Origin of the sequence: Brevibacillus borstelensis, assembly GCF_037834415.1 — a bacterium.
In the GTDB taxonomy this organism is placed as follows: Bacteria; Bacillota; Bacilli; order Brevibacillales; family Brevibacillaceae; genus Brevibacillus; species Brevibacillus borstelensis_A.
Genome location: NZ_JAUMSJ010000032.1, coordinates 1 through 56,996 on the forward strand (window position 1 = coordinate 1; position 56,996 = coordinate 56,996).

At 52.3% G+C, this 56,996-nt stretch carries 55 protein-coding genes and 2 pseudogenes (1 of these 57 running past the window's edge); 39 read left to right on the plus strand and 18 right to left on the minus strand.

The genetic code is table 11. The features are described 5' to 3' along the window. A pseudogene (locus tag Q3F21_RS20430) lies at positions 1 to 613 on the minus strand (hypothetical protein); the annotation flags it as partial. A 156-nt stretch (positions 614 to 769) separates the two neighbouring features. Here Q3F21_RS20430 and istA point away from each other — a divergent pair. Together istA and istB are read left to right on the plus strand one after the other, a co-directional pair. Beyond that, entirely contained in the window at positions 770 to 2,278 is a 1,509-nt protein-coding gene (istA, locus tag Q3F21_RS20435) for an IS21 family transposase (RefSeq protein WP_340257227.1), read from the plus strand. After that, the gene (gene istB, locus Q3F21_RS20440; RefSeq protein WP_340257228.1) at positions 2,275 to 3,018 is read left to right on the plus strand and encodes an IS21-like element helper ATPase IstB; all 744 of its coding nucleotides are present in this window, start codon (positions 2,275 to 2,277) and stop codon (positions 3,016 to 3,018) included. Before istA ends, istB begins: the two co-directional genes overlap by 4 nt. 267 nt (positions 3,019 to 3,285) lie before the next feature. Here istB and Q3F21_RS20445 read toward each other — a convergent pair whose 3' ends face one another. Beyond that, a complete protein-coding gene (locus Q3F21_RS20445; protein ID WP_340257230.1) occupies positions 3,286 to 3,492 on the minus strand; it encodes a hypothetical protein in 207 nt (68 codons plus the stop codon). A 345-nt stretch (positions 3,493 to 3,837) separates the two neighbouring features. Between Q3F21_RS20445 and Q3F21_RS20450 the strand changes: the two genes are divergently transcribed. The 9 genes from Q3F21_RS20450 to Q3F21_RS20490 all read left to right on the plus strand — a co-directional run bounded on the left by Q3F21_RS20450 (position 3,838) and on the right by Q3F21_RS20490 (position 12,483). After that, entirely contained in the window at positions 3,838 to 4,350 is a 513-nt protein-coding gene (locus Q3F21_RS20450; RefSeq protein WP_340257232.1) for a sigma-70 family RNA polymerase sigma factor, read from the plus strand. A gap of 200 nt (positions 4,351 to 4,550) precedes the next feature. Next, a complete protein-coding gene (locus tag Q3F21_RS20455) occupies positions 4,551 to 5,249 on the plus strand; it encodes a response regulator (protein WP_340257234.1) in 699 nt (232 codons plus the stop codon). Further along, the gene (locus Q3F21_RS20460) at positions 5,246 to 6,262 is read left to right on the plus strand and encodes a sensor histidine kinase (protein ID WP_340257236.1); all 1,017 of its coding nucleotides are present in this window, start codon (positions 5,246 to 5,248) and stop codon (positions 6,260 to 6,262) included. Before Q3F21_RS20455 ends, Q3F21_RS20460 begins: the two co-directional genes overlap by 4 nt. Positions 6,263 to 6,359: 97 nt before the next feature. Beyond that, positions 6,360 to 7,130, plus strand: a complete 771-nt coding sequence (locus Q3F21_RS20465; protein WP_340257238.1) for an ABC transporter ATP-binding protein — start codon at positions 6,360 to 6,362, stop codon at positions 7,128 to 7,130. Beyond that, positions 7,105 to 9,000, plus strand: a complete 1,896-nt coding sequence (locus Q3F21_RS20470; protein ID WP_340257240.1) for an FtsX-like permease family protein — start codon at positions 7,105 to 7,107, stop codon at positions 8,998 to 9,000. The genes Q3F21_RS20465 and Q3F21_RS20470 overlap by 26 nt, the downstream gene beginning before the upstream one ends. Positions 9,001 to 9,232: 232 nt before the next feature. Beyond that, complete coding sequence (locus Q3F21_RS20475) at positions 9,233 to 9,709, plus strand: Lrp/AsnC family transcriptional regulator (protein ID WP_340257242.1); 477 nt, start codon at positions 9,233 to 9,235, stop codon at positions 9,707 to 9,709. A gap of 32 nt (positions 9,710 to 9,741) precedes the next feature. After that, positions 9,742 to 10,317, plus strand: coding sequence for a chromate transporter (locus Q3F21_RS20480; RefSeq protein WP_340257244.1), 576 nt, complete (start codon positions 9,742 to 9,744; stop codon positions 10,315 to 10,317). Further along, positions 10,314 to 10,844 carry a chromate transporter gene (locus Q3F21_RS20485; RefSeq protein ID WP_340257246.1) on the plus strand — a complete coding sequence of 177 codons (531 nt, stop codon included), beginning with the start codon at positions 10,314 to 10,316 and terminating at the stop codon, positions 10,842 to 10,844. Before Q3F21_RS20480 ends, Q3F21_RS20485 begins: the two co-directional genes overlap by 4 nt. Before the next feature lie 28 nt (positions 10,845 to 10,872). Next, positions 10,873 to 12,483 (plus strand): gamma-glutamyltransferase family protein, encoded by a 1,611-nt coding sequence (locus Q3F21_RS20490; protein ID WP_340257248.1) that lies wholly within the window; start codon positions 10,873 to 10,875, stop codon positions 12,481 to 12,483. 78 nt (positions 12,484 to 12,561) lie between these two features. Here the strand turns inward: Q3F21_RS20490 and Q3F21_RS20495 are convergent, their stop codons facing one another. Further along, entirely contained in the window at positions 12,562 to 13,146 is a 585-nt protein-coding gene (locus tag Q3F21_RS20495) for a hypothetical protein (protein ID WP_340257250.1), read from the minus strand. A gap of 201 nt (positions 13,147 to 13,347) precedes the next feature. On the opposite strand from Q3F21_RS20495, the gene Q3F21_RS20500 reads away from it, so the two are divergent. After that, positions 13,348 to 14,163 (plus strand): DUF169 domain-containing protein, encoded by an 816-nt coding sequence (locus Q3F21_RS20500; protein ID WP_340257252.1) that lies wholly within the window; start codon positions 13,348 to 13,350, stop codon positions 14,161 to 14,163. A gap of 69 nt (positions 14,164 to 14,232) precedes the next feature. Here the strand turns inward: Q3F21_RS20500 and Q3F21_RS20505 are convergent, their stop codons facing one another. Both Q3F21_RS20505 and Q3F21_RS20510 read right to left on the minus strand, forming a co-directional pair. Then, entirely contained in the window at positions 14,233 to 15,348 is a 1,116-nt protein-coding gene (locus Q3F21_RS20505; protein WP_340257254.1) for an aminopeptidase, read from the minus strand. A gap of 168 nt (positions 15,349 to 15,516) precedes the next feature. Beyond that, entirely contained in the window at positions 15,517 to 16,716 is a 1,200-nt protein-coding gene (locus tag Q3F21_RS20510) for an iron-containing alcohol dehydrogenase (protein ID WP_340257256.1), read from the minus strand. Positions 16,717 to 16,856: 140 nt separating this feature from the next. Here Q3F21_RS20510 and Q3F21_RS20515 point away from each other — a divergent pair, with 140 nt between their 5' ends. Both Q3F21_RS20515 and Q3F21_RS20520 read left to right on the plus strand, forming a co-directional pair. Beyond that, positions 16,857 to 17,024 carry a hypothetical protein gene (locus tag Q3F21_RS20515; protein ID WP_340257258.1) on the plus strand — a complete coding sequence of 56 codons (168 nt, stop codon included), beginning with the start codon at positions 16,857 to 16,859 and terminating at the stop codon, positions 17,022 to 17,024. Between the two features lie 558 nt (positions 17,025 to 17,582). Continuing rightward, on the plus strand, positions 17,583 to 18,125 hold the full coding sequence (locus Q3F21_RS20520) for a hypothetical protein (protein ID WP_340257260.1): 543 nt from the start codon (positions 17,583 to 17,585) through the stop codon (positions 18,123 to 18,125). Positions 18,126 to 18,202: 77 nt separating this feature from the next. Here the strand turns inward: Q3F21_RS20520 and Q3F21_RS20525 are convergent. Further along, positions 18,203 to 18,418 (minus strand): annotated as a pseudogene (locus Q3F21_RS20525) (MBL fold metallo-hydrolase); the annotation flags it as partial. 163 nt (positions 18,419 to 18,581) lie between these two features. On the opposite strand from Q3F21_RS20525, the gene Q3F21_RS20530 reads away from it, so the two are divergent. Further along, a complete protein-coding gene (locus tag Q3F21_RS20530; protein WP_340257262.1) occupies positions 18,582 to 19,382 on the plus strand; it encodes a hypothetical protein in 801 nt (266 codons plus the stop codon). Positions 19,383 to 19,590: 208 nt separating this feature from the next. Beyond that, positions 19,591 to 20,181 carry a hypothetical protein gene (locus Q3F21_RS20535; protein ID WP_340257264.1) on the plus strand — a complete coding sequence of 197 codons (591 nt, stop codon included), beginning with the start codon at positions 19,591 to 19,593 and terminating at the stop codon, positions 20,179 to 20,181. Between the two features lie 283 nt (positions 20,182 to 20,464). Here Q3F21_RS20535 and Q3F21_RS20540 read toward each other — a convergent pair whose 3' ends face one another. Both Q3F21_RS20540 and Q3F21_RS20545 read right to left on the minus strand, forming a co-directional pair. After that, on the minus strand, positions 20,465 to 21,337 hold the full coding sequence (locus tag Q3F21_RS20540) for an MBL fold metallo-hydrolase (RefSeq protein WP_425341287.1): 873 nt from the start codon (positions 21,335 to 21,337) through the stop codon (positions 20,465 to 20,467). Positions 21,338 to 21,399: 62 nt separating this feature from the next. Continuing rightward, positions 21,400 to 23,118 carry a methyl-accepting chemotaxis protein gene (locus Q3F21_RS20545; RefSeq protein WP_340257268.1) on the minus strand — a complete coding sequence of 573 codons (1,719 nt, stop codon included), beginning with the start codon at positions 23,116 to 23,118 and terminating at the stop codon, positions 21,400 to 21,402. 258 nt (positions 23,119 to 23,376) lie between these two features. Here Q3F21_RS20545 and purC point away from each other — a divergent pair, with 258 nt between their 5' ends. The 7 genes from purC to purN all read left to right on the plus strand — a co-directional run bounded on the left by purC (position 23,377) and on the right by purN (position 30,375). Further along, positions 23,377 to 24,096: a phosphoribosylaminoimidazolesuccinocarboxamide synthase gene (gene purC, locus Q3F21_RS20550; RefSeq protein ID WP_340257270.1), complete on the plus strand. Its 720-nt coding sequence runs from the start codon at positions 23,377 to 23,379 to the stop codon at positions 24,094 to 24,096. Beyond that, a complete protein-coding gene (purS, locus tag Q3F21_RS20555) occupies positions 24,089 to 24,337 on the plus strand; it encodes a phosphoribosylformylglycinamidine synthase subunit PurS (RefSeq protein ID WP_003389459.1) in 249 nt (82 codons plus the stop codon). Before purC ends, purS begins: the two co-directional genes overlap by 8 nt. 3 nt (positions 24,338 to 24,340) lie before the next feature. Continuing rightward, on the plus strand, positions 24,341 to 25,033 hold the full coding sequence (purQ, locus tag Q3F21_RS20560) for a phosphoribosylformylglycinamidine synthase subunit PurQ (protein WP_340257273.1): 693 nt from the start codon (positions 24,341 to 24,343) through the stop codon (positions 25,031 to 25,033). Continuing rightward, complete coding sequence (gene purL, locus Q3F21_RS20565) at positions 25,014 to 27,257, plus strand: phosphoribosylformylglycinamidine synthase subunit PurL (RefSeq protein ID WP_340257275.1); 2,244 nt, start codon at positions 25,014 to 25,016, stop codon at positions 27,255 to 27,257. Before purQ ends, purL begins: the two co-directional genes overlap by 20 nt. Continuing rightward, the gene (gene purF, locus Q3F21_RS20570; protein WP_340257277.1) at positions 27,242 to 28,660 is read left to right on the plus strand and encodes an amidophosphoribosyltransferase; all 1,419 of its coding nucleotides are present in this window, start codon (positions 27,242 to 27,244) and stop codon (positions 28,658 to 28,660) included. The genes purL and purF overlap by 16 nt, the downstream gene beginning before the upstream one ends. A gap of 66 nt (positions 28,661 to 28,726) precedes the next feature. After that, positions 28,727 to 29,767, plus strand: coding sequence for a phosphoribosylformylglycinamidine cyclo-ligase (purM, locus tag Q3F21_RS20575; protein WP_340257279.1), 1,041 nt, complete (start codon positions 28,727 to 28,729; stop codon positions 29,765 to 29,767). Beyond that, positions 29,761 to 30,375 (plus strand): phosphoribosylglycinamide formyltransferase, encoded by a 615-nt coding sequence (purN, locus tag Q3F21_RS20580; RefSeq protein ID WP_425341288.1) that lies wholly within the window; start codon positions 29,761 to 29,763, stop codon positions 30,373 to 30,375. The genes purM and purN overlap by 7 nt, the downstream gene beginning before the upstream one ends. Here the strand turns inward: purN and Q3F21_RS27510 are convergent. Continuing rightward, on the minus strand, positions 30,308 to 30,691 hold the full coding sequence (locus Q3F21_RS27510) for a sigma factor (protein ID WP_425341289.1): 384 nt from the start codon (positions 30,689 to 30,691) through the stop codon (positions 30,308 to 30,310). The two genes, purN and Q3F21_RS27510, sit on opposite strands and share 68 nt — an antisense overlap. A 246-nt stretch (positions 30,692 to 30,937) precedes the next feature. Here Q3F21_RS27510 and Q3F21_RS20585 point away from each other — a divergent pair, with 246 nt between their 5' ends. From Q3F21_RS20585 to purD, 4 genes are all read left to right on the plus strand, one after another. After that, positions 30,938 to 31,405 carry an SRPBCC family protein gene (locus Q3F21_RS20585; protein ID WP_340257283.1) on the plus strand — a complete coding sequence of 156 codons (468 nt, stop codon included), beginning with the start codon at positions 30,938 to 30,940 and terminating at the stop codon, positions 31,403 to 31,405. 126 nt (positions 31,406 to 31,531) lie between these two features. Further along, the gene (locus Q3F21_RS20590; protein ID WP_340257285.1) at positions 31,532 to 31,903 is read left to right on the plus strand and encodes a hypothetical protein; all 372 of its coding nucleotides are present in this window, start codon (positions 31,532 to 31,534) and stop codon (positions 31,901 to 31,903) included. A gap of 192 nt (positions 31,904 to 32,095) precedes the next feature. Continuing rightward, positions 32,096 to 33,646 (plus strand): bifunctional phosphoribosylaminoimidazolecarboxamide formyltransferase/IMP cyclohydrolase, encoded by a 1,551-nt coding sequence (gene purH, locus Q3F21_RS20595; RefSeq protein WP_340257287.1) that lies wholly within the window; start codon positions 32,096 to 32,098, stop codon positions 33,644 to 33,646. A gap of 27 nt (positions 33,647 to 33,673) precedes the next feature. Further along, positions 33,674 to 34,942 carry a phosphoribosylamine--glycine ligase gene (purD, locus tag Q3F21_RS20600; RefSeq protein ID WP_340257289.1) on the plus strand — a complete coding sequence of 423 codons (1,269 nt, stop codon included), beginning with the start codon at positions 33,674 to 33,676 and terminating at the stop codon, positions 34,940 to 34,942. Between the two features lie 234 nt (positions 34,943 to 35,176). On the opposite strand, the gene Q3F21_RS20605 is transcribed toward purD, so the two are convergent. The 3 genes from Q3F21_RS20605 to Q3F21_RS20615 all read right to left on the minus strand — a co-directional run bounded on the left by Q3F21_RS20605 (position 35,177) and on the right by Q3F21_RS20615 (position 36,410). Continuing rightward, positions 35,177 to 35,608 (minus strand): hypothetical protein, encoded by a 432-nt coding sequence (locus Q3F21_RS20605; protein WP_340257291.1) that lies wholly within the window; start codon positions 35,606 to 35,608, stop codon positions 35,177 to 35,179. Between the two features lie 103 nt (positions 35,609 to 35,711). Next, positions 35,712 to 35,849: an EYxxD motif small membrane protein gene (locus tag Q3F21_RS20610; RefSeq protein ID WP_340257293.1), complete on the minus strand. Its 138-nt coding sequence runs from the start codon at positions 35,847 to 35,849 to the stop codon at positions 35,712 to 35,714. A gap of 15 nt (positions 35,850 to 35,864) precedes the next feature. Beyond that, complete coding sequence (locus tag Q3F21_RS20615) at positions 35,865 to 36,410, minus strand: YgaP family membrane protein (RefSeq protein WP_340257296.1); 546 nt, start codon at positions 36,408 to 36,410, stop codon at positions 35,865 to 35,867. Positions 36,411 to 36,555: 145 nt separating this feature from the next. Here Q3F21_RS20615 and Q3F21_RS20620 point away from each other — a divergent pair, with 145 nt between their 5' ends. The 6 genes from Q3F21_RS20620 to Q3F21_RS20645 all read left to right on the plus strand — a co-directional run bounded on the left by Q3F21_RS20620 (position 36,556) and on the right by Q3F21_RS20645 (position 43,921). Continuing rightward, entirely contained in the window at positions 36,556 to 38,319 is a 1,764-nt protein-coding gene (locus tag Q3F21_RS20620) for an adenine deaminase C-terminal domain-containing protein (protein ID WP_340257299.1), read from the plus strand. Positions 38,320 to 38,934: 615 nt separating this feature from the next. Next, the gene (locus Q3F21_RS20625; RefSeq protein WP_340257301.1) at positions 38,935 to 39,885 is read left to right on the plus strand and encodes a branched-chain amino acid ABC transporter permease; all 951 of its coding nucleotides are present in this window, start codon (positions 38,935 to 38,937) and stop codon (positions 39,883 to 39,885) included. 9 nt (positions 39,886 to 39,894) lie between these two features. Next, positions 39,895 to 41,169 (plus strand): branched-chain amino acid ABC transporter permease, encoded by a 1,275-nt coding sequence (locus tag Q3F21_RS20630; RefSeq protein WP_340257303.1) that lies wholly within the window; start codon positions 39,895 to 39,897, stop codon positions 41,167 to 41,169. Positions 41,170 to 41,188: 19 nt separating this feature from the next. After that, a complete protein-coding gene (locus tag Q3F21_RS20635) occupies positions 41,189 to 41,965 on the plus strand; it encodes an ABC transporter ATP-binding protein (protein ID WP_340257307.1) in 777 nt (258 codons plus the stop codon). Between the two features lie 17 nt (positions 41,966 to 41,982). After that, complete coding sequence (locus Q3F21_RS20640) at positions 41,983 to 42,690, plus strand: ABC transporter ATP-binding protein (protein ID WP_340257309.1); 708 nt, start codon at positions 41,983 to 41,985, stop codon at positions 42,688 to 42,690. 178 nt (positions 42,691 to 42,868) lie between these two features. Beyond that, positions 42,869 to 43,921: a serine hydrolase domain-containing protein gene (locus tag Q3F21_RS20645; RefSeq protein WP_340257312.1), complete on the plus strand. Its 1,053-nt coding sequence runs from the start codon at positions 42,869 to 42,871 to the stop codon at positions 43,919 to 43,921. A 116-nt stretch (positions 43,922 to 44,037) separates the two neighbouring features. Here the strand turns inward: Q3F21_RS20645 and Q3F21_RS20650 are convergent, their stop codons facing one another. Beyond that, on the minus strand, positions 44,038 to 45,297 hold the full coding sequence (locus Q3F21_RS20650) for an APC family permease (RefSeq protein WP_340257313.1): 1,260 nt from the start codon (positions 45,295 to 45,297) through the stop codon (positions 44,038 to 44,040). Between the two features lie 133 nt (positions 45,298 to 45,430). Between Q3F21_RS20650 and Q3F21_RS20655 the strand changes: the two genes are divergently transcribed. Continuing rightward, positions 45,431 to 46,984: a PLP-dependent aminotransferase family protein gene (locus Q3F21_RS20655; RefSeq protein WP_340257314.1), complete on the plus strand. Its 1,554-nt coding sequence runs from the start codon at positions 45,431 to 45,433 to the stop codon at positions 46,982 to 46,984. Positions 46,985 to 47,064: 80 nt separating this feature from the next. Here the strand turns inward: Q3F21_RS20655 and Q3F21_RS20660 are convergent, their stop codons facing one another. Further along, on the minus strand, positions 47,065 to 48,300 hold the full coding sequence (locus Q3F21_RS20660; RefSeq protein WP_340257316.1) for a hypothetical protein: 1,236 nt from the start codon (positions 48,298 to 48,300) through the stop codon (positions 47,065 to 47,067). Between the two features lie 98 nt (positions 48,301 to 48,398). On the opposite strand from Q3F21_RS20660, the gene Q3F21_RS20665 reads away from it, so the two are divergent. After that, positions 48,399 to 49,082 carry an AzlC family ABC transporter permease gene (locus Q3F21_RS20665; protein ID WP_340257318.1) on the plus strand — a complete coding sequence of 228 codons (684 nt, stop codon included), beginning with the start codon at positions 48,399 to 48,401 and terminating at the stop codon, positions 49,080 to 49,082. Beyond that, complete coding sequence (locus tag Q3F21_RS20670) at positions 49,075 to 49,392, plus strand: AzlD domain-containing protein (RefSeq protein WP_340257320.1); 318 nt, start codon at positions 49,075 to 49,077, stop codon at positions 49,390 to 49,392. The genes Q3F21_RS20665 and Q3F21_RS20670 overlap by 8 nt, the downstream gene beginning before the upstream one ends. Positions 49,393 to 49,539: 147 nt before the next feature. On the opposite strand, the gene Q3F21_RS20675 is transcribed toward Q3F21_RS20670, so the two are convergent. From Q3F21_RS20675 to Q3F21_RS20690, 4 genes are read right to left on the minus strand one after another with little or no spacing between them, the layout of a single operon-like run. Then, positions 49,540 to 50,088 carry a hypothetical protein gene (locus Q3F21_RS20675; RefSeq protein ID WP_340257322.1) on the minus strand — a complete coding sequence of 183 codons (549 nt, stop codon included), beginning with the start codon at positions 50,086 to 50,088 and terminating at the stop codon, positions 49,540 to 49,542. Between the two features lie 9 nt (positions 50,089 to 50,097). After that, positions 50,098 to 50,664 carry a MauE/DoxX family redox-associated membrane protein gene (locus Q3F21_RS20680; RefSeq protein ID WP_340257324.1) on the minus strand — a complete coding sequence of 189 codons (567 nt, stop codon included), beginning with the start codon at positions 50,662 to 50,664 and terminating at the stop codon, positions 50,098 to 50,100. Further along, positions 50,652 to 52,472, minus strand: coding sequence for an ABC transporter ATP-binding protein (locus Q3F21_RS20685; protein ID WP_340257326.1), 1,821 nt, complete (start codon positions 52,470 to 52,472; stop codon positions 50,652 to 50,654). Before Q3F21_RS20685 ends, Q3F21_RS20680 begins: the two co-directional genes overlap by 13 nt. Then, positions 52,469 to 52,999 (minus strand): hypothetical protein, encoded by a 531-nt coding sequence (locus Q3F21_RS20690; RefSeq protein ID WP_340257328.1) that lies wholly within the window; start codon positions 52,997 to 52,999, stop codon positions 52,469 to 52,471. Before Q3F21_RS20690 ends, Q3F21_RS20685 begins: the two co-directional genes overlap by 4 nt. 535 nt (positions 53,000 to 53,534) lie before the next feature. Between Q3F21_RS20690 and Q3F21_RS20695 the strand changes: the two genes are divergently transcribed. The 3 genes from Q3F21_RS20695 to Q3F21_RS20705 form a co-directional block, all read left to right on the plus strand. Then, positions 53,535 to 54,272, plus strand: coding sequence for a LytR/AlgR family response regulator transcription factor (locus tag Q3F21_RS20695; RefSeq protein ID WP_340257330.1), 738 nt, complete (start codon positions 53,535 to 53,537; stop codon positions 54,270 to 54,272). Positions 54,273 to 54,591: 319 nt separating this feature from the next. Further along, positions 54,592 to 55,356: an IclR family transcriptional regulator gene (locus tag Q3F21_RS20700; protein WP_340257332.1), complete on the plus strand. Its 765-nt coding sequence runs from the start codon at positions 54,592 to 54,594 to the stop codon at positions 55,354 to 55,356. 66 nt (positions 55,357 to 55,422) lie between these two features. After that, positions 55,423 to 56,996, plus strand: the 5' portion of a protein-coding gene (locus tag Q3F21_RS20705) for an OPT/YSL family transporter (protein WP_340257334.1). The gene runs 25 nt beyond the window's last position; 1,574 of the gene's 1,599 nt are visible here — the first part of the coding sequence; its start codon is at positions 55,423 to 55,425; the stop codon falls past the right edge of the window.

Below are 56,996 nucleotides of genomic sequence, written 5' to 3' on the forward strand. Positions count from 1 at the left end.
ATGTGACACCATTGGAGGTTTTGGTTCTTCCGTAATTGATGTTTTCAAACAGAACGGGATAACTGCCGCCTGGAGATTCATACCACAAATCCTTAAACAGTTTTGTTCCTTTATCGATTTGAATATCAAAACCGCTGGTTCCCTTCAAATCTCCACCATCCGTCGCACCGTACCCCATCGCGTAGTAAAAACGGCGAGACGAGTATGGTTCGCTTCCAGGCTTTGCAGAAACAAGGCTTTGTTCTTTTTGGAGGGTAACAATAACCACTTTCGGGTTCATTCTGTGTGTTTGTACAGCATTATAGATGGCTTTGGATGGAAGGATGGTTTTGTTGGTATTATAAACTTTTCCGTTGGAATCTTTCCTCCAAATTTGCACAGGGTCCTTCAGGATTGAACCCTTCTCCTCAAAAAACGACTGAATCTCCCTTTCTGTCATAGAGTTATGGTTAATGAATTTGTCTGATGTCCCGGATGAACAGGGGCAAGAACCTGGAACAAGGTTGTTCATAAGAACTCCGTTCACATAATAATCTTCGTAGGAGTTTTTCCTTTCAATTTGCAAGGAATCTTCATCATTAGGTTCGTTTTCCTGATTAATCTGGGTGTCCAATTTGTCTTTGTCACGTTCTTCGTGATCGAGGGTGTGAATGCTAATCTAATTATTGACCACCTAGTGGTACATCGCTCATAAAAAAGTTTACCACCTGAGCACCTCTTTCCTGTATCTTGAATGTTGTCCAGACATCAAGGTATAGGAGGAAAGGAAATGCTTCAGATGGCTAATTATGAGTTTATCAGGAAACAACACATTCTGCTAGGGAAGCCTATTCGGCAAATTTCTCGCGAAACCGGCTATTCCCGTCAAGTCATACGAAAAGCCCTGAAATCAACTGAAATCCCTGTGTACCAGCTTTCTCAACCGAAACCAAAGCCAGTCATTGATTCCGTCAAACCCATCATCTTGGAATGGCTGCGTCAAGATGAACAGGCTCCTCCCAAGCAACGTCATACTGCCACTCGTATCTATCAGAGACTTGTTGACGAATACGGATTCACCGGCGGTGAATCTACGGTACGCCGTTACGTCAGACAAGTAAGAAACTCTCCTCCGAAAGCGTTCGTCCCCCTTGACTTCCCGCCAGGGAAATTTGCTCAATTTGACTGGGGTGAGGTTACGGTTCTTTTACAGGGTAAACAGGTGAAGGTTCAAGTCTTTTGTATGCGTTGTACCTACAGCAGAAAGATTTTTGTCAAAACTTTCTTTCATCAAAAGCAAGAAGCTCTTCTTCAAGGGCATGTCGATGCTTTTGCGTTTTTCGGTGCTGTTCCTCAGATCGTTACGTATGACAACCTGACAACAGCTGTAAAGAAGGTATTGGAAGGTAAAAACCGCGAGGAGCAAGAGCGGTTTGTTCAGTTACGTGCCCACTACCTGTTCGAAAGCTATTTCTGTGATCCGGGAAAAGGACATCAAAAAGGCCAAGTGGAAAATCTCGTACAATTTGTTCAGAAGCAATTCTTTACCCCTGTACCCAGTATTTCTTCTCTGGAGGAGTTCAATCAAATCCTCCTTGAAAAATGTATCTCTTACGAGACAACAATCGTTCCAAGGTCTTCTCAAACTGTTGGAGAAGCATTTGCTCGAGAGCAGATTGTCATGCTCCCGTTGCCTTCACGACCATTGGATTGTTGCCGCGTCGTATCCGTAAAAAGTAACACTCTGTCCATGATTCACTTCGAAAAAAATGCCTATTCCGTCCCTGTTTCCCATGCATCTACCGAGCTCACTTGTCGGGTGTTTGCCGAACGGATTGAGGTGTATCACGGAAAAAGCCTAATCGCTATACATGAGCGATGCTTAGAAAAAGGAAGGGAGCTATTGCAATACGATCATTATCTGGATTTGCTTCTGACTCGTCCTGGAGCGGTTTTATATGCCCGACCTTTACATCAGGCGGGATTGCCTCCCATTTACCAACAATTCTTGGACAAGTGTCGTTTTCGAGCAGGAGGAATGAAGGAATTCGTTCGACTCTTGTTACTGCACCGAGAATTCGATTCTTCTCTTGTAGAAGAAGCACTTGAGGAAGCTTGTCAAAAAGGTATGTTCCAGTATGATGCCGTAAGGCAATTATTGTTTCAGCGTACGCTACCGGAACATCGTCTCCCCCAACTCTCGTTGGCTGAAGATAGTTCTGTTCCGCGTATTCAAGTAAAAGTCCCCGATCTTAACCAGTACAATCGTTTGTTACATAAGAGGAGTGTGGTTCATTGAGTACAACTTTCTTGCTCGAAACCTATGCAAAACGCCTTCGATTACCCGCGATTAAACGTGTCTATAAGGAAATGGCCCATGATGCTGCCGAACGACAAATACCTTATGAGGAGTTCCTTTTAGCCCTCCTGGAACAAGAAGTTCTGCAAAGAGATACAAACCAAATCACAAGCCGAATCAAGTACGCCAAGTTTCCGTCCGTGAAAACCCTCGATCAATACGAGTTCTCAGCGATTCCGTCTCTTAATAAACCAAAATTGTTACAACTTGCTCGGTGCGAGTATATTGAAAAGGCGGAGAACATCATGTTTGTCGGAAACTCAGGCACAGGTAAAACCCATCTCTCCATTGCCCTTGGGAAGGAGGCATGCCAACATGGTTATTCCGTACAGTTTTGGACAGCGGCGAAAATATGCAACGAACTTATGGAAGCTCAGTCCCAAAAGCGAATCCTCCAGTTGGAGAAACAATGGCTGAAAACCGATTTGATCATTTTAGATGAAGTAGGGTTTGTCCCCCTTAGCAGAACAGGAGCGGAGTTATTATTTCAATTTTGTGCAGCTCGTTATGAGAAAGGTAGCATCATTATAACCAGTAACCTAGAATTTGCTGATTGGACACAGATTTTTAAAGATGAACAAATGACAGCAGCACTGGTTGATAGGCTCACACATCGTGCCCATATCTTTGCTATGAATGGAGATAGCTATCGATTTAAGCAAAGTATTCAAAGATCGTGATCATGAAAAAGTTACCCACCCAACGGGTGGATTAAATTTTTGCCTGGTGGTCAATTTTTTGATGAGCACAGTGGTCAACTTACTGATTGACATTCACACGAGGGTTGTAAATTCGGGAAAATCATAATCGCTCTGCGAAAGACTATGTGTAAAAAGTTCTTTCCCGTTTTCATACTCGCTTATTTCGACGTAGTTGTCCCGCTTCTTGTATTTTTGTTTTCTGCCTTTGTTATCCTCGGATTCAGTCATTACCCCGTTTTGATATTTTTAAGTTACTTCAAGCCCATCGGCATAAAACTCTTTTTCAATTTTTCCATCTTCATCGTAAAGGATAATATTTACGCTTTGTTTGGTTGCAAATTGAGGGAGTTCTTCAAATGTTGAGGGGGTATCTTTGGCTAGAATTGGTGTACTACTAAACAGGGAACTTGCAGAAAGGCCCATTGCTAATAGCGAGAGTAACGAAGCTTTCAATAAGTTATTCCCCATTCATACCATCTTTTCAAATATTTTACAAAAATAAGTTAACATATTTGCATCATAAAAGAATGTCGCTTTTTGTCATTCACAAATATTTCACGTTTGTTTTAACTTTTGAGCTGCCAAAGCTTAGCTGCTTTGCCCCATGTTAGTGACAAGGAGAACATCAGTATGTGTATTTGAATAAATCCCCCACCTTCCAACGCAAATCGCCACCTTACAAAACTGTAAGGAAGATGAAATATAACTCGATGGTTCCTTTCTCCCGGGCCTTTTACAATAAAGACAATTCATACGAACCTTCATACAGAAAAAAACGAACATACGGGAGCAAGGACCATGAATACTGTGAGAAAACTTCAGTCAACCGATCACAAACACATATATGAAGAATACTCGGGGAAAATTTACCGCTATTTCCGCTATCGCGTCCGCAATGTATGGGACGTCGAGGACTTGACAACAACTGTATTTGTCAAGGTGTACTCCAAACTGGACCAGTACGACGGACGCCATCCTTTCGGCGCATGGATTTTCCGTATCGCGCACAATACATTGATCGACTACCTTCGCAAAAAACGGGAATATCCGGCGGATCAAGAGGTTTTCTCGAGTCTGGTCACGAGCGAAAAGCTGCCGGAGGAGCGCGTATTGAATCAAGAGTCCCACGAAGACCTGTGGAAAAACGTAAAGACGCTGACAGCCGACCAGCGAAACGTGATTTCGCTCAGGTACTTGGCCGACCTGCGGATGAACGAGATTGCCGAGATTCTCGGAAAGACGGAAGCGTCTGTGAAAATTCTTCATTTCCGCGGGATAAAAAAGCTGCAAAAATTGATGTCCCGTGTATGAGAAGCGGGCGGAAGCATAGAAAGAACGGGATGGATCCAGGATCTGTCCCGTTCTTTTTAGGTTCGGCACGGTTTTCAGATTGGCTGAGACCCAGTGAGAGGGGCTTTTTGCCCAGTTCGGGAGCAGCTCTGTCCATTGGGGGCTTATCCGATTTTTTGGTATAGTAAAAATAGAGACGATGGAAGTGAGGCGCATAATCAATGTCGACGATTATGATTGTGGAAGACGATCCGAAGATCAACCAGCTGCTTCAGGGGCAATTGGAGAAGTACGGATACAAAACGATAAACGTAGATCACTTTGACCGGGTGATGGATGTATTTTCCCAAGGGCAGCCTGATTTGGTCCTGCTGGACGTCAATTTGCCCAAGTTTGACGGGTTTTACTGGTGCCGCCAGATTCGTCAGGTGTCCAACTGTCCGATTTTGTTTATTTCCGCGCGGGAGAGCAAGATGGATCAGGTGATGGCACTGGAGAACGGGGCGGATGATTACATTACCAAGCCGTTTGATTACGATGTCGTACTGGCGAAAATTCGCAGCCAGCTGCGGCGCGCATATGGGATGTACGCTCCGCAGGAGACGGAGCGGACCGTGGAAGTAGCGGGTTTGCGCCTGTTTTTGGAGCGTATGGAATTGACCATGGGCGAGGAAAAGGTGGAGCTGAGCAAAAAGGAAGCGCTGCTTTTGGAAGCGCTGCTCAATCAATACCCCCGGGTGGTGAGCCGCGAGCGCCTGTTGGAAAAGCTGTGGGACGAGCAGTTCGTCGATGAAAATACGCTGAACGTCTACATCACGCGTGTGCGCGGCAAGCTGAAAGAGCTGGGACTGGACGGGGCGATTGAGACAGTCCGCGGCTCCGGATACCGCTTGAAGGTGACGTGGGAGGATGCGGAATGAAGCTCTTCTTGCGTGACCAATGGTCATTTCTTGCGATATTTTTCATTCAGCTTGTCCTGCTGATCCTCATTTTCGGCCTGGACGGCTACTGGAATCCTTCTTTGATCAGCTACGCGGTTTTCTTGTGCGTCTTTTTCGCAGGCTGTTTTTTAGTAATCCGCTACCTGGCCAACCGGTACGTCTACCGGCGGCTGAGCACTCCGGTCCGGAACCTGGAGGAGCTGACGCTGACGCATGGAAATACTCCGCTCGGGCAGGCGATGGATCAAACGTTTCAAAACCAGTACCGGCTCTTCAAAGAACAGCTCCACATGTATGAGACCAAGCAGCGGGATCATACAACCTTCATTCAGCAGTGGGTGCATCAAATGAAAACCCCGATTTCTGTCATTCACCTCCTGCTCCAGGACGATGACGATCCGCGGATTGAAAGCGTCCGTGAAGAGGTGGACAGGATCAAAAGGGGACTGGAGACGGTTCTTTACAGCGCCCGCTTGGACCGCTTTGAGCAGGATTACCTGATCGAGCCTGTCTCCCTGAGAAAATTGGTCCAAAATGTCGTGTCAGAGAACAAGCGGCTGTTTATTCGCAATCAGGTGTATCCCGAGCTGGCCGTAGACGAACACTTGGTGGTGGAGTCGGATGATAAATGGCTCTCCTTTGTTCTAGGCCAGCTGTTGACCAATGCAGTGCGCTACTCGGACAAAAAAGGCAGCAAGGTGACGATCCGCTCGTACACCAGAGGACAGCATGGAGTCCTCGAGGTAGAGGACAGCGGAATCGGCATTCCGCCGGAAGATATTCAGCGCGTATGTCACCCGTATTTCACTGGTGAAAACGGGCGCAAGTACGCAGAATCGACAGGGATGGGACTTTACCTGGTAAAGGAAATCTGCGGCCGCCTTCATCATTCCGTAGAGCTGGAGTCGGAGGTCGGTGTGGGAACAAAAGTCCGCATCGTATTTTCGGCTATTGTGCCAACCTTACAAGAACGTAAGCTGGATGAAAGCTAATTCGATGGATGAACATGCGCGCTTTCCGTATAGTGGTAAGCAGTAAAGGATGCTACCTATCTGCAGATCAGGCATGAAATGGAAAGGAGAAGCGCACATGGATATGCTGCATGTAAAGCGCCTCAGCAAAATATACGGCGGCAGGGTCACGTATAGGGCGTTGACCGACATCGATTTTACCATTAAAAAGGGTGAGTTCGTCGGGATCATGGGTCCGTCCGGAAGCGGGAAAACCACGCTTCTGAACATGATTTCGACGATTGATTCTCCGACCTCGGGCGAGGTGCTGCTCAATGGCACCAACCCGCATGAATTGAAACGGAACCAGCTCGCCCTGTTCCGCAGAAGAGAGCTGGGATTTGTGTTTCAGGACTTCAATCTGCTGGATACGTTGACGGTCGGCGAAAACATCGTGCTGCCGCTGACCCTTGACGGCAAAAGCGTCGCCGAAATGGACGGGAAGCTTCAGACCGTCGCCGAAAAGCTCGGGATCGTGGACATCCTGGAAAAGCGGACGTACGAAATTTCGGGAGGCCAGCGCCAACGGACGGCGATTGCCCGGGCAATCATTCACACGCCTTCCCTCCTGCTGGCTGACGAACCGACCGGCAACCTCGACTCCAAAGCGTCCCGCAACGTGATGGAAACATTGGAGACGATCAACAAAAACGATGGCACGACGATGATGATGGTCACGCATGATCCACTCGCCGCGAGCTATTGTCACCGCGTCATCTTTATCAAGGACGGCCAGCTTCACAACGAGATGTATCGCGGAGAAAGCAGACAGGCGTTCTTCCAGAAAATCATCGATGCGCTGTCGCTTCTGGGAGGGAATACGCATGACCTTTCGTCAATTCGCGTTTAACAACGTCTCCCGGAACAAGCGAACCTATGCCGCATTTTTTTTGAGCAGTGTCTTTTCGGTGATGATTTTCTTCATCTACGCGATGTTCATCTACCATCCGGGAGTTGAAAATGGGGAGATTCACCGTTTTGTAGCCCAAGGGATGATTGCGGCCGAATACATCATTTTTCTGTTTGCCTTCTTCTTTCTCTTCTACTGTGTTGGTGCCTTTTTGAAGAGAAGGGAAAAAGAGTTCGGCATTTTAATGATGCACGGCATGACGCAAGGGCAGAGGAACAAACTGATCTTCATGGAAAACATGATGATCGGAGCACTGTCGATCGTGTTTGGAATTGGGCTCGGGATGGTTCTCGGAAAACTGTTTTTCCAATTTGCCGGGTTCCTGCTCGATGTAGAACCGCTCCCCTTTTATCTTCCGTTGGATGCCATGCTGCTGACGATCGTCTGCTTCTTGTGCTTGTTTGTGGCTATCTCCGTCTTTACCGTGTTGTTTTTGAAAAGAAGCAACCTGCTGGAGCTACTGCAAGGAAGCCAACGGCCGAAGCAGGAGCCAAAGGCGTCCGTCTTCCTGTCGCTGCTTGCGGCGGCTCTGCTGATCATGGCGTATGCCCTGGCTTTTTGGGCAGAAGGTCCGTTTGTCATGGTCTTGATGTTTCCGGTCATTGCCTTGACAATCGCCGGAACTTATCTGCTGTTCACCCAGTTGAGCGTCTTTTTGATCAGGCTGTTGAAACGCAATCGGCGTTTTTATTGGAACAAGACCAACATTGTCACCCTGTCTGATTTGGCCTACCGCATGAAAGACAACGCCCGCATGTTTTTTCTCGTCTGTATCGTGTCGACGGTGGCATTTTGCGCGATCGGGACATTGGCCGCGCTGGCCTCCTCGATCACCGAGACGACAGTGAGGACGAATCCGTTTGCGTTTGAATATCTGACCAGCGCAGACGCGAAGCAGCGGGAGGCGACAGCGGCCAAGATCGAGAAGGCTCTACAGGAGGGCGGCTTTGCTTTTGAAAAATCGGAGGTAACCGGAAAGTATCTCTCCTCGAACAAAGAAGAGCATCAAGGGATATCGATTGTCGGCGTCACCGACTACAACCGCGCGGCTCGTGCGGCAGACGCGGATGAGGTGCAGGTGGGGGAAGGGGAAGCTTTCTACTATCAACGCTGGCCGGGCGAGAAATTAAGAGGTGAAGAAGACGGCCAGCTGACGATCGCCGGTCAACAGCTGAAGCCCACTGGCATTGAAGGATTTTCCATGTTGAGATCCTTGAGCGGCAATCAATTGGTGATAGTGGCAGACAGTGTATACGCCCAAGCAAAAGAGAGCGATCTGGAATACAACTATTTGTACCAGGTGGACAGATGGAAAGAGACAAAAGAACTGAGCGAAAAGCTTAAGATGGAGATTTCCGAGGGGCATGAGGGGGCGTATTCCTTCGGAGCGCGGGCCCCTATCTATCACGGGCTGAAGCAAATGACCAATACGAGTTTGTTCATTGGATTGTTTGTCGGCGTTCTGTTTTTCGTCGCGGCAGGAAGCTTCTTGTACTTCCGCTTGTACACCGATCTGGAGAGCGATCGCAGACAATACGGAGCGATTACGAAAATCGGTCTTTCCGAGAAAGAGCTTTCCCGCATCGTGACGACACAGATCGGACTGCTGTTCTTTGTCCCGATCATCGTAGCGATTGTACACAGCGCAGTCGCATTCGTCTCGCTGAACAGCCTCTTGAAGGTCATGATGATCGCGTCCGTGGTCAAGCCGACGGCGATCGTACTGGCAAGCTTCGTTCTCGTACAATTCGTTTACTTCTGGATCATTCGCAACCGTTATTTGTTCAATCTGAAGCGGTCTATCCAGTAATCTTTTCATCAGTGTATAGCAGGGCGTCACGACGAAAGCTTCCGTCTGTGACGCCTGTTTTTATTCGCTTGTGCAAAAGAGGGAGCCAATGGAAATGCAGGGAACATATTGCGCGGAGCCCGGTTCCATATTATGCTAACTAAAAATCTGATAATCGTCCTTGGCCGGCGCATATCTTTCTGTAACATGCGCTGTTCAAGCGGAAAACGAGCGAAAAAAAGGCAGGGGGAGCATGACGAGGAATTTGGAACGATTGCGATATTCCGAGCTGGACGATTTGGATTACGGTATCGCCAAAGCTTTGCAGGATAATGCGCGGCTGCCGTTTACCCAGATCGCCAAAGAACTGGGGGTGACAGAGAAGACGGTTCGGATGCGGGTACAGCAGATGCAGGACGCTGAGGTGCTCAGTCTGATCGGCATGCTGAATCCAGCAAAGGCGGGACTGACGCTGTCATCGTTGATCCAGCTGGCAGTCGAGGCCGGCAGGCTCGACGAAGCGGCAGCCGAGCTGCAAGACATCGACGAGGTTCGGGAGATCGTCCTGACCTCGGGAGAATACCAGATCATGATACAGGTATTGCACCGGGACCACGAGGAGCTGTCCTGTTTTTTACTGAACAGGCTGAACAAGATTCCCGGAATTGTTCGCATGAATGTGATCCACGAATTGAAATCATTGAAATCATCTTGTACATATGTTCGTTGAAACGGAAGGAAGCAACAGAGAGGGAGGACAGCATGGTCTATTGGGAGTTGTTTCTTGCCTTTTTTCGGATCGGAATTTTTGGCTATGGGGGAGGACCGACGATGGTCCCCTTGTTTTATACCGAATGCGTGAAAAAGTACAAATGGGTAAGCGAGGAGGATTTTACCGACAATTTGGCTATGGCCAACGCGCTTCCCGGACCTATCGCGACCAAGCTGGCCGCTTATATCGGTTATCGCGTGAAAGGCTGGACGGGCGCGCTGGTCGCCAACTGCGCGGTGGTGCTGCCCACTGTTCTGGCGATGATTGCGCTGCTGCAGGTGATCTACCAATGGAAGGATGCGCCGGGCATATACGGCATGATCCAGGCGATCCAGCCTGTCATCGCCGTGATGACGGCCGTGCTGACCTGGGAGTTTCTGCAAAAGGGCTGGCAGGGGAGCAAGAACAAGAGCGGCGCCGCTGTCGCTTTGCTTTTATCGGTAGTGGCTCTGCTGTTTCTTGATCTGCATCCCGGTATCGTGGTCGGCATCGCCTTGGTCTTGTCCTTTGGCTACGCCACCTGGGCGGTTCGCAAGCAGCGGGGCGGAGGGGAGGGTGGAGCATGATCTACCTGCAATTGTTTTGGGCGTTTTTCATCTCCAACATCCTCGGGTACGGAGGCGGACCGCCGAGCATCCCGCTGATCCAGAATGAAGTCGTCGACCATTACGGATGGATGACGATGCAGGAGTTCGGCGAAGTGCTGGCCGTCGCCAATGCGCTCCCCAGTCCGATCGCGACCAAGCTGGCCGGGTATGTCGGCTATCAGGTGGCGGGTGTCCCCGGAGCGACGGTCGCGCTTTTCGCTACCGTCGCTCCGACGGCCATCGCCATGATTGCATTGCTCGGCGCGCTCAACCTGTTTCGCGATGCCCCCCAGGTAAAGGCGATGACGCAATCGGTTCGTCCCATCGTGACGGTGCTGCTTGGGATCATGACCTACGAGTTTCTGCTCGGAGCCGTCGAGGGGATCGGGTGGATGCAGACCGCTATTCTTTCGGTCGCCGCTTTTCTCCTGCTGGAAAAGTGGAAGCTGCACCCTGCGCTGGTGATCTTGCTGGCGATGGGGTACGGGTTTTTCTTTATCAGTTGATCACTTCAGTTGAAAGAGAGGCATGTCTATGACCTTCTTTAACCCGATGGAGTACCCGTATGCATCCCGCCGCGTAACGACCTATGCCAGAAACGGCATGGTGGCGACCTCGCAGCCGTTGGCGGCCCAGGCGGGACTGGATATGCTGAAGCGAGGAGGAAACGCCGTCGATGCGGCGATTGCCACAGCGGCCTGCCTGACCGTGGTAGAGCCTACCTCCAACGGGATTGGCGGCGACGCATACGCCCTCGTCTGGACAGACGGCAGGCTTCACGGCTTAAACGCAAGCGGCCCGGCGCCAGGCGGCATTTCCATCGAGGCGGTCAAAGCGCATGGGCATGAGCAAATGCCAACGTATGGCTGGCTGCCGGTGACGGTACCGGGTGCGCCGTCGGCATGGGTCGAGCTTTCCGGAAAATTCGGTAAGCTGCCGCTTGCAGACGTGCTACAGCCTGCAATCGCCTATGCGGAACAAGGCTATCCGCTGTCGCCGACACTCGCTCATTTTTGGGAGGCGGCCTATCGCAAATACATGCAGCTCTGTACGGGTCGGGAATTCGCCCATTGGTTTACCACGTTTGCTCCCGCGGGGCGACCGCCGAGAGCAGGGGAAATCTGGCGCTCTCCCGGTCACGCGGAGACGCTTCGGAAAATTGCCGAGACGGAGGGAGACAGCTTTTACAGCGGAGAATTGGCCGAGCGGATCGACGCCTTTTCCCGCGAATGCGGCGGGTATCTTCGCCTGGACGACTTGGCTGCGTATCGGCCCGGGTGGGTTAAGCCGATCAGCGTCAACTACAGAAGCTACGATGTGTGGGAAATTCCCCCGAACGGTCAGGGGCTGGTCGCGCTGCTGGCGCTGAATATGCTGAAAGGCTACGATTTTGACGCGAGGGATTCGGCGGAAACCTGCCACAAGCAAATTGAGGCGATCAAACTGGCTTTTGCCGATGGACTGCACTACATCACGCAAGCGGACAAGATGAGTGTCAGGGTGGAGGACCTGTTGGCCGAGGAATATGCGGCGTACCGCAGCAGCCTGATCGGGAACCATGCCGGGATTCCCGAGTCCGGCAAGCCGGTTGGCAGCGGTACGGTTTATCTGGCCACAGCGGATGGCGACGGAAATATGGTGTCGTTCATCCAAAGCAACTACATGGGATTTGGATCTGGGATTGTCGTACCGGGTACGGGGATAGCCCTGCAAAACCGCGGGAACAACTTCTCGCTTGATCCTGAGCATGACAACCGGTTGGAGCCGGGGAAGAAATCCTTCAACACGATTATTCCCGGCTTTTTGACCAAGGACGGGAAACCGGTAGGACCATTCGGGGTCATGGGCGGATACATGCAGCCGCAGGGTCACGTGCAGGTGGTCATGAACACTGTCGACTTTCAGTTGAATCCGCAGGCCGCCTTGGATGCGCCGCGGTGGCGCTGGGTAGAAGGCCGGACGGTGGAGGTAGAGCAGCACTTTCCCGAACGCATCGCACAAGAGCTGGAAAGAAAGGGGCATGAGATCAGGCGGGTGAAGGGCTTCGGCGGATTTGGCCGCGGCCAGATCATCTGGCGGGACGACAGCGGCGTTTTGATCGGCGGGACCGACATGCGGACGGACAGCTGTATCGCGGCGTGGTGACATCAGCACAAGAAAACAACGGAAAGGCCGGGATAGACTCCCGGCCTTTCGCAATTGGAGAGAGGCTCCCGGCAGCCGTCAGTCAAACGTAAAGGTTACGATCTGCCGCAAGTCCGTATCAACCCCGACAGCTACAGTATGCAAATCGTCAGTGAAATAAAAGTACTGCTTTCGGTCGCCCGTGTTGACGGGAGAAGACTTCACCAGTTTCACGGCTTGCGGGCTCAAAAGCGACTGGGAGCGGACGTAATCAGCCGCGATCCGCTCCAGCTCTTCGGATGCCAGCGACGTTGTCTGCGTTGTCTGTTTGTTCATTCGATCTATGGAAAGGGACAAGATTTGCTTTGTCTTTGGATCAATAATCGCATGAAAGGCCGCGATATCTCCGTCCTGCGGCTTTCGCTTGAGAACGGCGTGGACGGGCACTCCTCTATAGATCGGCTGGCGAGAATCGCTGTCAAGCAAGGAATCGGGATCTTCCAAGGTCACTTCCCGGTCTTCGATATCCACTTCTGCTTGAAAGAACTTCTTCACCGCCGCTTGGGCAATTGCGGCAGCCTCAGCCTTTCCAAGTCCCTGGACCTGCTCAGGGGAGGACTGGCGCACGCAGCCGGCCAGCAGCAAGAATGCGATACTTATCACGACAATCCCCAACTTCTTCATTTCTTTTGCTTCCTCCAACAAACTTTCTCTATGAGTAAGGTACTATAAAAACTGCCCGCAATAAATCGATTTACCTTTCCTTCACCTTACATTTCTGTAATGTGTGGATGTTCTGACAGTAATTCCGCAATTTGTGAGGAAAAACAGGTTTTTTCGGCGAAATGAAGAAATATTCAAAAAAGTGGACGGAGGGAAAAGTTTATGAGCGTGCAGCAATTGCGTGAAGCCATCCAATCGTTTATTCGACCTGACACCTTTCCGGTGGGGATCAAAATTGTCAAGAGGGAGAGCGAACTGCCTCCGAAAGCCAAGCGTCCGTCACAGGATTTGGGCTATCTTATCACGATCTGCCAGGCCGTCAGCTTTTCCCGTCGCTACGGCTGGACGATTGCCATGAACGGCGCCGATCTCTCCTGTCCGATCGCCCAAGTGGCCTTCGGTTATGAAGAGCAGCTTCCGTTTTATTCCGAAGGTCACCTCGCCTGTGGCATGTACACGGATTCTCTGGAGGCTGGCGCCAAAAGCGAGCAGGATGTACCCAAGTTTTCGCGGGAAGAGAGCGGATTCTATGTCTCGTTTCCGCTGGAGCGGGCTCCTTTTGAACCGGATGTAGTCGTGATTTACGGAAATTCCGCCCAGGTCATGCGGCTGGTCGCGGGGATGCTGTACAAACGGGGCGGGTCGATCCCATCCACATTTTCCAGCCGGGCCGACTGTGCCGATATTGCCATCAAGCCGCTGCAAACCGGCGAGCCGCAGGTGATCGTTCCCTGTTATGGCGACCGGCTGTTTGCCCAGACGCAGGATCACGAGATGGCGTTCAGCTTTCACTTTCGCGACGCGGCCGAGCTGATTGCAGGCTTGGAGGGGACGAACAGAGGCGGCATTCGCTACCCGATTCCCACGTATCTTCGCTACCAGGCAGAGTTTCCGCCTACTTATCAAAAGCTGGCCAGCATGTTTCCCGGGGCGATGACCGAGGTCAGCGCGGGAGAGGAACCGGAAAAAGAGAAGTAATAAAAGGGAAAGAAAGAGAAAGACTGCCCGCCTTCTTGAGAGCGAGCAGTCTACTTCTGTGCAGAGGCTTTACACTAGATTCTCCGGATTCAAACCATCCAGCTCCGGCAACACAAACCGTCCGTCTTTGCGGATCAGCACATCGTCAAACCAGATTTCGCCGCCGCCGTACTCCGGCCGCTGGATTTGCACCAGATCCCAGTGAATCGAGGAGCGGTTGCCGTTGTCTGCCACGGTGTAGGCATTGCCGGGGGTGAAGTGGAAGCTGCCGGCAATCTTCTCGTCGAACAAGATGTCGAGCATCGGATGCAGGATGTGCGGGTTAAAGCCGATTGCAAATTCACCGATATAGCGAGCGCCGTCGTCCGTATCCAAAATTTCGTTCAGGGCTTTCGTATCGGAGCTGGTGGCCTCGACGATTTTCCCTTTGGAGAACGTAAATTGGACATCGGTAAACGAGATGCCGTGGTAGTTGGATGCGGCATTGTAGTAGATCGTTCCTTCCACAGAATCGCGGATCGGCGCCGTGTAAACCTCGCCGTCCGGGATATTCCGCTTGCCGTCGCACTTGATCGCCGGGATGCCCTTAATCGAGAAGGACAGGTCTGTTTTCGGACCGACGATGCGTACGCGGTCCGTGCGTTCCATCAGCGCTTTGAGCGGGTCCATCGCCTTGGACATCTTGGAGTAGTCCAGGTTGCACACATCAAAGTAGAAGTCCTCGAAGCCCTCCAGACTCATGTTGGACAGCTGGGCCATCGATTTGTTCGGGTAGCGGAGCACGACCCAGCGTTTGTTCGGTACGCGCTCGTTGGTGTGAACCGGCTGATACCAGTGACGGGAGTACAGGCCCATTTTTTCTTCGGACACGTCCGCGTACTCGTTGATATTGTCGTAAGCGCGAACGGCGATGTAGGCGTCGACGTCCTTCATGCGGGCCAGCTCATGCTTGGCGATCAGCTCCATGTGCTCCTTGCTTGTCCCTTGCTTCAAGGCGCGCAGAATCTCCTGATCTTTCAGCGTGACCAAGGGGAGCGCGCCTACTGCAAACGCCTCTCGCACCAGTGCGCGTACCAGCGGCACCTGGATGCCGGTATTTTCAATGAGAACCTTTTCCCCTTTTTGCAGGTTGAGCGAGTAACGGATGAGGCGACTGGCTAGCTCGTTAACGCGCGGATCTGCCATTGCGTGTAACCTCCATAATAAAAAATTTTTTATCAAACATATTATCGCATAGCGGAAACAGCCTTGCCAGTCGTTTGGACGAGCATATTCACAACTCTCCGGGCGGCTGCAAACTGCCTTGGAGGCATGAATGGCAGAGTTCCCCGTCCGAAAGTCTGCGTTCGGTGTTTACAAGCACGCTTCGTAGATCGAGATAACGTCCTGCCCGGACAGGGGGCGGGAGCTTGGCAGATGGCCGGCTCCTCTGCCGCCGATGAGGATCGACTCGCGGGCGAGCTTTGGCAGCGCGTTTTTGTCGATGCCGAAGTCGGATAGACGCTGTGTGATGCCCATCGCCTCGTACCAGCGCTGTACCGCTTTGATCGCGGCCAGCGCCGCGGCCAGCTCACCCGTTTCCGATACGCCGAAGCATTCCCGTCCCATTTGTGCCAGCCGTTCCGGACGGTCTTGCAAAAGGATCTGCTCAAAATAGGGTAGTGACAGGATCGCCAGTCCGCGTCCGTGGGCCATGTCGTAATGCCCGCTCAGAGGATGCTCGATCTGGTGGAGCGGCATGCCTGCCCCGCGACCGCCGATGGCGAATGGGCTGATCCCAAGGGTGCTGGCCCACAGCAGCGTCGCACGGGCCTCTTCGTGATCGGGCTGGCGTATCGCTGTCAGCGAGTGCTCGACGACGAGACGGATGAGCGACTCCGTAATTCCGTCCTGCACATATGTTCCCGGGGCGCTGATCAAATACGATTCAAACATGTGCGCAAAAATATCGGCGCACGCCTCGGCTGTTACGTGAGCGGGGACGGTATACGTCAGGGCCGGGTCCAGAATCGCTACCCGGGGGTACAGGGCGGGTCCGTTAATCGACGATTTTTCGTGGGTGTCCCAGTGCGTCAGTACGCTGATGTTGTTGGCTTCGGAGCCGGTAGCCGCGACTGTCGGGATCGCCATCAGCGGCAAGGCCTCCTGTACGGGGACCAGCTCCCCTGCGGTCCCGCTCGGATTTCCGCGCATGTAATCGTAAATCGGGCGGCCGGATAAAGCGGCTGCCGCGATCGCCTTCGACGCGTCCATCACCGAACCTCCGCCGAGGGCAATGATAAAATCGCAACCGTGCTCGCGGGCAAGGGAAGCTCCCTGATCGACGGTCGAAGTACGGGGATTCGGTTCGATTTTGTCAAAGAGCACATGGGGAATCTGCTGTTCGTTCAAGAAGGCTTGCACTCTGTCCAGCAAGCCTGTCCGCTTGGCGGAGCTTCCGCCGGTGACGAGCAGCGCCTTTTGCCCGAGGCTCTTTGCTTCCTGTCCTGCCCTTGCGATTTCCCCGGTTCCAAACCATATGCGAGTCGGAAACGACAATTCAAACGGCAACATGACAAATCCCATCCTTTCACGGATTCTTTCCATCTAGATAGTGTATCACAAAAAGGGAGCGGGCTTGGAGGACGGGGGTACTTAATCATTACGAGGGCGGTTATGAATCGGCTCTTTATCACGCGCGAAAGGCAGCAGAGTTGTCGCCGGACGATGTGGAGCTTCTGGAATATCTCTTGCTGTTTTACGAGTTGTCGGGACAATACATCTGTGGCGAGGAAGCCGTTGAAATTGCGGAAAAAATTTTGAAGCATGATGCCGCTAACGGTGCAGCTTTGGATATCGTGAGACGCAATCGAAACGGTTAGGTCGCCTTGTGACTTTTTCCGGCTAGCGGTTTATGTATTGGCATCCCGGGGGCCTGATCGCCAAAGCGGCCAAAAGCAAAAAAGACGCGGGATGAGGGAAAGAAATGCTAAACAACAAATGGAAATCGAATATCCCTAGAACATTTCGATACAGAAACGGTCGGGGAAATAACCGGGTATGAAAACAAGCTTTTACACGTGGGAACCTCATTGGTTATAAATACAGAGGGGATGGGGGTATGGTGAATACAGGAAAAACAGGATGGTGATTCCAGTGTAGCGTGTCATCGGATAAACTATTAGAAGGGCAGTTGACTGGTCCCCTATTAACGTTGTTAAGGTGGTAGTATCTAATGAAGAATAAATCTATTTTAGATTTTCCGCATGTTGATAAAACACCCGGCAAGACGTTAATGTGACGTTGAGACGAGCAGAAAATGAAATGGTTACAAAATGCAAGAGATATGGTGAAGTTTTCCCATTGCAATCATACTGGGAAATCCAGATTTAAGAGCCCATTTAACCACAAGAAAATGTATAGAAATGAGGATGAAAAAAATGAACAGCTTCAAAGGCTTTCTGCTACTGGCTTTGATCCTGGCAGGAATTAGCGGATGCGGGGATGCCTCTGAGACGAAGGAAAAAAACAGTGTAGTCGTTGAGAATCCAGACAGGAAAGAGGCAAAAAATGTAGTGATCGGAGAGGATACTTCCCCCTTGCATGATTTGAAAGGTGTACAAAATTTCAAAGACCAATTCACATTTGCGTTTGATCCAACGGTTCATCCAGAGATTGCATACTACAAAAGCGGCGAGACAGTTACCATCGATTTTGGCGGCACAGAATTCGATCATATAACGATTTTGGACGTTCTTTTGGATTCAGAAGGAAAACAATTATATACGGATAAAGAGATCAAGGAGGTGCCCTACATCCATGAAGACAATCACTATCAATTCAAATTAGAGAAGCACTTCGCTTCTGCTTTGGATTCGAATCATGAGAAAAGTAAAACAGTTTACAGAGGGTTTCGAATCAATGCCTATAAGGATGATCAAGAACACCCATTTGGATTTGTAATCAAAACAGATTCATACTAAACCATTGAAAAGCCCCGTTTCATCCGAAAGGGGCTTTTTGAATCTGACGCGGGAAATCCCCGCGTTTTTTCTGTTTTCTAAAAAAGCGCATGATCCCCCTGGCCCGCAGAGCCGGTCTGAACCGAGCGCTCGGGTACATACCGCCCGTAATCCGGAAGCGCGATGCTGTCAAAGTCGTGAACCAGCCGCGCCAGCACTTTATAGCGAGAATCCTGTCTCACCGTGACAAAAGCATTCCCGGCGACCAGCACCCGGTCCTGCTCCCAAAACAAAGAGACGTGGCAAGGGGTATGAATCCCCGCGCTATTCAGAGGTGACTTTTGTTGAAAGGATTTTCAAATTAACGGTATGTCTAGGTGTTTTAAATATATTTATATAAAAATTTACAAAAAGGTAGATAAATCCCAAAATTCTAATGTAAAATAAAGGGAAAATACAATTGTGGAGGTTATCTCAATGCTAGGTAATTTTTTGAAAAATAGCATGATAATGGGTATTTCGGCCGTAATGTTAGTTGTTCCATCCATTGGCTTTGCGAAAGAAAATAAAAACAAGGTATCAACTAAAGAAAAGCTAGAATACTTCGAGCAACAATATGAATCCACTAGAGACTTTGATAAGGCTCTTGAAGCTTTAAGTAATAAGTACGGAAGCATACAAGTGAAGTCTAAAAAGGAAACAACAAAAAAAGTAGAAGGAGAAAACAACTCAGAAATATCACCTCAGTTTGTTTATAACTTTAAGTACGATGAATCCATTATTTATGACGATGATTCGGATCAATATGTTTATCTAGGTGAATGGTGGTGGGGAGATATAGTTGGGAGCCAACCTTGGGACTTTATCGGGGTATTTACAAATAATGAAGACACTATGCCCATCTCGGGTGGGAGCATTTCCATAAAAGGATATGATTACCAAGGGAAAAGAACTGTCTATTTTGATACAGCGGAGGGAAGTAGAACTAAGAAGGGTTCAATTGAACTAGCTACAAGAATTAGTAATGGAGGAGTTGGTTTTTGGTTCAACGAAAAATACGTTGAAAGTGGATTAATCACAGCTTATTTAGAAGATGCTTCTACAAAATTTAACGACAGGATTCAAATGCAGTATGAGCATTCACGCACAAGTACTTCACTAACGGGAATTGGAGGAAGTGCAGGTTTAGGTAATGGTGGGTTTAATGTTTCCTGGCAACGTAGCGTTGAGAAAGATGGACCATATTGGTCGACAGGTGCTTATTTAGAATTGAAATAACTATTACAAAAAAGGTTCCATCCATAGTAAGGGTGGAACTTTTCATGTGAAGACTGGATAATTTTAAGACGGTACGGTAGAAAAATGCTAAAATACAATTAGTTACTTAGTTTACCTATTTTTTCTGGGAATCCAACTTTATCTATTCGGAAAATCTCTAATCATGTTATTGTCACTTTGCAAATTTTTTTTGAAGGGGTTACCCAAAATGAAAAAGCCTATTTTATTTTCACTTGCCTGTATAGTGCTTTTCCTTGTTCTGATGGTAGGTTTTAACCAAAAGTCAATGTCAATAAAAAGTAAAGCATATGAGACTCGGTTTCATTATGCCGAACAATTGTACTCATATGCAATGTTTTATTATGGTTTAAGTGAACTCTTGTCCGAAAACAATCAAGAAAATTTAAGATATTTTATCAAAGGTAATAAAATAGGGCTTGAAAAAAGAGCCATCTATGAAGATGTATCTGAAATAGTATTTAACGACCTTGAACAATATTATAATGATGAAACAAACCAAAAAATAAAATTGATAATTACACAATTAAGAAGTACTACTTTTGATTTGTATGACTATTTCGGTGATAGGTATGAAGAAAAAAAAACTGGCACTTCAATGATGAATGAGTTGAACAAGATGTATTCAATGATATACCCAACCGCAAATAATGACTTAGCAAAATTAAATTTGTACAACTTAATTGTACACCCTGATGAGGTAATTAAAAATCATTCAAAGGAGCAAATTGATGAATATTTAAATAATATAGATTTAACATTGAAGGGATTTGGAAAATAAAGGGTACTCAAGGACTATGGTAGGAGGAAACATTAGAATGAAATAAACCCACTAGAATCGGATTCTTCTTACCGCTAAGCAGATCGGTTTTTTAATACTACCCGCTTAATTATCTTCAAGTCAATTTTTATGTAAACTCTCAACATGCTAATCGAAGGTAGGTACTTAAATAGGTTAGGTACTTGAATAGTTGATGACGACTTTTCTTAATGCAAGAGTTGCCCTGACATTGGCAAACCACCGAGAAGCAAAAACGCGGGAATTCCCCCGCGTTTTCCTGTTGCTAAAAAAGCACACGATCCCCCTGGCCTGCAGAGTCCGTCTGAACGGAGCGCTCAGGCACATACCGCCCGTAATCGGGAAGCGCGATGCTGTCAAAGTCGCGAACCAGCCGCGCCAGTCCTTCTGCCAGCTCTTCACCCGAGACGGGAAGACCGTGACCTGTGACCGCAACCGACGGTCGCAGCGCTTCCAGTTTTGCCACTGAATCGCGGGCGGCCTCCCAGTCAGTCGTAAAGTAGCGGGGCGGACCGGTAATCTCGGTCATTTGTGTCAGCACTTTATAGAGAGAATCCTGCCGGACTGTGACAAAAGCATCCCCGGCGATCAGCACCCGGTCCTGCTCGCGAAACAAAGAGACGTGGCCGGGGGAGTGGCCGGGCGTATGAATCCAGCGCCACCCCGGCATAAACGGAACGGTCCCGTCTGCCGGCAAGCTTTGCAGCCGGCTGCCCAGATCGATGCCTCCGTTCGGGAACAGCGGCGACAGCTTCGCGACCAGACCGCCCTCTACGCCCGCATCCGGCTCGGGGTAATCGGAGGTGCCGTCCAGATAAGGCTTTTCCAGCTCGTGAGCAAAGACAGGAACGTCCCACTGCTCGGCCAGATCGATCACCGCGCCGACGTGGTCAAAATGGCCGTGGGTCAGGACAATTGCCTTTGGACGCGCACCCGGGCCAAAGCGTTTTTCAGCGGCAGCCGCAATGTCGGGAGCCGACTTGGGCATCCCGGCATCGACGAGCACCCACTGCCCGGACTGAGCGTGTGAGACAAAACAGAGGTTTACGACCTGTATGCAAAGGGCGAACACGTCAGAGGCGATCTCCTGGCCGATGCCGCTTGCCGCCGAGGTGACCGGAATATATGTATCCCGCAATGAAATTCCCCTCCCCATCTGTCAATTTTCCCTCTTACTGTTTGCAGTTGGAAGCGAAATTATCATGACGCAACCTGAAACTTGTCGCTCAGCTCATGCAAGCGGCCGGACAGGGCCAGCAGTTCGCTTGCCAGCTTGCGCGACTTTTCGATCGAGGCCAGTTGCTCCTTGGACGTGTGCAGCATCTCTTCCGTGCTCGTCCTGGTCTCCTGGGAAACGGCGACGAACGTTTCGAGCGTGGCATCGACTTCATCCAGGCCGTGAGCGATGCCGGACAAGCCTGTGTTTGCACTCTCCAGCTTGACGGCGGTCCGGTCAATCGTCTGCCTGAGCAGAAGAAAGGCTTGTTCCGCTTCAGAAAGCTTTTCCATGCTTTGCTGCAGTTGCCAGGCGGCCTCTGTTGTTTCCGCGGAAACCGAGTGTGCCTCGCCTTGGATGCTTTGCATCATGCGAGAGATTTCGACCGCTGCGGTTTCCGATTCCCCGGCCAGCTTGGCTACCTCGTCGGCAACGACCGCGAAGCCCCGGCCGTATTGCCCTGCCCGCGCTGCTTCGATGGTCGCATTCAGCGCCAGCATCTTTGTCTGTCTGGAAATGTTTTGGATCAGCCCGACGACGGTTCCAATCGATTCGGATTGTTCACGAAGCGCCGACATCCGGTTGTCAAGCTGCTCGTAGCTCTCGGAAAAACGGCGGATCATGGAGGTGAGGTCGTCGATCCTCTCCTGCCCGTTGAGCGCGACTTGCTCCATCTCCTTTCCGGATAAAAGGACAGAGGAGATTTCCTTAAACATTTCATCCATGCCCGTCTTCATCCGCTGAAAAGAGGCGCTGGCGGACTCCGTGGCGCTGGCCGTTTCCTCGACGCCCCTGTTGACTGTATCCAGCCGAAGGGCCAACAGCGCAGATTGTTCTCCGGCCTCCTCGGCGGCAAGCCGAATCTCGTGACCGTCCCGGTTCAATTTGGTGATCATCCGCTTGATCTCGGTGACGATGTCTGCCATCTGTCCAACCATGTGATTGAAGCTGTCCGCGATGGAGCGGATTTCCGGCCCTTCCTGGCTGAGATCTGTCCGCTGGGTCAAGTCGCCCGTACTGACCTGGCGCATGTTGGCAATCAAGGTCTGGAAGGGCGCTGTGATGCCCCGCACGATGAACCAGCAGAGAATCAGAGAGAGGAGCAGGCACATGGCGATCGTAAACAAGATGTATTTCCCGGTTTGATCAAGGGGAGCAAGGTACTGCTTTTGCGGAACGGCAATGATGTAAATGAAATTTTCCTCAGGCGAGTGACTGTAAGCAAGTGTATGTACGATACCGCCCGCGTTCACATGGGTAACGCCAAAGCGCTGGGCCTGAATCTCTGCGGCGAGCTCCGCGGGAAAGTCAATCGCCTGCTTGGTGATGTTTTCAATCGGTTCAAAACGGCCGTCACGAACGACGAACTGCTGGATATCCAATCCCTTTTGGGCAAGTCCGGCCTGCTGCTGGCGCAGCTCGTACTGCAGCCTTTTCTTGTATGTTTTGTCGTCAGCGGCAAAAGCGAACTTCAACAGCGCGATTTTTTCCGTAATTTTGCGAGTTTCCGAGTCCAATCTCGCTTCCATTTGGGAGATAATCATCTGTTTGGCTTGCAAATAAAACGCGCCCCCGATGATGACGGAGGAAACAAGCAGCAGGCACAGCAGCGGAACGGTGATCTTTGTCTGTAACCGTATGTTCCTGCGGAGGAGGGCGAATGGAGAGGCGAGAGGCGTAAAAACGGAATGTACGTTGATCATGTCAGTCCCCCTGAAAAAATGCATAGTCAGATAGTCCCGCTTTCATTGTAAGGAAGGAATGTAAATCTGGTGTGGATGTATTGTAAACGAATATTAAGGAACAAAACAAAGATTTTATACAGTAATTTCCGAACGTTTGTCGAAGGTATATTTGCTAATTTCCGTTGATAATAACGTATGATTATGTTTTAATGAAATTGAATCGTTCGTGAATTGGTTTGATCATACCCATATCATCGGGGGAAGGTGGCTCCGGAAGTGGAAAAACGAGAACAACTATACGAAGGCAAGGCAAAACGAATCTATCGTACGTCTTTGGACAATCAGTATTGGGTGGAGTACAAGGATGACGCCACTGCTTTTAACGGAGAGAAGAAAGCGACCATCACCGGCAAGGGAGAACTCAACAACCGGATTACCGCGATCTTTTTCACGATGTTGAAAGAGCGCGGCATCGACAATCACTTTATCCGACTGTTGTCGCCCACGGAGCAGCTGGTACGGCAAGTGGAGATCATTCCGCTGGAAGTGGTCGTCCGCAATGTCGCCGCCGGTTCTCTGGCCAAGCGCCTGGGCATGAAGGAAGGCACCGTGCTTCCTCAGCCGGTCGTCGAGTTTTACTACAAGGACGACGCGCTCGGAGATCCGCTCGTCAATCCTTCTCATATCAAGGTGATGGGTATCGCCAGCGAAGAAGATTTGGCTGCACTGGAGCGTTTGGGACTGATGGTCAACGACGTATTGCAGCCGTATTTGCGGGAGAGGGGCATCCTCCTCGTCGATTTTAAATTGGAGTTTGGACGTACACCGGAAGGAGAGATTCTCCTCGCCGATGAAATATCGCCGGACACGTGCCGGTTCTGGGATGCCGAGACGGGGGAAAAGCTGGACAAGGACCGTTTTCGCCGCGATCTCGGCGGAGTAGAGGAAGCGTATCAGGAAATTCTCAAACGATTGGGAGGAGAGGCACATGTATAAAGCTGTCGTGTACGTTACATTGCGTCAAAGCGTATTGGACCCGCAAGGCCACGCGGTAAAAGGAGCGCTGCATTCGCTTGGATTCGACGAGGTGAAGGACGTGCGGATCGGAAGGTACCTGGAAGTGGAGCTGGATACTTCCGACCTGAGCAAAGCGGAGGAACGGGTTTCCGAAATGTGCGAAAAGCTGCTTGCCAACACTGTCATCGAAGACTATCGCTTTGAGATTGTGGAGGGCTGAGCGATGCGTGTAGCCGTTATCGTATTTCCCGGTTCCAATGCTGACGTGGACTTGTACAATGCAGTGGAAGACGTGATGGGAGTGCCGGTCGACTACGTATGGCACGCGGAAAACGACTTGTCCCGCTACGATGTCATTTTGCTGCCAGGGGGCTTTTCCTACGGGGATTACCTGCGCTGCGGCGCCGTCGCCCGTTTTTCCCCAGTGATGGAGCAGGTCATCAAGGCAGCCGAACAAGGCAAGCTGGTCATGGGCATCTGCAACGGCTTCCAGATTCTCACCGAAGCAGGTCTGCTGCCGGGGGCATTGCTGAGAAACCGTTCGCTCAAATTCCGCTGCAAGCTGTCCGCGCTCCGCGTCGAGAACAATGACACCGCCTTTACCCGCGATTACGCGGCGGGCGAGGTCATCCAGATTCCGATTGCACACGGCGAGGGCAACTACTACTGTGATGAAGAAACACTGGAAAAACTGAAGGCAAACAATCAGATCGTGTTCCGCTATAACGGGGAAAACCCGAATGGCTCACTTGAGGATATCGCCGGCATCTGCAACGAAAAAGGCAACGTGCTGGGCATGATGCCCCATCCGGAACGAGCTGTTCATGAATGGATGAGTTCTGCCGACGGACGGCGCATGTTTACCTCGATTCTACAGACATGGAGGGAACGAAACAGTGTCCAAGCTCACTCATAAAGAACCGACTGCGCAGCAAATTGCCGAGCAGAAGCTCTATCGCGAAATCGGTCTCACGGACGAAGAATACCAGAGCGTCGTCAACATTCTCGGACGCCAGCCCAACTGGACGGAAACAGGGCTCTACAGCGTGATGTGGTCGGAGCACTGCTCGTATAAAAACTCCCGCCCGGTTCTGCGCCGCTTCCCGACAACCGGCCCTCGCGTCCTGCAAGGACCGGGAGAAGGCGCCGGCATCGTCGACATCGGCGACAATCAGGCTGTCGTTTTCAAGATCGAAAGCCACAACCACCCATCTGCTATCGAACCGTACCAGGGAGCGGCAACAGGAGTAGGCGGCATCATCCGCGACGTGTTCTCCATGGGAGCACGCCCGGTCGCTTTGCTCAACTCGCTGCGCTTCGGGGAACTGACAACCCCGCGCGTCAAATACCTGTTTGAAAATGTAGTCGCCGGTATCGCTGGTTACGGAAACTGCATCGGGATTCCGACTGTCGGCGGCGAAGTCAACTTCGACCCTACGTATGAGGGGAACCCGCTCGTCAACGCGATGTGCGTCGGTCTGATCGACCACGACAAGATTCAAAAAGGGGTGGCCAGCGGCATAGGCAACCCGGTCATTTATGTGGGAGCGAGCACGGGCCGTGACGGAATTCACGGGGCTACCTTCGCTTCTGAGGAATTGAATGAAGAATCGGAGAAAAAGCGCCCCGCTGTGCAGGTGGGCGATCCGTTCATGGAAAAGCTGCTGCTCGAGGCATGCCTGGAATTGATCGACACCGGACTTGTCGTAGGGATTCAGGACATGGGGGCGGCAGGGCTGACCTGCTCCAGCGCGGAAATGGCTTCCAAGGCGGGCAATGGAATCGAGATGAATCTCGACCTGGTGCCGCAGCGGGAAGCAGGCATGTCCGCGTATGAAATGATGCTGTCCGAATCGCAGGAGCGCATGCTCGTCGTCGTGGAAAAAGGCAAAGAAGCAGAAGCAATCGCTCTCTTTGACAAATGGGGGCTGGCTTCCGCTGTCGTGGGAAAAGTGACGGATGACGGCTTGCTGAGGCTGGTTCATCACGGCGAGGTGGTCGCGGAGGTGCCGGTGAAAACGCTGGCGGATGACGCTCCTGTGTACCATCGTCCTTCTAAGGTTCCCGCTTACTACGAGGCGAATGCCAAGGTGGATCCAGTGGCGGCGATCAGCGAACCAAGCGATTTGAATGAAACGCTCAAAGCTTTGCTGGCCCAGCCGACGGTAGCCAACAAAGCATGGGTTTACGAACAATACGATCATATTGTCCGCGCAGGCACAGCCGTCAAGCCAGGCTCGGACGCCGCTGTCGTGATGGTTCGCGGCACGCGCAAGGCACTTGCGATGAGCACGGATTGCAACGGACGCTACGTGTATCTCGACCCGCAGGTGGGCGGTGCCATCGCCGTAGCCGAATCAGCGCGCAACGTTGTCTGCGCGGGCGCCGAGCCGCTGGCGGTCACAGACTGCCTGAACTTCGGCAGTCCGGAAAAGCCGGAAGTGTTCTGGCAGTTTGAAAAAGCGGTTGACGGCATGAGCGAAGCATGCCTGGCGCTGAATGCGCCTGTCATCGGAGGAAACGTCTCTTTCTATAATGAGCGGAGCGGGGATGCGATCTACCCGACCCCGACTATCGGGATGGTCGGTCTGATCACGGATGTGGATCATATCACCACGCAGCATTTCAAAGCTGAGGGAGATGTCGTCATCCTGCTCGGCGAAACGCTTGCCGAGCTGGGCGGAAGCGAGTATCAGAAATATGCGACCGGCGCTATTTCCGGCCGTCCGCCTCAGCTGGATTTGAAGAAAGAGGCCGCTGTGCAGAAGCTGGTGCTGGACGCCATCCGCAAAGGGCTGGTCAAATCGGCTCACGACTTGTCGGAAGGCGGTCTCGGCGTAGCGCTTGCGGAAGCGTGCTTTGGAGAAAACATCGGCGCGACTGTTTCCTTGACCTCTGAGCTGAGAGCAGACGTGCTGCTGTTCAGCGAATCGCAGTCCCGCATCCTGATCAGTGTCGCCAAGGAGAAGGCCGATCAGGTGCTGGCCTTGGCCGGCGAGCTGGGTGTGCCTGCACAGGCAATCGGACAGACGGGCGGAGAGCAACTGGTGGTGAACATCAACGGGGTCGAAGCTGTACACGCACCGCTGACAGCTTTGAGGGCCGCATGGAAGGATGCGATTCCATGTTTGATCGGGTAATCTGGGACAAACTGAACGAAGAATGCGGCGTTTTTGGCATCTACAACCACAAGGAAGCGTCACCGCTGACGTATCTGGGGCTGCACGCCCTGCAGCATCGCGGTCAGGAGAGCGCAGGCATCTGCGCCTCCGACGGCGAGCGCTGGTACAAACACCGCGGGATGGGGCTGGTGACGGAGGCGTTTGCCGGTGTGGATCTGCAAACCTTTCGGGGCAACATCGCCATCGGTCACACACGCTACACTACTGCGGGTTCGAGCAAGATCGAAAACGCGCAGCCGCTCTTTTTCCGCTATGCCCACGGCAGCATGGCTGTGGCGCACAACGGCAACCTGGTCAACGCTTCGGTTCTCAGAAAGGAGCTGGAGGCAAAGGGCTCGATCTTTCAGACGACCAGCGACACCGAGGTGATCGCGCACTTGATCGCCCGCTCCAAAAGCAGCGATTTGACAGAGGCCGTCCGCGAGGCACTGCAGCATATCAAAGGAGCCTACGCACTCCTCGTCATGAACGAAACGCAGCTGATCATCGCGCTGGATCCAAACGGTCTGCGCCCGCTTTCTCTGGGGCGTCTCGGCGAAGCGGTTTGCGTGGCATCGGAGACATGCGCGTTTGACATCATCGGCGCCCAGTACTGGCGGGACGTTCAGCCGGGTGAATTAATCGTGGTCGACGAGGACGGTGTTCACGAGTCTACGTTTGCCGAAAACACGAAACGCTCCATCTGCACGTTTGAATATATTTACTTTGCTCGTCCGGACAGTGACATCGACAGCATCAATGTCCACATGGCCCGAAAGCGTTTGGGGAAACAGCTTGCCCTCGAAGCGCCTGTGGAAGCCGATGTCGTGACCGGCGTTCCCGATTCGAGCATTTCCGCCGCGATCGGTTTCGCGGAGGCGACGGGAATTCCTTACGAGCTGGGCTTGATCAAAAACCGCTATGTGGGACGCACCTTTATCCAGCCGACGCAGGAACTGCGCGAGCGCGGTGTGTACATGAAGCTGTCTGCCGTTCGCAAGGTGGTCGAGGGCAAGCGAGTGGTCATGATCGACGATTCGATTGTCCGCGGGACGACGAGCAGCCGGATCGTGCAAATGCTTCGCGATGCGGGGGCAAAGGAAGTCCACGTCCGTATCAGCTCGCCGCCTGTCATGAACTCCTGCTTTTACGGCATCGACACCTCGACGCGCGACGAGCTGATCGCTTCCTCCAAATCGGTGGAAGAAATCCGCAAATTTATTGGCGCTGATTCGCTCAGCTTTTTGACAATCGAAGGCATGATCGACGCGATCGGCCGCGAGGATGGCTCGCCCAACCGCGGCCACTGCTTGGCCTGTTTCAACGGACAGTATCCGACAGAAGTGGAATACGAAGCGGCGCTGCCTGCAGATAAGTGCTAACAAGCAGTCCGCATACGTTTTCTAAAGTGAAGCATACAACCAACCTCTACCGATGGAGGAGAAACCATGAGTGATGCATACAAGCAAGCGGGAGTAGATATAGAGGCGGGCAATCAGGCGGTCGAGCGCATGAAAAAGCACGTCAAACGGACATTCCGGCCGGAGGTGCTCACTGATCTGGGCGGGTTCGGCGCTCTGTTTCGCCTCGATACCACCAAATACAAAAAGCCGGTGCTCGTCTCGGGGACGGATGGAGTGGGCACCAAGCTGAAGCTGGCTTTTGCCATGGACAAACACGACACAATCGGGATCGACGCGGTTGCCATGTGCGTCAACGATGTTGTGGTGCAAGGAGCGGAACCGCTCTTTTTCCTCGACTATCTGGCATGCGACAAGGTCGTTCCGGAGAAAATCGAAGCCATCGTCAAGGGGATCGCGGACGGCTGCGCGCAGGCGGGCTGCTCCCTGATCGGCGGCGAAACGGCGGAAATGCCCGGCATGTATGCCGAAGGCGAGTACGACATCGCCGGGTTTACGGTAGGCGTGGCAGACGAAGACAAGCTGATTACCGGCGCTTCGGTGCAGTCGGGCGACGTGCTGATCGGGCTGGCCTCAAGCGGTGTCCACAGCAACGGCTTTTCGCTTGTCCGCAAGGTTTTGCTGGCTGACCGCGGCCTTTCTTTGGGCGAGCATATGGACGTCCTCGGCAAAACATTGGGAGAGGAGCTTTTGACCCCTACGCGCATCTACGTAAAACAGATCTTGTCCCTGCTGGATGCGGTCGAGGTAAAAGCGATGGCCCACATTACCGGAGGCGGCTTTACGGAAAACATTCCGCGCGTATTGCCGGAGGGGACGCAGGCGGTCATCGACGTCGGAACGTGGCCGGTGCTGCCGATCTTTTCCCTGGTGCAGGAATCCGGCGATATTTCCTGGAGCGACATGTACCGCACGTTCAACATGGGCATCGGCATGATCGCGGCCGTCAAGCCGGAGGATGCCGAGCTGGCGATGGAAACGCTGAAGCAGTCGGGCGAGCAGCCGTACCGGATCGGCCATGTTGCTGCCGGAGAACGAAAGGTCGTATACAACGGGGTGGCGTGGTGAAACGAATAGCCGTCTTTGCCTCAGGCAGCGGCTCCAATTTTGAAGCGGTCGCACAAGCGGCAAAAAGCGGCCGACTGACGGGAGCCGAGGTTGCCCTGCTCGTATGCGACAAGCCAGGCGCCGGCGTTTTGGAACGGGCGGCGCGGCTTGGTGTGGATGCGTTTGTGTTCGATCCGAAAGCATACCCGGACAAGGCCGCTTTCGAGCGGGAAATCGTCGCCGAACTGCAGAAGAGAGAAGTCGAGCTGGTCGTACTGGCCGGATATATGAGGCTGGTCGGAGATACGCTGCTTCAGGCATACGAGGGGCGCATGATCAACCTTCATCCGTCGCTGCTCCCTGCGTTTCCGGGCAAGGATGCCGTCGGCCAGGCACTTTCCTACGGGGTAAAGATAACGGGGGTAACGGTGCATATGGTCGATGCCGGACTGGATACCGGTCCGATCATCGCGCAGACACCCGTAGAAGTGCTGGAGGGTGACGCGGCCGAGAGCTTGAGCGCTCGGATTCATCAGGTGGAGCATGGACTGCTCGTCGAGGTCATCGACAGACTGCTTGCAGGCCGGGTAAAAGTGGAAGGGCGTCATGTCCGTCAGGAAACGAAGTAGGTTGTACCGTGCTGTACGAATCAAAGTAAAAGGGTGTCTCACCAGTCAGTTGATGACGATGGGCACCCTTTTTTGCGTTGTGGAAGGGGCAAGCTGAAGGCCCGGGCACTATTCTATCACCATTTGCCACGAACCCTTCAACAGGAAGCGCGGTTCCCCTGCCTTCATCGAACTCCGCAATTTTTTTCCAAGCGGCGATAAAAACGTCGCTTACGCACTCTTCAATGTCTTCCCGGCTGCCGATGCCGCCGATGATCCGGTGCACAAGGGCGTAGACGTTCTTTCCGTACACGCTCATCGCGTATTCCAAAGCCATCGGATTAACGGTTCTTCAGTTCATTTGCCAGGTTCTCTTCGCTGATGTTCATTTCTATCCACGCCGGTCCCCTTTCAACGCTCGTTTCTTATGTTTATCAATAACTACGCCGCGATTTTGGCAAAACACTCAAACTGTATGGGAATAAACTGTTCGCGATCTCGCTCAGAAGAGCAAACGAGAAGAAGCGGAATGTTCAGTTTTTCCGGTATAATGGAGCGAAGTACATGGAAGGGGAGGAAACACATGGATAAGCTCATACATAAGAGCGTACGGCTGTCCTGCAGTCCTGAGCAAGCTTTTCAATTCTTCACCAGGAGCGAGCATTTGGCCAGTTGGCTGACCAACGCCGCCGAGGTGGAGCCTGCAGTGGGAGGCAAATACGAGCTGTTCTGGGCACCGGACGATCGCGAAAACGACAGCACCATCGGCTGCAAGGTACTGGCTCTCGAGGAGAACAGGCTGCTTGTCTTTGAATGGAAAGGGACAAAACAGTTTGCCTCGCTGATGAACGAAGCTCGTCCGCTTACCCATGTCGTCGTATCTTTTATTCCGGAGGGGGAAGGGACGAACATTCAGCTTGTCCACAACGGATGGGGCTGCACAGAAGAATGGGACGCCGCGCGCGGCTGGTTTGAACAGGCGTGGAACATGGCGCTGGCCGGGCTTGCGAAGTACGCGGACGCCCAGCCGGTCGCAAAGTGCTGTGAATAAAAAAAGCCATAGCTGCCCGGTCTCGGCTGTCCCCTCAAAAAAACGGGCGTAAGAACGCTTGTCTGGAAAAACTTTTTGCCTGCCCTGACATAGAGTAAAGGGAAGGTGGAAATAAGGAGGGGCCAGATGAACGGGGACTTCGTAGCCGATCTGTTGGGCAAGCTGAGCAAAAAAACGGGCCGGGAGTGGACGCTGACCGACATCATGAAGCTGGCGGAAAAACTTCCTAAAAACGGGAGCGGAAATATTGAGTCAGTTTTGAGCGAGCTGTCGGGTATGGGCCTTGATTTGTCGGACGAAACCAAAGAGAAGGTCAGGCAGCAGGTTCAGGACGGCAAATCGTTTTCTCCAGATCAGATCGAGGAATTGACGATCACGCAGAAGAAGGAAAAACGAGAGCGAAAAAAATCGTCCCCCAAGGCCAGTGGAAAGGTGAAAAACGTTTCTTTGGCGGAGCGGATCAAAAAGATGCAAAGCCGCAAAAAGAAGCGGACCTGACGGTGCACATGCTGCATCGAAGGCGAGAAGGGAACGGAAAAAATGCGCAGTCGAGTGTGCCGCGGCACTGGAGGCTGCGTTTTTGTTTTGTCCGAACGAAACTTGATAAAAACGTACAATTATGTTTTAATATATTAGTAATGTTCGTGTTTTTTGAATCCCTTTTTGAAAAAAAGTCGGGAGGTTCTATTCGTGAGTGTGAAAAAAGCACTGATTAGCGTTTCGGACAAAACTGGGTTGGTTCCTTTTGCGCGCCGCTTGGCTGCTGCTGGGGTCGAGATCATTTCTACCGGCGGGACGGCTTCTCTTCTCAAGGAAGCGGGCATTCCTGTCATTGGCATTTCCGATGTGACCGGTTTTCCAGAAATCATGGACGGACGCGTCAAGACGCTGCACCCGAATATTCATGGAGGTCTCTTGGCTGTACGCGACAACGAGTCGCATATGCGGCAGCTGAAAGAACTGAACATCGACACGATCGATCTGGTCGTGGTCAACTTGTATCCATTCAAGGAAACCATCGCGAAACCCGGCGTTACGTACGCCGAGGCGATTGAAAATATTGATATCGGCGGTCCGACGATGCTTCGCTCTGCCGCCAAAAACCATCAATTCGTCACAGTGGTTGTCGACTCTGCCGACTATGGGAAAGTAGCTGAAGAAATCGAGTCAGCTGGCGATACGGCGCTGGAAACGCGCCGCTATTTGGCCGCAAAGGTATTCCGTCATACAGCCGCTTACGACGCCTTGATCGCAGGCTACCTGAACGAACAGGTGGGAGAGGCATTTCCAGAGCGCCTGACGGTCACGTATGAAAAGGTGCAGAATTTGCGATACGGGGAAAATCCGCATCAGCGGGCCGCTTTCTATCAGGAGTCGCTCACTGGCCTGGCTGGCGTATCCAAAGCCGAGCAGTTACATGGAAAAGAGCTTTCCTACAATAATATTAACGATGCCGATGCGGCCCTCGCGATTGTCCGTGAATTTGCCGAGCCCGCGGTCGTCGCGATCAAGCACTCCAATCCGTGCGGCGTCGGCATCGGCGGCGATGTCCGCGAGGCGTATCAAAAGGCTTTTGAAGCCGACCCGGTTTCGATCTTTGGCGGGATCGTCGCGGCCAACCGTCCGATCGACAAGGAGACGGCCCTTTTGATGAAGGAAACCTTTCTGGAAATCATCCTCGCCCCCGATTTTACAAAGGAGGCGCTGGATATCCTGACTGAAAAGAAAAACCTGCGTCTCTTGCGGCTCCCGGGTCTGGCGTCCGGCCAAAAGGATGCCGCGGCTGTCCTGCGTGTGGCACCGGTGGCCGGAGGAGCGCTGGTTCAGGATTACGATCTCAAGCAGCTGGCCGATGAGGATATTCGCGTAGCCACTGACCGAGAGCCTACAGCGGAAGAGCTTGGGCAGCTGAAATTCGCCTGGAAGGTGGTCAAGCACGTCAAATCCAACGCGATCGTTCTGGCGGCGGACAACATGACCATCGGCGTAGGAGCCGGCCAGATGAATCGCGTCGGGTCCGCCAAGATCGCGATCGAGCAAGCAGGTGAAAAAGCGCGCGGTTCCGTACTGGCCTCGGATGCCTTTTTCCCGATGCCCGATACCGTCGAAGCCGCGGCAAAAGCGGGTATTACCGCGATTATTCAACCGGGCGGCTCCGTGCGCGACCAGGATTCCATCGACGCCTGCAACCGTTTTGGGATTGCCATGGTCTTTACTGGTGTGCGACACTTTAAGCATTAATAGAGAGAGTACACAGGAGGGAATACGATGAACGTACTGGTAATCGGCAGCGGCGGCCGCGAACACGCTATTGTCTGGAAGCTGGCGCAAAGCCCCAAAGTGAACAAGATTTACTGTGCCCCCGGCAATGGAGGAACGGCTCTGCTGGCGAAGAACGTGCCGATTCCCGTTCAAGATTTTGCTGCACTGGCTCAGTTTGCCAAGGACGAAGGTATCGATTTGACGGTAGTAGGCCCGGAGGACCCGCTTCTGGGCGGCATTGTCGACTTTTTCCAGGAGCGCAGCCTGCCGATCTACGGACCGACCGCCCAAGCTGCGAAAATCGAGGGAAGCAAATCGTTTGCCAAGTACTTGATGAAGCGATACAACATACCGACAGCGAGGTATGAATCCTTTATCGATTACGAATCCGCGCTCGCCTATGTGCGCGACCAAGGAGCGCCAATCGTCGTAAAAGCAGACGGACTCGCCGCAGGAAAAGGGGTCGTGGTCGCTGAAACGCTGGAAGAGGCGGAGCGGGCGTTGTACAGCATTATGGAAGAGAACGCATTCGGCCAGGCAGGAGCCCGGGTGGTGATCGAAGAGTGCATGCGCGGAGAAGAGCTGTCCCTTCTCTCCTTTGTCGATGGAGAGACGGTAAAGCCGATGATCACCTCCCAGGACCACAAGCGGGTGTTTGACAACGATCAAGGTCCCAATACCGGAGGAATGGGCACCTATGCGCCGGTTCCGCACATGTCTGCGGAGCTTGTGGACGAGATCGTGGCAAAAATTGTCCAGCCGATGGCAACAGGAATGGTACGGGACGGCATCCCGTTTCGCGGCGTACTGTACACCGGCTTGATGATCACTTCAGAGGGGCCGAAGGTCGTGGAATTCAACGCCCGATTCGGCGATCCTGAAACGCAGGTCATCCTGCCGCTCCTCAAGACCGATCTGGTGGACATTTGTACGGCGACGGTCAACGGCGAACTGGCTTCCCTCGATGTGGAGTGGAAGCAGGAGAGCGCGGTCTGTGTCGTCATGGCGGCCCCCGGCTACCCCGGCGATTATCCAAAAGACTCACTCATTAACGGATTGGAGCGCCAACAAGCTGGTGTTGCCGTCTTCCATGCCGGGACGAAGCAAACGCCAGAGGGCACGGTTACGAGCGGCGGCCGCGTACTCGGCGTGACCAGCATCGGCAAAGACCTGCAGGAAGCAAGAGCGGCTGCATACGAGGCGGTGCGTTCAATCTCCTTCGAAGGCGCCCACTACCGAACCGACATCGCCGCAAAGGCGCTGGGCAAACGGTAAGCTCATACGAGAAGCGAGAACGAGTCTGTTGGAATGGGCTTGACCTGTTCGCAAAATAAAATGCTGCTGCAAAAGCAAACAAGCCTCCAATCCTGTAGAAGCGGATTGGAGGCTTGTTTTGTTTTGTCTTGTGATAGCCCGGCAGAACTCAAAAGCTGTAGAGATGAAAATGGAGAAAACGAAAAGGTCTTTGGGACAGATACCCAGGCGGAATGGAAAAAGGGGAACGCGCTTTCAGCGGCCAACTCTGAGAAACTCCTTGGAAGAGGCTGCTTTTGGCCGCGGTTCCCCTTTTGGAATGCAGCCGGACAGAGCGGCCCCCAGCAAGTGTCCCACCGAACCTGGAGCGTTTTCTCCATTTTCATCTCCTGCACGAGAGCCCGATCCAACCAACGCTTTTACCCCGATCTCCTCCCGAGCAACTTTTGCCTTTGCGCGTCTTCCTAAGAACTGAGACAGCAAATAAACACCCAGAAACAGCACCATGCACCCGGAAGACAAGCGGCACATCACCGCATAGCTAAAAGCCGAAGCGACCTGCTTGATCATCCACGCCTGAATCGACGGCTGAGTAATTCCGTAGCCCAGACCGTAAAATAAGGCTGCCGTCAGCAGCGTAGTGAAAAAAGCGCGCCGATCGGCCGGACTCACTTTTTTCTCAATCAATCCCTTCCGCCCGAGTATGCGGGCAGTGGTCGGCTGGTGACGAGACGGCTCACCCGGCACAACAAATTTATTTGCAAACGGAAATGAAAAAGGAGACACGCCGTCATTGGCGGTATCTCCCTTTGTTTTTGCGCGTATTGTAAAAAAAGTATCCCATCACGACCACGCAGGCTATGATGAGGGCGATGACAAAGACATTGTGGGAAAACCACTCGTACAAGGGAGGGCCGAGAATCGTCATGAGACAGTCCTCCTCCTATGAATAAGTAGGGTACAGATGCTCGTCCCGACTGTACCGTTCCGAAGGTTTTTTCTCCAGATCGTGTTGGTCTTCCGTGTCCTGGTCGTCCGACGAATAAGAGACGTAATCCCGCAGGACCGCTTCCAGCTGTTGATCCTCTTTGGACAGCTCTCTGGACGTGGAGGCAGTCACTTTCTCGGGCGACATTCCGGCAGTTATCGCCGCAGATATTTCTGACGTCATGTTCTCCTTCGTGTCTTTGGTCTCCTGACTGGCTCCCTTTGCCCCGGTCATTTGCCTCATGGCAGCACGGACGCCGGCTTCGGTCATTTTTCCGATGACCTTGTTCATTCCCTTTTTGGTTACTGTATCGGTATCCATCGCATACAGCATCGGGCAAAAGCGGGTGGCGCCCTCCGCTACCTTCATGGCAGACATGGTCATGAGCAGCCAGGGGGTGCGGTGCGGGCGGCGGCTCATCTTGCCGACCCCATAGGCAAGTCCCACAAGTCCGGCTGTAATGCGAATCATGGCATCTACGGTTCCGACGTTCCTTCGCATGTGGATTCCTCCTGTCCATCTTGTATCTACGGGTTAGTGTGTGCGGGTGTTGGGAAAACAGCCAAGGAAAATGTTTCTAAGACGGCGAAGCATTAAAAATGGAGAAGGACTGCAATCGCTTTTGAAGAGAACAGGAGGGATATGCATGCGAGTTCGATCGATAGATGGGGCCGCTCATCGAAAGCTTCTGAGGGTGGCCAGACGGGAAGAGCCGGCGGACATGTGGATCAGGGGAGCAAAGGTGCTCAATGTCTACACAAAGGAATGGCGGGAAGTCCATATCGCTGTTTCCGGCGAGAGGATCGCGTATGTCGGGGACAAAGAGCCGCTGGCCTCTGAGGAGACAGCCATCGTGGAGGCTGACGGCAAGTACGCTGTCCCCGGATACATTGAACCTCACGCCCATCCTTTTCAATGGTACAACCCCTTTACGATGGCGGACTTTGCTCTCGCTCGCGGGACGACGACGCTGATTTCCGACTCTTTGATGCTCATGACGCTGCCTTTTGCGCAAGTGGCTGACATCATGGAAAAACTGGCGGAGCATCCGGTGAAGCAATTTTTCTGGGCGAGGCTTGACCCCCAGATGAGGCGGACAACCGCATCGCCGCCGTTTGACGCCCATGGCATCAACCGGATGCTGGAGCATCCCCGCGTCATCCAGGGCGGCGAATTGACCGACTGGCAAGGCGTATTAAGCGAGGATGAGACCTTGCTGTACGGCATCAAGCGGACGCTCGATCTGGGCAAACGGATGGAAGGACATCACCCCGGTGCTTCTGTGCAAACGCTGAATGCGGCGTCGGCCCTGGGAATTACCGCCTGCCACGAAAGCATTAGTGCCGAGGATGTGCTGCAGCGGCTGCGGTTGGGGATGTATGCGGCCCTGCGGCATTCATCGATTCGACCAGATTTGCCGGCATTGGTCAAAGGATTGCTGGAAGCTGGCATTCCCTGGTCGTCCCGGATGATGCTGACCTCAGACGGAAGCACCCCGCCGATGTACCGCCATGGCCTGATGGATTACACGATCCGCGTGGCGATCGAGGCGGGCATGCCGCCAGTCGAAGCGTATGTGATGGCATCGCTTAATCCGGCCGTCTACTACGGGATCGACAGCGAAGTGGGAGGAATAGCCCCTGGGCGGCTTGCCGATGTTTTGCTCCTGTCGGATCCCGGGGAGCCGACGCCGGAGATGGTCATCGCAAACGGACATCTGTCCGGGGAAAAGGGAAGACTCCTCGTCTCGACGATCAAGCCGGGATGGTCAGATTACGATTTTCCATCTGTCTCCGAAGCAATGCAGGGGAGGCAGGTTGACGCGGAATGGTTCCGCATGAAACACAACGGAGAGCCTGTCCCTGTCATTCACATGTTGAATGCGGTCATCACCAAAATGGAGCTGGAGAGCTTGCCTGCCGATCCGCTCGGATACGTCTCGTTGGAAGACGACCCGGAGCTCGCGTTGATTTGCTTGATCAACCCTTTGCAAAACCGCTTGACCCAGGCAGTGGTCAGGGGATACGGCCGGGAATTGGAGGGACTGGCCAGCACCTACACGGCTTCGAGCGATTGGCTGGTCATGGGGCGTTGTGCCCGGTCCATGGCAGAGGCATTGCAGAGCGTGATCGAAATGGACGGCGGGGTCACCATGTACGAACAGGGAAAAGCTGTTTGCGAATGCCCTCTTCCGCTGGGCGGCAAGTTTTCACCAGCTCCGATGGAAGAAGTGATCGACATGGCCCAGAGATTGACGGGATTGATTCGACAAAAAGGTCACGAGCATCTGGACCCTCTCTACTCTTTGCTGTTCTTTACGGCGACTCACCTGCCGTATGTTCGGATGACAGCAGAAGGAATCGTGGAAGTGAAGACAGGGAGAATCCTTGTTCCTGCCCATTCTATTTAATGGAATATATTCCCATCCTTTAGTGTGTCATAGCATTGATATATTCTTTCCTTGCTTGCTTTTTGTGATTATGTGTTGGAATTATATGTAGTACAAAAAAATATTTTTTTCTCTTGTAAATTTTCTAATTTCTTTTAAAATGAAAAAGAATCAAGCTGTGTCTATAATATAGGCTGATTGATCCGGTGTTTACATAGGTTCAAACTGGCAAATCAGGCAGCTCGATTGATGATTTGGAAAACATAAAGAGAAATAAAAGGGGGATTCAATTTGCATGAAGGGAGAAACGTTGATTTCCGGGTAGCGAGGTTACTGAATGTTTTGATATGATATTGATAGCTGATTTTTCAGGTAAATCACACTATTTTTACGGATAGAAGCAGGCCTTTCGTAGTAGGCGGAAAGAAATGCGAGAACGGTTGCGACCATGGAAAAGGATTGGCTTTCGGTCTGTATTCGATCAGAGGGCGCGAGGAAACACCAGCAAAGACAAATCTGACGAAGCCTCATTCAGCAAAAGGGGCGGCACACTCCGTGCGGTCCCTTTTATTGGCCTGCCGAATGCAGAAAATTTCAAATCACCACAAGTTTACGAAGAAATGAGGGATGGGAAGCATGCTGCTCAGCATTTTGCCTCAGGTGTTGGTTGACGGGTTGACACTGGGATTCATGTACGCCGTCGTCGCTCTCGGCTACACCATGGTTTACGGTATTCTTGAATTTATTAACTTTGCCCATGGAGAAATTTTCATGGTAGGCGCCTTCGTCGGGACAGAGGTGTTGCTAATCTCCGACTCACTGGGGGCGCTTGAAGGAATGAATCCGTACGTGGCTTTCTTCTTGACGCTGATCATCGCGATGGCGTTGACGGGGGGGCTGGGTGTGCTAATAGAACGAGTCGCTTACAGGCCGCTTCGGGGAGCGCCTCGTCTGGTCCCTCTGATCTCGGCGATTGGGGTTTCCTTTTTGCTGCAAGACCTGGTGCGTTTTACGGAAGCGATTGCCCGCAACGAATTTTATCTGAATACTCCCGCGCTTTTCTCAGGAAGCATTTCGCTCGGGATTGCTTCGATTCCCACAAAAGGCTTTATCGTTATCGTACTTGCCATTGTCATGATGATTTTATTGACGCTGTTCATCAGCAAGACCAAGTGGGGAATCGCGATGCGCGCAGTTGCGCAGGATCAATCGACGGCATCGCTGATGACGATCAACGTGGACAAGGTCATCATGCTTACCTTCCTCATCGGCTCAAGCCTTGGCGGAGCAACAGGCGTTTTGTTTTCGCAAAACTACGGAACGATTGACCCTTACATTGGCTTTATCCTCGGTCTGAAAGCTTTTACCGCCGCGGTTCTCGGGGGCATCGGAAACCTCCGTGGAGCGATGGTGGGCGGCGTGCTTCTGGGACTTTTGGAATCCCTTTCTGGCGCCTATATGGGACCGTTGACCAACGGAGCCTTCGGGGCCGAATACAAGGACGTATTTGCGTTCAGTATTTTAATTCTCGTGCTTCTGTTCAAGCCGGAAGGTCTGTTTGGCGAAGCAGTGAAAGAGAAAGTGTAGGTGAGAATCATGGCAAACATCGGATGGAAGTCGATGAAAGGAATCCCGCTGGTCGTTACACTGATCTGGATCGCTGTCTCAGCAGCAGCCTTGCACTTCGTGGAAAAGTCCGTTATCGCGTTTCTGGGAATTCTGTTCTCGATTATTCTGATCTACTATACAAACGCGGACAAGCGAGTTCGCCTGATCATGGGAGCGGCCGTTCTGCTCCTGATCATTCCGCTCGTGGCGGGCGACAACCGCTACTATATGGAAGTGGCGTCGCAGGTGGGCATCTATGTGGCGATGGCTCTCGGGCTCAATATCGTCGTCGGCTTTGCCGGTCTGCTCGATTTGGGATATGTCGCTTTCTTCGCGGCGGGCGCCTATGCTTATGCGATTTTCTCGACTTCGCAGGCAAACGAGTTTATTCCCGGCGAACTGTTCCCGCTGTCGGGCGACTCGTTCTGGCCGTTCCTCATCGTCGGCTTGATCGTGGCGGCCATCTTCGGGATCCTGCTCGGTCTGCCGGTGCTTCGGGTAAAAGGCGACTATCTGGCCATCGTTACGCTCGGATTTGGCGAAATTATTCGGATTATTTTTAATAACCTGGACAAACCGGTCAATATTACGAATGGTCCTCAAGGCATTACGCCGATTCCGTCTCCGGAGCTGTTCGGCATCAAGATGGGGACGCCGTTTTACTTCTACTTTATCGTCCTGTTCGTGATCATTTTCATCGTCATTGCCAACATCCGCTTTGAGCATTCCCGACTGGGACGCGCCTGGGTGGCGGTACGGGAGGATGAACTGGCTGCCCAGTCGATGGGGATTTCCCTGTTGAACGCCAAGCTGGCCGCGTTTGCCACCGGCGCTTCTTTTGCCGGTGTCGTGGGCGTCATCTTCGCTGCCAAACAGACATTTATCGATCCGACCTCGTTTACCCTGATGGAGTCGATCGGGATTCTCGTGATGGTCATTCTCGGCGGAAGCGGCAGCATCCCCGGGGTTATTCTCGGCGCAGCCTTTGTCACGGTGCTGCAGGTGCAGCTCTTGAAAGAGTTCTCCAACTTCCTGCATTCGCTGCAGCAATCGGGAATCATTAATCTGCCCAACCAGCTGGACCCGTCCAAATTCCAGCGTTTGATCTTCGGGATCATGCTGATCCTGGTAGCGCTGTACAGGCCGAATGGATTGATCCCGGCCAAGCGGAAGAAAAACGATCTGGAGGCCATCAAAGGCAGCAAATACGCTGGAGACAAGCTTGGAATCTTGAGCAAGCTTACCCAGGGGAAACAGTCGTAGCGAAGAAGGAGGGAGCACGATGGCATTATTGGAAGCCAATGGGTTGACCAAGCGCTTCGGCGGTCTGGTTGCCAATCAGGATGTGACCGTAAAAATCGAACAAGGAACGATTACCGCCGTCATTGGCCCTAACGGTGCGGGCAAGACGACCTTCTTCAATATGGTGACGGGTTTTTACGAGCCGGATGAGGGAGATGTCTTGCTGAACGGGAAAAGCATCAAGGGGCTGCGCCCCGATCAAATCGCGGAGCGCGGGATTACGCGGACCTTTCAAAATATTCGCCTGTTCAAGGAAATGACAGCCTTGGAAAATGTCATGGTCGGAACGCACAGCCGGTTGACGGCGGGAATCCTCGGGATTGTTTTCAATACGAAGCGCGTTCGCGAGGAGGAAGAGCGCGCCAAGGTAGAAGCCTACCAGCTGATGGAGTACGTCGGCATCGCCCACGTGGCGAACGAAGCGGCGGGCAGCCTGCCGTACGGCTTGCAGCGCCGCCTGGAGATTGCGAGAGCGCTTGCGACCAACCCGAAAATCATTTTGCTGGATGAGCCGGCAGCCGGGATGAACCCGCGCGAGACCGTGGAGATGACCGAATTTATCCGCAAGCTGAAGCACGAGCTGGGTTTGACGATTATTCTGATCGAGCACGACATGAAGCTCGTCATGGGATTGAGCGAGTATATCCACGTCCTGGATTACGGACGCAAAATTGCCGAGGGGACGCCGGAGCAGATTCGAAACAATCCGAACGTAATTGAGGCCTACCTGGGTAAAAGCGCGACGGAAGTGTCGTAAGAGGGGGAGGAGAAACAATGCCGTTGCTTGAATTGCAAAACATTCACACCTATTACGGCGGTATCCACGCGTTGAAGGGATTAAGCATTGAAGTAAACGAGGGCGAAGTCGTGACGCTGATCGGCTCCAATGGCGCCGGGAAGTCGACCACCCTGAAAACGATCTGCGGACAGACGCGCGCGCGGGAAGGCCGGATCGTGTTTGACGGCAAGGACATTACCCAGATGCGGACTCACGATATCGCGGCAATGGGGATCGCCCATGTGCCGGAAGGCCGGCGGATCTTTCCCAAGCTGACAGTCCGGGAAAATCTGGAGATGGGTGCGTTTTCGGTAAAGGACAAACACATTATCGAGGAAGGCATCGAGCGTGCGTTTCGCTATTTTCCCCGTTTGAAAGAACGGATCGATCAAAAGGGCGGAACGATGTCCGGCGGCGAGCAGCAGATGCTCGCCATCGCTCGCGGTCTGATGATGAAGCCGAAAATCTTGATGCTCGATGAACCGTCGATGGGACTTGCGCCCATTTTGGTGGATCAAATCTTTGAGATCGTCACGGAGCTGAACCGCGAAGGCATGACCATTCTGCTGGTCGAGCAAAACGCCAACCAGGCCCTCTCCGTGGCGAGTCGCGGTTACGTCATCCAAACAGGCGAAATCATCCTGCAGGATGAGGCGCATAGCCTGTTGACCAATCCTCAGGTGCGGGAAGCGTACCTGGCCTGATTCAGAGCAGACTTGAAACCCGATGAAGCGATTGGACTTCATCGGGTTTTGTTTTTCCATAGCAGGCAAGGAAAAATCTCATTTGCTGGCAGAATTTGAGAAAAACGAGGAATAATCCCTTCTGATATGGAAATGCAATGTGAATCCGGTTATCAAAAATATAGAAGGAGTGAAGAGTATGTTATTACCATCGGAGGGATCAGAACGATTTAATCAATTAATTGAGTACGTCGAAACAATGAACACCTTAAATCAAGGCTCTGGTACTGCACTATTCGTCATCCAACACGACAAGATTGTTGTGGAACATTATTCTGGCTATCACTCTCAGCTTTCAACTTCATTCCCGATACAAGCAGACTCACAATTCAACGTTGCTTCCGTACGTAAAAGCTACATAGGAATGGCCGTAGCATTAGCTGTGTGCGAAGGGAAAATTAAGAGTATCGACGACCAAGTTACAGACTATCTGCCGGGGCTCGACCCTGCAATTTTGGGTGGAACGACCATCCGTCATTTACTTACACATACGCATGGGTTGGATGTTGACAGGGAAGGCAATATCATCCGTGAATTTATTCCGGGCTCAAGCTGGTCCTACCGTAATATTAATATAGAGCTGTTGACCGGGCTGGTTCGCACCGTAACAGGATGCACGGTTGCGGAAATTCTGAGTAAGTACGTTTTTAATCCGCTGGGATTTACAGAAACCGGCTGGCGAGCAAAGCAAGACGAGCGGCTGGTTCAAGTAATTGAGGATCCAATAAAACCTCCAGTATGGAAGTTAGGCTTGAATGAAGATGGCGACGGAGATCAGAAAAACCTGCATGTCTCCGCTAGAGAACTGGCATATTGGGGATACCTGCATTTGAAAAAAGGCAACATCAACGGCAAGCAGTTGATTCCTATGGAGGCAGTTGAAATGGCAACGAACAGGCAAAGCCCATCGTTTCCAAATCCGGACCTTCCGCTTAATGGATTTTTGTGGTTTATTCAGGATGGCCAATCGAAATTAAACGAGATTGGGCCGAGCGTTCCTCAGGGAGCGTTCCAAATACTTGGTGTTACCGGTCCGTTATTGCTGGTGATCCCATCGCATGAGCTGGTGGTCGTAAGAATGTATAACAAATTGTACAACTACAGTGATAAGACCAGGGACTATTTGTATTACCTGCGAGAGTTTGGCGACAAGGTAATGGAGTGTGTTGAATCTAAAGGTAGCAACACCTGACCCAAAAAAAGGATTGCGCTGTCAATCGTTTTGCTCGCAGCTATTGCCGGGATCTTTTTCTTGGCAGACCGTATGAAGTATACATCATTTAAAGACGGTGCTACAGCTCCCGGTTCTTATGCACGGACCGAAGGCCTTTGGCGAGAAGAGCGGACGAATAGCAAGTAAGCGGCCGCCATGGCAGCGGGCGCGAGCAAAGAGCGGCCGAAAAACGGCAAAAGGCACAGGCAAAGCAGAAGAGAAAGCAAGGAAGACCACCAGGGCAGCGTAAGGCGGTTAAACAGCTTTACGCCAGCAGCCATTGAAATGATGTAAACCGTAAGCCCCAATGAATTCGGGATCAACAGCAGCTTGTCAAAGGGGATGGAAAGTATAACCGTAAAGGTTACGCCCACTGCGGCAAGCATAACGACACTGGCTATCGCCAAGACAGGCGTCCCTTTACGGGGGTGCAAACGGACAAACAGCCGGGGAAAAACGCCGTCCCGCGCCAAGGCGTACCCGAGCTGCCCGAGGCTGGCAACAAAAGCGTTGCAGGTGCCAAGGCAGATGATCAAGGCGAGGAAGCCTGTACCGATTTGGGCCCCGACGCCAAGCGACTCTTGCATCATGATGCCGACGGGAGAAAGATTTCGCTCATCATCCCCATAAGTGCCCGTTCCGATGGTGACAACACTTAAAGCGAGAAAGAGAACGCCAATGACGGCCGCGCTTATGACGGTGCTGCGGACAATCGTGCGCTCCGGCTTGTAAAACTGATGGGACAGGCTGCAAATGGCCTCCCAGCCAAAAAACGACCAGAGAATCATCGTCGCCGCAGTGCCGACCGAAGCGACCCCGTGTGGGGCAAATGGCGCAAAACGGCTGATGTCAAGACGTGGAAGCGTCAGTACAATGACTGCGAGCAGCAGAGCCAAAAGCAGCGAGCTCAGCAGCAGGGAAAGGCGGCCGCTGATTTTCACTCCCTGTACATTCACAGTTCCGGCTATGACCAGTGTCAGGAGCGCGACCAGGAGCATGCCTGTACGACCCCATCCCATCGAGCTGGAAACATAATAGGCGCCTGTCAGGGAAACGATCATTTGTCCGGCGGTGGCACAAAAAAAATAGCACCAGCCGATCAGTCCGCCAAGCTTTGGCCCGAAAGCCATTTTGACAAACGTCGCCGCTCCGCCGGCATCCGGATACATTCGGGACAGAGCAGCAAATGCATAGGCGAGCGGAAAACTGAGCGCAATGACGCCTGCCCAGGCGATCAGCGATGCGGGACCGGCAGCATCGGCGGTTGAACCGGATAAAAAAAGCACGCCGGACCCCAGAATGGCTGCGATGTACAATGCGCATGCATGCGGAAGCCGAATGGTTCCATTTTCCACAAGCGATCCCCCTTTTCCGTGTAGTGGACTCTCCCCAGATCCCCGGTCTTCTGCTACTATCATCATAAGGAAAAGCTGACCTTTCACAAATGGTCAATTTCCAAAATATCAAACGGGTCAGATGGGAGGGGCAATGATGGACATTCACCCGAATTGGACGAATGCCGGCACAGGAAAGCTCTACCTCCAGCTGTACGCCTATTTTCGCGAGGAAATCCAAACGAGGCGGTTGCCGCCGGGAACACGGCTGCCCTCCGTTCGGTCGATCAGCCGGAATCTTCAGATCAGCAAAACGACGGTGGAAACGGCTTACCATCAATTGCTGGCCGAAGGATACATCGAGAGCAGGGAAAGAAGCGGTTTTTACGTGGTGGAGTGGGAAGAGGACGGGGTGGCTGCTCCATCCGGGCACAATGGCGGAAATGCGGCAGCAAGCAGCTTTTTGAACGGACACAGGCAAGAATCTCAGCAGGCAGCCGAGAACGCGGCAGCTGTGCCGGGCGCTTTACAGCTTCCCGGAGGACTGCCAGCCGACAGTCAAGCAGCCCATTCGGTCCGGAGGCAAAAAGAGAATATCAGATACGACTTTCATCAGGCCCGGGTCGACGCCGATCATTTTCCGTACGACTTGTGGCGCAAGTACAGCAACCAGTGCATGCGCCGGGAAAACAGGGACATTCTCTATTACGGAGATCGTCAGGGAGAGCGCGGGTTGCGGGAGGAGATCGCCCGTTATTTGCAGCATGCCCGCGGGGTTGCTTGCACGCCTGATCAGATCGTGATCGGAGCGGGAACACAGATACTCGTCCAGGTCCTTTGCTTTTTGCTCACCCTGAATGGACGCGTGGTTGCGATGGAAGAGCCGGGTTATGACGGGGTTCGAGCCGTTTTTCAGCATCTGGGGTATCAAGTCGTCCCCATTCCTTTGGACGAAGACGGGATTGATGTAGAGGTGCTGGAAGCGAGCGGAGCGCCACTGATTTACATCACGCCCTCCCATCAGGAGCCTACGGGAGCTGTCATGCCTTATGCGAGGCGAATCAGACTGCTCCAGTGGGCGGCCAGGTCGGGCTCGTACATCATCGAGGACGACTATGACGGAGAATTTCGCTATTACACCAGGCCGATCCCGTCGCTTCAAGGGCTGGACACGAATGAACGGGTCATCTATCTCGGCACGTTTTCCAAGTCCCTGCTGCCGTCCATTCGGATCAGCTATATGGTTTTGCCGCCGGCGCTGCTTCAGGTCTACGGAAATCAACTGTATGAATACGATCAGACCGCATCCCGCATTCATCAGGAGACCCTCGCCCTCTTTATGAAAAGCGGGGAATGGGAACGGCATATACGCAAGATGCGGACGTTGTACAGCAAGAAGCACGAGGTGATGCTCGGCTGCTTGCATGCCTGCTTCGGGCAGCGGGTCCATGTGACCGGCCAGAATGCGGGATTGTCCGTAACGGTGGAAGTGCTGTCAAACCTCTCGGCAGAGGAATTGACGCGGCATGCGTTAGCAGCGGGGATCCGCGTCTACCCCACGACTCGCAAATGGATGGATAAGCCGAAGGACAGCCTGCCTGCTTTTCAGTTTGGATTTGGCGGCTTGTCCGCCGAAGACATCGAGCAAGGGATTCGCCTTCTCGCAGAGGTATGGAAGCCGTATTCGCCCGCGAGCCGGAAAGGCTGAACCCACTGGCACTGATTGGTCAGCATTCCTGTCTCGGTCATGGCATTCCACGGCCGCCGACCGGCAAAAAGGTATCCGTTTTATGGACGAAACTGGACCGTATCCGCGATCGATTCAATGTGGTCCCGATCTGCCAAAAGGTACAGGAACAGATAAGATTCCCCGCGGATAGAGACCGGTGCCGGGTAGCGTACCAAGAGCAGAGCGAGCCCTTTTTCCGACTTATCCTGATCCTCGGAAGGGAGAATCAGAGCCGCCTCCTGGCCATCAGCTTGCCGGTAACGAATCTCCGGCCTGCTTCCGAATGGCTTCAGCTTATGACTGGCCTCGTGAGCCGCAGCATCCTGAATCGTCCATTGGCCGGTTAAGCCAGCGGAGATTTGCACAAAACCGTCCTCGGCCTGGAAGCGGTTTTCGTACGCCTTATTCGCTTTCCAATGAGAAGGGTACTCGAACGAAACCTGATAGGCGTCGCTTTCGTAGTCGGTCCAAAACGGATTCGGCAGAAAAGCGGATCGATCGACGTATCCGAAGCGCCCTCCCGAGGCGGCGACAGCAAGCTTTTCTTCCTTGCTGTTCAGGACAAAAACCGGACTGCTGCCGAACGATTCCTTGGCCGCCCCCGTCTCGTCGAGGACGACAGTGTCGGGCTTCAGGCGGCCTTCTTTTGCCAGATCGGACTGAAAAGGGAGAAGCGCTTGTTTCTCCACCCAAATCGGGCGCATGCAGGGCTCCGCGTACATGGTAAGCGAAACGCGGTACCACTTGCTGCCGTATTCCGCACTCACCCGGACGACACGTCCCGGTTCAGAGTCGCCGTAAGTCTGTTCTTTTTCGTTCGGATATAGAAGCAGCCGCGCTGAATCTCCCGTGATCATTGGGAAAGGAGGAACCTCCCGGATGCGTTCTTCTCCGTCAGCCAAGTACCATGCGGGAATCCAGCCGCTCCGGTCCTGTTGGCGGATTTGGACATAGTTTTCCTGGTAGGCTTCCAAACGGTACTGCTCCCCGGGGACAGCGGTAAACACCGGTTCATTCGACGGGCAGTCCCCGGCGCTTTCGGATGCGCCAATCATTCCCCGCACGGTTACCATCGAACCTATGGAGAAGGAAGCGCTGTCAGGCGCAGCGGAAGCAGAAGAGGACAGCCAGTCGGGCAAAGGCAGCGATGAAATGGGTGCCTGCCGCAGAGAGTGAGGCTGGGACGGATAGTCCGGCTGCACTTGGGATTGTGCCGGATGGTCGGAAGCCGGACCGCAACCGGCCACCGAAAGCAAAACAAAGACAACGGTTGAAAACAACAGCGAACGATTCATGGGCGGGATCTCTCCTGTTAACGTAAAATGACGCAGAAATCATTGACAGAATGTACAGACAATCATAAAGTGAGAAATGTGTCGGGAGGGTGAACTGCTTGAATTCGTCAAGAATGTCTTTTGTGCAGGGGATGAAACAAATCATTCCCGTCGCTTCTGCGGGTATCGTAGATGGGTTGGTATTCGGCATTTTGGCCAGACAAGCAGGGCTGGGAATTACAGAGGCCATGCTTTTTTCGTTGCTCGTAAATGCGGGCTCGTCCCAGTTTGCGGCCGTCGGACTGATCTCTCAGGGCATCGTCGGGTGGCCGATACTGGTCTCGACCGCGCTGCTGAATGCGAGGCACTTGCTGTACGGGCTGTCTCTCGGTCCCTATTTTCGCAAAACCCCTCCGTGGAAGCTTTCCCTGATGGCAGCTACATTAAATGACGAGACCTATGCCTTGAAAGTTACGTACCTGACGGCGGGGAACAAGCCGAGTTTGCCGTTTTATGCCGGGGCCAGTATCGTGGACTACGTCATCTGGAATGCCAGCACACTGGCGGGGGCCTGGTTCGGAACAGTCTTTACCGAAACCGAAGCGTTTGGTCTGGACTTTGCCTTTATCGCGACGTTTTTGGGGTTTCTTGCCGTCAATTTGGTCTCTTCTTTTCATGTGAAGGTGGCGGCATCTGCGTCAATCGTGGCTTGTCTGGCTTACCTTGTGGGAGGAGGAGTGGCCGCGGTGATTGCCGGTACGGTGACCGCGGTCGTTATAGGGGCGGTGAAGCGGGATGGATAACGTCATACTCTATATTTTGTTGATGGCGCTCGTCACGTATTTGACACGCTTTCCGATGCTGCTGATCAGCTCGCGTTGGACTGTGCCCGATTGGCTGAAAAGAGGGCTTGCGATGGTGCCGGTCGGGGTGTTCAGCTCGCTGACGGTGCCGCCCATATTGTTTCATCTGCGTGATGGCCAATGGAGTCCGGAGTATCTGGGGGCCGGCGTCGTTGCTTTAGCCGTGGGCTTGTGGAGAAAGCAAACTGTCTGGGCGCTGCTCGCCGGAGTGGCCGCGCTGATTGGATGGCGATTCTTTTTTGGACTGTAGAGGGGGAGACTGCAACACATCGGCAAACAGGGCTCCAGTCTCGAGTGCTTCACTACCGCGAATGGACTGAATACGAAAAAATCGCTCTTTTGTTATTGGCAAAGAGCGATTTTTTTTTGATGCATGGGGAGAGTCCCTTGTGTTTATTTAACTTGCTTTTTTGGATTGGTGCTCCAGAAGATTGACCAATTGCTGCAGGGCGGAAATTTGCTCGACAGCCTGAATGATGCCTTGATGATCGATGAGGACGAGCGTCGGAACCTTTGAGATCAAATAGGTGCCAAAAAGAGAAGAGGACCGCAACAAAGGAATTCCTGGCGGGAGCTCGATCGATTGTTCGTAATAGATCTTTTCCGCTACGGCAATCATCCGGATATGCGGGTACTGTTTCCGCAGCTCGGCCAAATAGGGGAGGATTTCTTTGCATGTCCCGCACGAATCGCCGACAAACATCAACAACGTGTCGCCCCCGTTTTCAGCAATCGGCTGAATCACGTTTCCCTGCTGGTCCTTCTCCCGGAATGAAGGGGCGCCTTGTCCTGCCTGAAGCTGTGAAAGTTCGATTTTTTTGTCACTCAGGCGAAACCGGTTGAGAAATTGCACCACTAATCGAACAATGGCATACATGACCACCATTTGAATCAACACGATAGCCCAAAGCAGAATGTGGGAAATAAGATATGCTTGATTCAACATTCCAGCTTGTCACCTCTGTCCTTCGTTCCGTTTTCTCTGATCGAGTAAAGTATTTACCCGCTTATGAAGCTTTGCAGTTTCTCCCAAAAGCAACGCGAAGAGTAGGGAAACCGAGCTGATGAGCAGGATTTGCAACGATTGCAACGGGGAAGTCCAAGGATTGGGATGAGGAAGACTGGCACTGACAAAGAGCCACGCGCAGGCTGCGATGAATACGAGATTTCGAATGACCAGGCCCATGGACAAGCGATGATTGCCAATGATCCCCCCGCAGCCGCAATCGATTTCAGTCCGCCCCCTCAGCACGTTTACGGCGATTCCGATTGAATAGAGAATCAGCAGGCAGGCGGCGAAAAGAGCGGAGACGCTCAAATAATGGCCGGAAAACAAAAGCGCTCCAACCAAGCATTCGGCCACCGTTTCAAACCAGACGAAGGGAACGATCAGCCTGGAAGGCAGGATGCGATATCCTTTCACAACGGCGGCATGACTGTCCATTTTGGTCAATTTTGCCGCCCCGGCGGTAAAGAAGACCGTGCCCAACAGAAAGCGGAGATAGAGAGTTAGCTCTTCCATTGAAAAAGTTCCTCCTGTTCATGAGCCTCCGTCGCAAACCACTGTGACTGTGCCTGATACATCCGGTAATACTCCTGCCTCCGGGCCATGCATTCCTCGTGCGTTCCCATCTCGACCACTTTCCCATCCTTCATCACGATGATTCGATCCGCCAGCTTGGCGGAAGCCATCCGATGCGAAATAAAGATCGCGATTTTATCTTCCGCCAGCAGCTTGAACTTCTCAAATACCTCCACTTCCGCCAGTGGGTCGAGAGCCGCTGTCGGCTCATCCAGAATCACAATTTGGCTTTCCTTGAACAACGCTCGTGCAATCGCGATTTTTTGCCATTGTCCGCCTGACAATTCCTCGCCATTTGTCAGCCATTTTCCGAGTATTGTCTCGTAGCCGTTCGGCAGCTTGTTGACAAACGGTTCCGCACCGCTCAAGGCTCCCGCCCGTTTAACCGACTCGATGCGCTCGATTCCAGCCAAATTGCTGATGGCAATATTCTCTCGAACCGTAAAGTGATACCTTACGAAGTCTTGAAAAATGGCGGTAACATTTTTCCATAACGACTTCTCTTCGATATCCGTTATCGGGATGCCGTCTATGGTGATCCGGCCGCTTGTGACCGGATACAGACCGAGCAAGCATTTGACAAGTGTCGTTTTCCCGGAGCCGTTGGCACCTACGATGGAGATTTTTTCCTTTGGCTTGATATAAAAAGATACATCATGCAAGGCGGCTCTTTCGCTGTTTATGTACTGAAACCGCACTTGAGAAAATTCGATTCCCTGTTTGATCGCGGGAGGAAACGGCTTCGATCCGGAGGGATGGGGGAAAGCGGACAAACGAAAATCCTGAAACTGGTAATATTCGGCGATGTAGCGCTTGTCTTCGAATATTTTGGCGATCGAAGAAGCAAGGCGGTACAGCGTGGTTTGCGTTCCCTGAATCGCTTGTCCCATGGAAACAAAGTCGCCCATGGTGAGCTTGATCGTCCGTGACAGCCAAAGCATGATTCCGATCGCACACATGTAGAAAATAGCCGACAGCCCGTCGATCGCAACTTTTGAAGAGTGCTGCTTCAGCTGCAATTCGAGGGTCTTCCTTTGGTCTTCCCGATTATATTCAGACCATTTGTTCAGCAGGTAGTCGGATAAGCCGAACAGGCGAATTTCCTGAGCCGTTTGCTTGTCTTTCAGCAAGTGGGCAAAGTACGAAACCGTCCGCTTTAACGGTGTCAGGTCGACATGAAGCTGGTAGCGCTTTTTTCCGAAAACCATTTCGGTCAAAAACATCGGAATCACCGCCGCAAACACAAGCACAACCAGACTCCAGTGTACAGATGTTAAAAAGACGATATAGGAAGAAAGGCTTATGATCGATTCAATCATGCTCAGAAAGCTTTGCAGCGGTGAGAGAAAATGGCTGCCGCTTGCCGATACCCTGTCGATTTGGTTGTAAAATTCCGGCGCTTCATAGTAAATCAGCGGAACGGATGTAGTTTTCTGAAACACTTTTTGTTGAAGGCGGCGTCCCAACCGCATCCCCATTTGTTCATCCAGGTACTCCTGTACCTTTGGCAATACAGACTGCACAATGCTGACGATCAACTGGAGCAGCAACAAAAGGAGAAGTCGATCGAATGCATGGTTTTGATTTTGGAATAGCTTGGCGACCTCATCGATCAGTTCCTTCGTAAGCGTAAGGATCATAAAAGGAATACAGCCACTGATGATTTTTCCTAAAAGGGAAATGATCACCCAGCTTTTCCCGATTCGCCAAACATATGCGGTGGCTTGAACGATAGGTGATTTCATCATGATTCTTCGGCACCTGTCCGTTTTCGGAAAGATTCGTTATAGATGGCAATCGCGGCCCGCAGCAAATATGTGCGTTTGCGGATGATTCCTTGTTCGTCGACGATGAACAGCGTCGGGTATGATTCGATACCGAGCAGCTCTTGCTGTTCGGCGTCTACAGGCATCATTTCTATGTATTCGGCATAGTCCAAAGCAAAACGGCGGAAGTAGTCTTCGACAGCAGCGTCAACCAACGCGAAATAAGGGATACGCAGCGACGGCAAGGTTTGGACAATCTCTTCCACCATGTTATGGCATTCGCTGCATGTGGGGGATGCAACGAGTACAATCGAAGGCTCACTGATTCGATTTTCCGGAAAGACAATGCGGGGGGAGAGGTTGGCCCCAGAGGGACCTTTGCTGTGCCGATTCATCTGGCTCTCTGGCGGCAAAAAGCCAACTTCCCTCTTCAGTTGTTTGATTTGGTCGACCATTCTGATTGCTAGCAGAGACCAGCATCCAATCATTCCGAAAAGGAAATATACCAACTGCTCGTCTCCTTTCTATCTAGCTTTTTTTCTTGCCAAAGGAACAAAAGGAGGTCTTTCTGCGGACACTCCTTTGTTCCACTTGTGCAAGCGGGACCTCTTACCCGCTGCAAATCACTCTTTGTGGCAGCATTGGTCTATCCAAAAGCCATAGGAGCATTCCGTTCCATCTCGATGATCAACCTCGACGTACCTCTTCTTAAATCCGGCCCAGCCTGGAATGTCGCAAAACATATGCCGAAAGCAACGAATGACCGTGATCGTCGTAGTGCAAGGAACTTCCATTGGGCGCACGCCAAATACGTTTGAGAAAAAGTTCATTTGTATCACCTCCTTGCAACAATTGTAAAAAAAGGGTGAATATAGAACAACGATTTCGATACCAAATGGCGCTCTCCGCATACGAATGGACAGTAATAGAAAACGAAAAAATTAGGCATATGGGAATATGTGTAATTTTTTTCTGGTAGAAACGTTATAGTAAGTGATCGTTGTTACCTGAAAATCTCTAGAAACGCTATGAAGAGGTGAACACATGCGCAGCAGTATTGTAGTGGCCGATCATGATGGGGAAACGCGAGAGCATATAGCCTCTTTGCTTGCTGAAAACAAATATCGCGTAATAGCAAAAGCTTCAAACGGCATAGAAGCCAAAGAGGCCATCCTTGCCTTAAAACCGGATGTCGCCTTTCTCGACGCACATTTGGCTGAGATAGATGGGATAGCGTTGGCAAAGCAAATACGTCGTTGGCTGCCCAAGATCGGTATCGTTCTTGTTTCCGCCTCCTTGGAATTTGCTTCTCTGGCATTTGAAATGGAGGTGATCGACTATCTGGTAAAACCGATGCCAACAGATCGGATTTATACTTGCTTTAAAAAAATGGATCACTTCTTAAACGACACGAGCGAATGGGGACGAAAGAGCAAGATAATCGGCTTCAAGCACCAAGGGGAAATTGAATTTCTTCAGCAGGACCAAATCATGATGATTGCTTCCGAAAAGCGCCAGACGAAAGTGTTCGTCAATATGAATAAGAAGGTGAAAATTTTGAAAGTTCGAGAAAGTTTGGCGGAATTGGAATGGAAAATGGATCCATCCCTGTTTATCCGCACACACAGAAGTTTTATCATTAACATCAATTATCTCTCGAAAATATATCCGTCCGGGCAGACTTATATCGCTACCTTTACAGACATGAATGAAATTGCCCACATCAGCAAAAATTTGATCGCAAAGGTATACAGTCAACCGGGTCTCGTCATTATTCAATAACGAGATTCTCTTATTTGGCTGTCGGAACAGGTAGCTTTCTCCAAATAGAGGGAAAGCTTCAGCCACGCACTCCGGCTGCATTTGGCATAGAGGTCGAAGCTGGAGACGATGATAAAGTGAAACATACAATTCTAACTGATTAAACGGGTGTTACAAGGGAAAGCCTTTGTAACACCTGCTTTTTTGCCCTTATGCGGGAGAGGAGATCGTTACCAGTTGAAATGTTGCGAATAATGATTGAAATCGGGAAAATCATTCAATATAATAAATTTATAAAAAGGTACAGTGGTGCGATTATCGGTACAAAGGAGGTTAGGAGTTGTCTCTCAAAACGTTGGAAAAGTCTTTGGAATTGCTCAGATGCTTTACGGAGGAAAAACCGGCCTGGGGCGTCAGGGAGATCGCAAAAGAGCTGGATATGAGCCATACGATTGTCCATCGCATTTTGGCGACCTTTGAGCATTTTGGCTACCTGAGGCAAAATCCGGAAAGCAAGAAGTACGAGCTGGGACTGGAGTTTTTGCAAATTGCCCAGAAGGTGAAAGCGCGGATACAGCCTGGAGACGTTCTCGTTCCTGTCATGAAAAGCCTTTCGGAGCAGACGGGGGAGTCCGTGTTCCTGAGCTGGCTCGATGGGCTCGAAGGGGTCTACGTCGAAATCGTGGAGAGCGCGCATGTTTTGAAGTATTCCGTATCGGTGGGCAGGAGATTTCCGTTGTACGCCGGTTCGATTGGCCGCGTCATGATGGCGCATCTGCCCGAGGACAAACAGGAGGCGATTATTTCCAAAGGATTGAATCCGCTTACATCGAGGACGATTGTGGATCCCGAGGCTCTGCGGCAACAGCTGCGGACCATCCGTGAAAACGGCTGGGCTTATTCGGCCGGGGAGTACAACGAAGGGGTTGCGGGACTGCATATGCCCCTGTTTGACAAAAGCGGCAAAATTCTCGGCTCCCTGGGAATCGCCGGCCCCGATCACCGGCTGGCTGAAGAAAAAGTGCCCGACCTGTTGAGCTATCTGATTCAAGCTCGCGACGAAATTCAACAACTGCTGAATGATTACTCTTTCCGTTACTTGTAAGTAGCTGCGTCATCCTGAAAAAAATGGTTCCGAACAACACTTTCTTCACTTTGGGGGTTAACACATATGGAAAAGCAGCAGGAAAACAAAAAGCATCCAAGAGCACTGGAACCGTTTACGCTTCTCCTTACCATTGGTTTGTCCGTAATCGGGGCCATTATCGGCATGCAGTTGATCGTGACACTCGGCATATCCGCCAACACGGCCATTATCGGGGCTTTGATTGCGATGGTAATTTCTCGCATACCAGTCGCACTTTTTCGCAAGTACCGCTCTGTCCACCGGCAAAACCTGATCCAAACGGCGATTTCATCGGCCACATTCGGAGCGGGGAACAGCCTGATGATTCCGATCGGCATCCCCTTCATGATGGGCAAGCCCGAACTGATTGTCCCGATGCTGATCGGTGCTGTTCTGGCGATGTTTGCGGACGCCGCCATTTTGTATCGGCTCTTTGACTCCAAAGTATTCCCCGCCAGCGGAGCATGGCCTCCAGGCATAGCTACGGCGGAATCGATCAAAGCCGGCGATCAGGGTGGCAAGCGCGCCGGCTGGCTTGGGCTGGGCGCCCTCGGAGGGATAGCCGGTTCCGCGATGGGTATCCCGATGTCAGCGTTTGGCGTAGCCTTTATTGGCAACATTTGGGCCCTGCTCATGTTTGGGATTGGCCTCTTGCTTCGCGGCTACTCTGTTCCCTTGTTTGGCGTTGACGTAAACAAACTCTACATTCCCCATGGCTTTATGATTGGTGCAGGTGTTGTAGCGCTCGTTCAAGTAACGACGATCATTTTGAAGAAAAAGAAAGCGGATTCGGATTCGGCGGTTGAAGGAGAGGAGCGATTTACGCGCACGGATAAAGACACCTCGCGTGCGCTCGGGTTTGGATTTATCGCCTACCTGGTGATTGCCCTGATCATCGCGGTCATCGGCGGCGTGATCACCAAAATGTCGTTTGGGATGCTCCTGCTGTTTCTCTTGTTTGCCGCTTTTGCCGCCTTTGTCCATGAGGTCATCGTCGGCATCGCGGCCATGCACTCCGGCTGGTTTCCGGCTTTTGCGGTCGCCCTGATCACCTTGATCATCGGGATTTTGATCGGTTTCCCGCCGCTTGCTTTGGGTCTTTTGGTCGGCTTCAGCGCCGCTACAGGTCCGGCGTTTGCCGATATGGGCTACGATCTGAAGACAGGCTACATCCTTCGCGGCAACGGCGAGGATATGGCCTATGAGCTGGATGGACGCAAACAGCAATTTATCGCCGGGATGATCGCCTTTGGCGTTGCCGCGATTGCTGTCCTCGTCGCTTACAAAGGCTACTTTGCCCAAAACCTGGTGCCGCCGGTCGACAAAGTGTACGCGGCGACGATTGAGGCGGGAGTTTCCGGGGACATTGCGCGTCAGCTGCTCCTGTGGGCGATACCCGGCGCGATCCTGCAAATCGTCGGCGGTTCCAAGCGGCAGATGGGCGTCCTGTTCGCGACAGGATTGCTGCTGCTCAACGTGGCGGCAGGCTGGGCTGTGCTGGCGGGCATTGTCATTCGTGCTGTCGTGTTGAAGGTCAGAGGCAAGCAGGCTGAGACGACGATGAGCATTTTGGCGGCAGGGTTTATCGCCGGAGACGCGCTGTACAGCTTCTTCAGCTC

Bases quoted from the DNA above. Each gene is read 5' to 3' on its own strand.
- Q3F21_RS20520 (WP_340257260.1), top strand. From the start codon at position 17,583: ATGAACAGCTTCAAAGGCTTTCTGCTACTGGCTTTGATCCTGGCAGGA.
- Q3F21_RS20590 (WP_340257285.1), top strand. From the start codon at position 31,532: ATGAACGGGGACTTCGTAGCCGATCTGTTGGGCAAGCTGAGCAAAAAA.
- Q3F21_RS20530 (WP_340257262.1), top strand. From the start codon at position 18,582: ATGCTAGGTAATTTTTTGAAAAATAGCATGATAATGGGTATTTCGGCC.
- Q3F21_RS20615 (WP_340257296.1), bottom strand. From the start codon at position 36,410: ATGCGAAGGAACGTCGGAACCGTAGATGCCATGATTCGCATTACAGCC.
- purF (WP_340257277.1), top strand. From the start codon at position 27,242: ATGTTTGATCGGGTAATCTGGGACAAACTGAACGAAGAATGCGGCGTT.
- purS (WP_003389459.1), top strand. From the start codon at position 24,089: ATGTATAAAGCTGTCGTGTACGTTACATTGCGTCAAAGCGTATTGGAC.
- Q3F21_RS20480 (WP_340257244.1), top strand. From the start codon at position 9,742: ATGGTCTATTGGGAGTTGTTTCTTGCCTTTTTTCGGATCGGAATTTTT.
- Q3F21_RS20660 (WP_340257316.1), bottom strand. From the start codon at position 48,300: ATGAATCGTTCGCTGTTGTTTTCAACCGTTGTCTTTGTTTTGCTTTCG.
- istA (WP_340257227.1), top strand. From the start codon at position 770: ATGCTTCAGATGGCTAATTATGAGTTTATCAGGAAACAACACATTCTG.
- Q3F21_RS20655 (WP_340257314.1), top strand. From the start codon at position 45,431: ATGATGGACATTCACCCGAATTGGACGAATGCCGGCACAGGAAAGCTC.
- purM (WP_340257279.1), top strand. From the start codon at position 28,727: ATGAGTGATGCATACAAGCAAGCGGGAGTAGATATAGAGGCGGGCAAT.
- Q3F21_RS20585 (WP_340257283.1), top strand. From the start codon at position 30,938: ATGGATAAGCTCATACATAAGAGCGTACGGCTGTCCTGCAGTCCTGAG.
- Q3F21_RS20505 (WP_340257254.1), bottom strand. From the start codon at position 15,348: ATGGCAGATCCGCGCGTTAACGAGCTAGCCAGTCGCCTCATCCGTTAC.
- purQ (WP_340257273.1), top strand. From the start codon at position 24,341: ATGCGTGTAGCCGTTATCGTATTTCCCGGTTCCAATGCTGACGTGGAC.
- Q3F21_RS20620 (WP_340257299.1), top strand. From the start codon at position 36,556: ATGCGAGTTCGATCGATAGATGGGGCCGCTCATCGAAAGCTTCTGAGG.
- Q3F21_RS20680 (WP_340257324.1), bottom strand. From the start codon at position 50,664: ATGGAAGAGCTAACTCTCTATCTCCGCTTTCTGTTGGGCACGGTCTTC.
- purD (WP_340257289.1), top strand. From the start codon at position 33,674: ATGAACGTACTGGTAATCGGCAGCGGCGGCCGCGAACACGCTATTGTC.
- Q3F21_RS20670 (WP_340257320.1), top strand. From the start codon at position 49,075: ATGGATAACGTCATACTCTATATTTTGTTGATGGCGCTCGTCACGTAT.
- Q3F21_RS20460 (WP_340257236.1), top strand. From the start codon at position 5,246: ATGAAGCTCTTCTTGCGTGACCAATGGTCATTTCTTGCGATATTTTTC.
- Q3F21_RS20675 (WP_340257322.1), bottom strand. From the start codon at position 50,088: ATGTTGAATCAAGCATATCTTATTTCCCACATTCTGCTTTGGGCTATC.
- Q3F21_RS20465 (WP_340257238.1), top strand. From the start codon at position 6,360: ATGGATATGCTGCATGTAAAGCGCCTCAGCAAAATATACGGCGGCAGG.
- Q3F21_RS20610 (WP_340257293.1), bottom strand. From the start codon at position 35,849: ATGACGATTCTCGGCCCTCCCTTGTACGAGTGGTTTTCCCACAATGTC.
- Q3F21_RS20455 (WP_340257234.1), top strand. From the start codon at position 4,551: ATGTCGACGATTATGATTGTGGAAGACGATCCGAAGATCAACCAGCTG.
- Q3F21_RS20535 (WP_340257264.1), top strand. From the start codon at position 19,591: ATGAAAAAGCCTATTTTATTTTCACTTGCCTGTATAGTGCTTTTCCTT.
- Q3F21_RS20635 (WP_340257307.1), top strand. From the start codon at position 41,189: ATGGCATTATTGGAAGCCAATGGGTTGACCAAGCGCTTCGGCGGTCTG.
- Q3F21_RS20485 (WP_340257246.1), top strand. From the start codon at position 10,314: ATGATCTACCTGCAATTGTTTTGGGCGTTTTTCATCTCCAACATCCTC.
- Q3F21_RS20545 (WP_340257268.1), bottom strand. From the start codon at position 23,118: ATGATCAACGTACATTCCGTTTTTACGCCTCTCGCCTCTCCATTCGCC.
- Q3F21_RS20625 (WP_340257301.1), top strand. From the start codon at position 38,935: ATGCTGCTCAGCATTTTGCCTCAGGTGTTGGTTGACGGGTTGACACTG.
- Q3F21_RS20640 (WP_340257309.1), top strand. From the start codon at position 41,983: ATGCCGTTGCTTGAATTGCAAAACATTCACACCTATTACGGCGGTATC.
- Q3F21_RS20470 (WP_340257240.1), top strand. From the start codon at position 7,105: ATGACCTTTCGTCAATTCGCGTTTAACAACGTCTCCCGGAACAAGCGA.
- Q3F21_RS20450 (WP_340257232.1), top strand. From the start codon at position 3,838: ATGAATACTGTGAGAAAACTTCAGTCAACCGATCACAAACACATATAT.
- Q3F21_RS20645 (WP_340257312.1), top strand. From the start codon at position 42,869: ATGTTATTACCATCGGAGGGATCAGAACGATTTAATCAATTAATTGAG.
- Q3F21_RS20695 (WP_340257330.1), top strand. From the start codon at position 53,535: ATGCGCAGCAGTATTGTAGTGGCCGATCATGATGGGGAAACGCGAGAG.
- Q3F21_RS20685 (WP_340257326.1), bottom strand. From the start codon at position 52,472: ATGATGAAATCACCTATCGTTCAAGCCACCGCATATGTTTGGCGAATC.
- Q3F21_RS20495 (WP_340257250.1), bottom strand. From the start codon at position 13,146: ATGAAGAAGTTGGGGATTGTCGTGATAAGTATCGCATTCTTGCTGCTG.
- Q3F21_RS20510 (WP_340257256.1), bottom strand. From the start codon at position 16,716: ATGTTGCCGTTTGAATTGTCGTTTCCGACTCGCATATGGTTTGGAACC.
- Q3F21_RS20630 (WP_340257303.1), top strand. From the start codon at position 39,895: ATGGCAAACATCGGATGGAAGTCGATGAAAGGAATCCCGCTGGTCGTT.
- Q3F21_RS20500 (WP_340257252.1), top strand. From the start codon at position 13,348: ATGAGCGTGCAGCAATTGCGTGAAGCCATCCAATCGTTTATTCGACCT.
- Q3F21_RS20475 (WP_340257242.1), top strand. From the start codon at position 9,233: ATGACGAGGAATTTGGAACGATTGCGATATTCCGAGCTGGACGATTTG.
- Q3F21_RS20490 (WP_340257248.1), top strand. From the start codon at position 10,873: ATGACCTTCTTTAACCCGATGGAGTACCCGTATGCATCCCGCCGCGTA.
- Q3F21_RS27510 (WP_425341289.1), bottom strand. From the start codon at position 30,691: ATGGCTTTGGAATACGCGATGAGCGTGTACGGAAAGAACGTCTACGCC.